The sequence below is a fragment of the Pseudophaeobacter sp. 1A09344 genome (assembly GCF_041008745.1).
Lineage (GTDB): Bacteria > Pseudomonadota > Alphaproteobacteria > Rhodobacterales > Rhodobacteraceae > Phycobacter > Phycobacter gallaeciensis_A.
Map to the genome: position 1 here is coordinate 54505 of NZ_JAXGFS010000012.1, position 55395 is coordinate 109899.

The 55395-nt window shown below is 61.3% G+C and carries 55 protein-coding genes, 1 pseudogene and 1 riboswitch (1 of these 57 only partly in view); of the genes and pseudogenes, 21 read left to right on the plus strand and 35 right to left on the minus strand.

Annotated elements, in window-relative coordinates:
• Positions 1 to 290 carry the 3' portion of a cyclophilin-like fold protein gene (locus tag SM765_RS18530; protein WP_274838362.1) on the plus strand. It extends 169 nt beyond the left edge of the window, so 290 of the gene's 459 nt are visible here — the last part of the coding sequence; its start codon lies off the left edge, out of view; its stop codon occupies positions 288 to 290.
• Positions 291 to 416: 126 nt separating this feature from the next.
• On the opposite strand, the gene SM765_RS18535 is transcribed toward SM765_RS18530, so the two are convergent.
• The 11 genes from SM765_RS18535 to SM765_RS18585 form a co-directional block, all read right to left on the minus strand.
• Positions 417 to 1268 (minus strand): energy transducer TonB family protein, encoded by an 852-nt coding sequence (locus SM765_RS18535; RefSeq protein WP_274838363.1) that lies wholly within the window; start codon positions 1266 to 1268, stop codon positions 417 to 419.
• A complete protein-coding gene (locus SM765_RS18540; protein WP_274835777.1) occupies positions 1265 to 1648 on the minus strand; it encodes a biopolymer transporter ExbD in 384 nt (127 codons plus the stop codon). The genes SM765_RS18535 and SM765_RS18540 overlap by 4 nt, the downstream gene beginning before the upstream one ends.
• A 5-nt stretch (positions 1649 to 1653) precedes the next feature.
• Positions 1654 to 2034 (minus strand): ExbD/TolR family protein, encoded by a 381-nt coding sequence (locus tag SM765_RS18545; protein ID WP_274835776.1) that lies wholly within the window; start codon positions 2032 to 2034, stop codon positions 1654 to 1656.
• Positions 2031 to 2672 (minus strand): MotA/TolQ/ExbB proton channel family protein, encoded by a 642-nt coding sequence (locus SM765_RS18550; RefSeq protein WP_274835775.1) that lies wholly within the window; start codon positions 2670 to 2672, stop codon positions 2031 to 2033. The genes SM765_RS18545 and SM765_RS18550 overlap by 4 nt, the downstream gene beginning before the upstream one ends.
• Before the next feature lie 11 nt (positions 2673 to 2683).
• On the minus strand, positions 2684 to 2836 hold the full coding sequence (locus tag SM765_RS18555) for a hypothetical protein (RefSeq protein WP_274835774.1): 153 nt from the start codon (positions 2834 to 2836) through the stop codon (positions 2684 to 2686).
• A complete protein-coding gene (locus tag SM765_RS18560; RefSeq protein WP_274835773.1) occupies positions 2829 to 3494 on the minus strand; it encodes an adenosylcobinamide amidohydrolase in 666 nt (221 codons plus the stop codon). Before SM765_RS18560 ends, SM765_RS18555 begins: the two co-directional genes overlap by 8 nt.
• Positions 3494 to 4249 carry an ABC transporter ATP-binding protein gene (locus SM765_RS18565; protein WP_274835772.1) on the minus strand — a complete coding sequence of 252 codons (756 nt, stop codon included), beginning with the start codon at positions 4247 to 4249 and terminating at the stop codon, positions 3494 to 3496. Before SM765_RS18565 ends, SM765_RS18560 begins: the two co-directional genes overlap by 1 nt.
• Positions 4246 to 5229, minus strand: coding sequence for a FecCD family ABC transporter permease (locus tag SM765_RS18570; protein WP_274835771.1), 984 nt, complete (start codon positions 5227 to 5229; stop codon positions 4246 to 4248). Before SM765_RS18570 ends, SM765_RS18565 begins: the two co-directional genes overlap by 4 nt.
• On the minus strand, positions 5226 to 6065 hold the full coding sequence (locus tag SM765_RS18575) for an ABC transporter substrate-binding protein (RefSeq protein ID WP_274835770.1): 840 nt from the start codon (positions 6063 to 6065) through the stop codon (positions 5226 to 5228). Before SM765_RS18575 ends, SM765_RS18570 begins: the two co-directional genes overlap by 4 nt.
• A 3-nt stretch (positions 6066 to 6068) precedes the next feature.
• Positions 6069 to 7955: a TonB-dependent receptor plug domain-containing protein gene (locus SM765_RS18580; protein WP_274838364.1), complete on the minus strand. Its 1887-nt coding sequence runs from the start codon at positions 7953 to 7955 to the stop codon at positions 6069 to 6071.
• A 160-nt stretch (positions 7956 to 8115) separates the two neighbouring features.
• Positions 8116 to 8328: riboswitch (cobalamin riboswitch) on the minus strand.
• A gap of 473 nt (positions 8329 to 8801) precedes the next feature.
• The gene (locus tag SM765_RS18585; protein WP_237028425.1) at positions 8802 to 9422 is read right to left on the minus strand and encodes an Lrp/AsnC family transcriptional regulator; all 621 of its coding nucleotides are present in this window, start codon (positions 9420 to 9422) and stop codon (positions 8802 to 8804) included.
• On the opposite strand from SM765_RS18585, the gene SM765_RS18590 reads away from it, so the two are divergent.
• Both SM765_RS18590 and SM765_RS18595 read left to right on the plus strand, forming a co-directional pair.
• A complete protein-coding gene (locus SM765_RS18590; RefSeq protein ID WP_274838365.1) occupies positions 9421 to 10458 on the plus strand; it encodes a zinc-dependent alcohol dehydrogenase family protein in 1038 nt (345 codons plus the stop codon). The two genes, SM765_RS18585 and SM765_RS18590, sit on opposite strands and share 2 nt — an antisense overlap.
• Positions 10459 to 10682: 224 nt before the next feature.
• Entirely contained in the window at positions 10683 to 11864 is a 1182-nt protein-coding gene (locus SM765_RS18595) for an aromatic amino acid transaminase (protein WP_274838367.1), read from the plus strand.
• Positions 11865 to 12036: 172 nt separating this feature from the next.
• Here SM765_RS18595 and SM765_RS18600 read toward each other — a convergent pair whose 3' ends face one another.
• Both SM765_RS18600 and SM765_RS18605 read right to left on the minus strand, forming a co-directional pair.
• On the minus strand, positions 12037 to 13449 hold the full coding sequence (locus SM765_RS18600; protein ID WP_368981690.1) for a calcium-binding protein: 1413 nt from the start codon (positions 13447 to 13449) through the stop codon (positions 12037 to 12039).
• Between the two features lie 873 nt (positions 13450 to 14322).
• Positions 14323 to 15213, minus strand: coding sequence for a LysR family transcriptional regulator (locus tag SM765_RS18605; protein ID WP_274836424.1), 891 nt, complete (start codon positions 15211 to 15213; stop codon positions 14323 to 14325).
• 112 nt (positions 15214 to 15325) lie between these two features.
• On the opposite strand from SM765_RS18605, the gene SM765_RS18610 reads away from it, so the two are divergent.
• From SM765_RS18610 to SM765_RS18645, 8 genes are all read left to right on the plus strand, one after another.
• Positions 15326 to 16876: a proton-conducting transporter transmembrane domain-containing protein gene (locus SM765_RS18610; protein ID WP_274836423.1), complete on the plus strand. Its 1551-nt coding sequence runs from the start codon at positions 15326 to 15328 to the stop codon at positions 16874 to 16876.
• Positions 16877 to 16890: 14 nt separating this feature from the next.
• The gene (locus SM765_RS18615) at positions 16891 to 19296 is read left to right on the plus strand and encodes a YbcC family protein (protein ID WP_274838722.1); all 2406 of its coding nucleotides are present in this window, start codon (positions 16891 to 16893) and stop codon (positions 19294 to 19296) included.
• A gap of 415 nt (positions 19297 to 19711) precedes the next feature.
• A complete protein-coding gene (locus SM765_RS18620) occupies positions 19712 to 20071 on the plus strand; it encodes a polyketide synthase (protein WP_274832332.1) in 360 nt (119 codons plus the stop codon).
• Between the two features lie 181 nt (positions 20072 to 20252).
• Complete coding sequence (locus SM765_RS18625) at positions 20253 to 20660, plus strand: DUF2946 family protein (RefSeq protein ID WP_274838723.1); 408 nt, start codon at positions 20253 to 20255, stop codon at positions 20658 to 20660.
• 146 nt (positions 20661 to 20806) lie between these two features.
• Positions 20807 to 21433 carry a Crp/Fnr family transcriptional regulator gene (locus SM765_RS18630; protein WP_274839042.1) on the plus strand — a complete coding sequence of 209 codons (627 nt, stop codon included), beginning with the start codon at positions 20807 to 20809 and terminating at the stop codon, positions 21431 to 21433.
• Positions 21434 to 21458: 25 nt separating this feature from the next.
• Positions 21459 to 22541, plus strand: a complete 1083-nt coding sequence (locus SM765_RS18635) for an ABC transporter substrate-binding protein (RefSeq protein WP_368981691.1) — start codon at positions 21459 to 21461, stop codon at positions 22539 to 22541.
• Positions 22538 to 23581 carry a FecCD family ABC transporter permease gene (locus SM765_RS18640; protein ID WP_274838726.1) on the plus strand — a complete coding sequence of 348 codons (1044 nt, stop codon included), beginning with the start codon at positions 22538 to 22540 and terminating at the stop codon, positions 23579 to 23581. The genes SM765_RS18635 and SM765_RS18640 overlap by 4 nt, the downstream gene beginning before the upstream one ends.
• 44 nt (positions 23582 to 23625) lie before the next feature.
• Entirely contained in the window at positions 23626 to 24330 is a 705-nt protein-coding gene (locus SM765_RS18645) for an ABC transporter ATP-binding protein (protein ID WP_274839041.1), read from the plus strand.
• A gap of 238 nt (positions 24331 to 24568) precedes the next feature.
• On the opposite strand, the gene cueR is transcribed toward SM765_RS18645, so the two are convergent.
• Positions 24569 to 24991: a Cu(I)-responsive transcriptional regulator gene (gene cueR, locus SM765_RS18650; RefSeq protein ID WP_274836415.1), complete on the minus strand. Its 423-nt coding sequence runs from the start codon at positions 24989 to 24991 to the stop codon at positions 24569 to 24571.
• Between the two features lie 12 nt (positions 24992 to 25003).
• On the minus strand, positions 25004 to 27511 hold the full coding sequence (locus SM765_RS18655) for a heavy metal translocating P-type ATPase (RefSeq protein WP_368981692.1): 2508 nt from the start codon (positions 27509 to 27511) through the stop codon (positions 25004 to 25006).
• Positions 27512 to 27674: 163 nt separating this feature from the next.
• Between SM765_RS18655 and SM765_RS18660 the strand changes: the two genes are divergently transcribed.
• Complete coding sequence (locus SM765_RS18660; RefSeq protein WP_065271053.1) at positions 27675 to 27875, plus strand: heavy-metal-associated domain-containing protein; 201 nt, start codon at positions 27675 to 27677, stop codon at positions 27873 to 27875.
• A gap of 39 nt (positions 27876 to 27914) precedes the next feature.
• Here SM765_RS18660 and SM765_RS18665 read toward each other — a convergent pair whose 3' ends face one another.
• The 9 genes from SM765_RS18665 to SM765_RS18705 form a co-directional block, all read right to left on the minus strand.
• A complete protein-coding gene (locus SM765_RS18665) occupies positions 27915 to 28646 on the minus strand; it encodes a DsbA family protein (protein WP_274832323.1) in 732 nt (243 codons plus the stop codon).
• Between the two features lies 1 nt (position 28647).
• On the minus strand, positions 28648 to 29115 hold the full coding sequence (locus SM765_RS18670) for a c-type cytochrome (protein ID WP_425537321.1): 468 nt from the start codon (positions 29113 to 29115) through the stop codon (positions 28648 to 28650).
• A complete protein-coding gene (locus SM765_RS18675; protein WP_425537320.1) occupies positions 29112 to 29237 on the minus strand; it encodes a multicopper oxidase domain-containing protein in 126 nt (41 codons plus the stop codon). The genes SM765_RS18670 and SM765_RS18675 overlap by 4 nt, the downstream gene beginning before the upstream one ends.
• Complete coding sequence (locus SM765_RS18680) at positions 29234 to 30136, minus strand: c-type cytochrome (protein ID WP_274836413.1); 903 nt, start codon at positions 30134 to 30136, stop codon at positions 29234 to 29236. The genes SM765_RS18675 and SM765_RS18680 overlap by 4 nt, the downstream gene beginning before the upstream one ends.
• Before the next feature lie 2 nt (positions 30137 to 30138).
• Complete coding sequence (locus SM765_RS18685; protein ID WP_274836412.1) at positions 30139 to 30744, minus strand: c-type cytochrome; 606 nt, start codon at positions 30742 to 30744, stop codon at positions 30139 to 30141.
• 61 nt (positions 30745 to 30805) lie between these two features.
• Positions 30806 to 31264: a c-type cytochrome gene (locus tag SM765_RS18690; RefSeq protein WP_274832320.1), complete on the minus strand. Its 459-nt coding sequence runs from the start codon at positions 31262 to 31264 to the stop codon at positions 30806 to 30808.
• Positions 31265 to 31639: 375 nt separating this feature from the next.
• Positions 31640 to 31951, minus strand: coding sequence for an SHOCT domain-containing protein (locus SM765_RS18695; protein WP_237028427.1), 312 nt, complete (start codon positions 31949 to 31951; stop codon positions 31640 to 31642).
• Positions 31948 to 33357 carry an ATP-binding protein gene (locus SM765_RS18700; protein ID WP_342455907.1) on the minus strand — a complete coding sequence of 470 codons (1410 nt, stop codon included), beginning with the start codon at positions 33355 to 33357 and terminating at the stop codon, positions 31948 to 31950. Before SM765_RS18700 ends, SM765_RS18695 begins: the two co-directional genes overlap by 4 nt.
• Positions 33354 to 34076 (minus strand): response regulator, encoded by a 723-nt coding sequence (locus tag SM765_RS18705; RefSeq protein ID WP_274838728.1) that lies wholly within the window; start codon positions 34074 to 34076, stop codon positions 33354 to 33356. Before SM765_RS18705 ends, SM765_RS18700 begins: the two co-directional genes overlap by 4 nt.
• A gap of 170 nt (positions 34077 to 34246) precedes the next feature.
• On the opposite strand from SM765_RS18705, the gene SM765_RS18710 reads away from it, so the two are divergent.
• The 3 genes from SM765_RS18710 to SM765_RS18720 all read left to right on the plus strand — a co-directional run bounded on the left by SM765_RS18710 (position 34247) and on the right by SM765_RS18720 (position 36954).
• Positions 34247 to 34798: an EF-hand domain-containing protein gene (locus SM765_RS18710; protein ID WP_274838729.1), complete on the plus strand. Its 552-nt coding sequence runs from the start codon at positions 34247 to 34249 to the stop codon at positions 34796 to 34798.
• Between the two features lie 129 nt (positions 34799 to 34927).
• Positions 34928 to 35656, plus strand: coding sequence for a TVP38/TMEM64 family protein (locus SM765_RS18715; protein WP_274838730.1), 729 nt, complete (start codon positions 34928 to 34930; stop codon positions 35654 to 35656).
• Positions 35653 to 36954, plus strand: a complete 1302-nt coding sequence (locus SM765_RS18720; RefSeq protein ID WP_274838731.1) for an APC family permease — start codon at positions 35653 to 35655, stop codon at positions 36952 to 36954. Before SM765_RS18715 ends, SM765_RS18720 begins: the two co-directional genes overlap by 4 nt.
• A gap of 597 nt (positions 36955 to 37551) precedes the next feature.
• On the opposite strand, the gene SM765_RS18725 is transcribed toward SM765_RS18720, so the two are convergent.
• Complete coding sequence (locus tag SM765_RS18725; protein WP_274836407.1) at positions 37552 to 39129, minus strand: oleate hydratase; 1578 nt, start codon at positions 39127 to 39129, stop codon at positions 37552 to 37554.
• 314 nt (positions 39130 to 39443) lie between these two features.
• Between SM765_RS18725 and SM765_RS18730 the strand changes: the two genes are divergently transcribed.
• Positions 39444 to 40421, plus strand: a complete 978-nt coding sequence (locus tag SM765_RS18730) for an NAD(P)-dependent oxidoreductase (protein WP_274836406.1) — start codon at positions 39444 to 39446, stop codon at positions 40419 to 40421.
• 72 nt (positions 40422 to 40493) lie between these two features.
• Here the strand turns inward: SM765_RS18730 and SM765_RS18735 are convergent, their stop codons facing one another.
• Genes SM765_RS18735 through SM765_RS18745 form a run of 3 tightly spaced genes read right to left on the minus strand, consistent with a single transcriptional unit; the run spans position 40494 to position 44794 of the window.
• On the minus strand, positions 40494 to 41936 hold the full coding sequence (locus SM765_RS18735; protein WP_274838732.1) for an aldehyde dehydrogenase family protein: 1443 nt from the start codon (positions 41934 to 41936) through the stop codon (positions 40494 to 40496).
• Positions 41937 to 41950: 14 nt separating this feature from the next.
• Complete coding sequence (locus SM765_RS18740; RefSeq protein WP_274838733.1) at positions 41951 to 43159, minus strand: mandelate racemase/muconate lactonizing enzyme family protein; 1209 nt, start codon at positions 43157 to 43159, stop codon at positions 41951 to 41953.
• Positions 43160 to 43186: 27 nt separating this feature from the next.
• Complete coding sequence (locus SM765_RS18745; protein ID WP_274838734.1) at positions 43187 to 44794, minus strand: GMC family oxidoreductase; 1608 nt, start codon at positions 44792 to 44794, stop codon at positions 43187 to 43189.
• 164 nt (positions 44795 to 44958) lie between these two features.
• On the opposite strand from SM765_RS18745, the gene SM765_RS18750 reads away from it, so the two are divergent.
• On the plus strand, positions 44959 to 45840 hold the full coding sequence (locus SM765_RS18750; protein WP_274838735.1) for a LysR substrate-binding domain-containing protein: 882 nt from the start codon (positions 44959 to 44961) through the stop codon (positions 45838 to 45840).
• On the opposite strand, the gene SM765_RS18755 is transcribed toward SM765_RS18750, so the two are convergent.
• Entirely contained in the window at positions 45837 to 46727 is an 891-nt protein-coding gene (locus SM765_RS18755; protein WP_274838736.1) for a LysR family transcriptional regulator, read from the minus strand. The two genes, SM765_RS18750 and SM765_RS18755, sit on opposite strands and share 4 nt — an antisense overlap.
• Positions 46728 to 46840: 113 nt before the next feature.
• Here SM765_RS18755 and SM765_RS18760 point away from each other — a divergent pair, with 113 nt between their 5' ends.
• Both SM765_RS18760 and SM765_RS18765 read left to right on the plus strand, forming a co-directional pair.
• Positions 46841 to 47989 carry a TauD/TfdA family dioxygenase gene (locus SM765_RS18760; RefSeq protein WP_274838737.1) on the plus strand — a complete coding sequence of 383 codons (1149 nt, stop codon included), beginning with the start codon at positions 46841 to 46843 and terminating at the stop codon, positions 47987 to 47989.
• Positions 47986 to 48714: a class II aldolase/adducin family protein gene (locus SM765_RS18765; RefSeq protein WP_274836399.1), complete on the plus strand. Its 729-nt coding sequence runs from the start codon at positions 47986 to 47988 to the stop codon at positions 48712 to 48714. Before SM765_RS18760 ends, SM765_RS18765 begins: the two co-directional genes overlap by 4 nt.
• Positions 48715 to 49184: 470 nt before the next feature.
• Here the strand turns inward: SM765_RS18765 and SM765_RS18770 are convergent, their stop codons facing one another.
• Positions 49185 to 49499: a hypothetical protein gene (locus SM765_RS18770; RefSeq protein WP_274835824.1), complete on the minus strand. Its 315-nt coding sequence runs from the start codon at positions 49497 to 49499 to the stop codon at positions 49185 to 49187.
• A gap of 346 nt (positions 49500 to 49845) precedes the next feature.
• On the opposite strand from SM765_RS18770, the gene SM765_RS18775 reads away from it, so the two are divergent.
• Positions 49846 to 50475 carry a hypothetical protein gene (locus SM765_RS18775; RefSeq protein WP_274835825.1) on the plus strand — a complete coding sequence of 210 codons (630 nt, stop codon included), beginning with the start codon at positions 49846 to 49848 and terminating at the stop codon, positions 50473 to 50475.
• A gap of 574 nt (positions 50476 to 51049) precedes the next feature.
• Here the strand turns inward: SM765_RS18775 and tnpB are convergent.
• The 3 genes from tnpB to SM765_RS18790 all read right to left on the minus strand — a co-directional run bounded on the left by tnpB (position 51050) and on the right by SM765_RS18790 (position 52517).
• Positions 51050 to 51400: an IS66 family insertion sequence element accessory protein TnpB gene (gene tnpB / locus SM765_RS18780; RefSeq protein WP_368981693.1), complete on the minus strand. Its 351-nt coding sequence runs from the start codon at positions 51398 to 51400 to the stop codon at positions 51050 to 51052.
• Positions 51397 to 51774 carry a transposase gene (locus SM765_RS18785; RefSeq protein ID WP_368981694.1) on the minus strand — a complete coding sequence of 126 codons (378 nt, stop codon included), beginning with the start codon at positions 51772 to 51774 and terminating at the stop codon, positions 51397 to 51399. The genes tnpB and SM765_RS18785 overlap by 4 nt, the downstream gene beginning before the upstream one ends.
• Positions 51775 to 52316: 542 nt before the next feature.
• Positions 52317 to 52517 (minus strand): hypothetical protein, encoded by a 201-nt coding sequence (locus SM765_RS18790; protein WP_274835828.1) that lies wholly within the window; start codon positions 52515 to 52517, stop codon positions 52317 to 52319.
• 120 nt (positions 52518 to 52637) lie between these two features.
• Between SM765_RS18790 and SM765_RS18795 the strand changes: the two genes are divergently transcribed.
• The gene (locus tag SM765_RS18795) at positions 52638 to 53312 is read left to right on the plus strand and encodes an SOS response-associated peptidase (RefSeq protein ID WP_342455906.1); all 675 of its coding nucleotides are present in this window, start codon (positions 52638 to 52640) and stop codon (positions 53310 to 53312) included.
• A 158-nt stretch (positions 53313 to 53470) separates the two neighbouring features.
• Here SM765_RS18795 and SM765_RS18800 read toward each other — a convergent pair.
• Positions 53471 to 54513: pseudogene (locus SM765_RS18800) on the minus strand (IS3 family transposase); the annotation flags it as partial.
• Positions 54514 to 54609: 96 nt separating this feature from the next.
• Positions 54610 to 55350, minus strand: coding sequence for an NYN domain-containing protein (locus tag SM765_RS18805; protein ID WP_274832300.1), 741 nt, complete (start codon positions 55348 to 55350; stop codon positions 54610 to 54612).
• Between the last annotated feature and the right edge of the window lie 45 nt (positions 55351 to 55395).

Consider the following 55395-nt stretch of genomic DNA (forward strand, 5'->3'; position numbering starts at 1 on the left):
CCGGACGGGATTTTGCGGCGATGCTGCCGCTTGAGCTGACCCTTGCGGATTACCACGGAATTGAAAAAATTTCCGACCTGCCCCGCAAACTTGACACAACAGGCGCACCGGCAAGCTATAAGCCCGAAACCGGCGACATCACGTTATATGCGCCTTGGGGCAATCTGGCGATCTTCTACAAACCGTTCCAGAACTCCCGCGGCTTGGTGCGTCTCGGGGCGTTCGATGGCGATATCGCACCTTTGGTGCGTTCCGCCCCCTACACAGTCCGCATAGAAATCGCCGACTGACACGGTTGCCGGTCAACAGGTGTCCAGCGGTCATCCAGTGGCACAGAAATGCCTCCCGACCAGCATGTCCTGCGCGGCATTTACTGTACCCCTTGTTCCTGTCCCGAGGACGCTGAACTGCAAGCGTCACCTAGTGAAACGGGGTGAGAAATCGAAGGTATAGGTACCCGGCGCCAGCGCCTTGGGCGCACGTGGGTACCGTGTTTTTTGCGCCGCCTGCAGTGCGGCATGGTCCAGCGTCGAACTGCCGGAACTGCGCACGACAGAGGCCCCGATCAGCCGTCCTTGGGTCGAAACTTTCAAGCGCACGCGGGCTTTGCCCTGATCGCCGCCACGCGGGCGCCGCATCTGGCGTTCAATCCTAGACAGGATGGCCGCGCCCCAGCGGCGTTTCAGCTTGGCATCCCGGGCAGCGTTTCCGGTGCTGGCTTCGTCGCCCCCATTGTCACCACGGGCGCTGCGCTGGCCGCTGCCTGCTGCCTGCTGGTTCACGGCCACCGAAGCCGCTGCCGGTTTTGCCTCTGCCGGAGCCTCAGCTGCTGGCGCCGGTTTGGGCGGCGGGGCTGGCGCAGGCGGTGCCGGAGCAACCGGCGGAGGCGCAGGCGGTGGGGGAGCAGGCGGCGGCGGTGGGGGTGCGGGTTTTTCGGGTACGGCCTCCGCCTGGGCCGCCGGGGCCAGCACGGCCAGAGCGGAGGTTGGAAGGTCCGGCACAGAGGACGGGCTGGCGGACGGGACGGGCTGCGGATTGGCGATCGGAGCGGGCTGCACTACGGCAGGCACCTGAGTGGTGATCTCCTGCGGGCGCTGCCATTTGGACACCTGCTGGGTCAGCTCAGCCGAGGCCGCCACCAGCGTGATCTGACCGGTGCCGCCGCTGCCCTCTGCCTCAGTGCCGCCATCCGGAAGCGCCACAAAGGGCAGCGCGTGCAAAAGCGCCGCCGAGGCAAGACATGCCGGAAAGAGCGCAAGACGGCTCATGACCCGGTTCCGGTCAATGTCACCGATGCGATGCCCGCCGCCCTGAGCCGGGCAATCAGCGCCGCAACTTCATGCGCCGGAACCTCGGCATCGGCCCGCAGGGTCAGCACCCCGATCTGCCCGGCCTGCGCCGTCACTGCAGCAATGGCGCCCTCATCCTGCGCGCCCGTGAAATGCAGTCGGCCGTCGGCGGCCATGAACAGCACGGCCTCGGGCGCCGAGGGATCTCCGCTTTCGAGTTTCGGCGGCACCACCGCAAAGGGCGCGCGCGGGGCGATTTGCGAGGACAGCAGGAAAAAGATCAGCAGCAGGAAGACCACGTTGATCATCGGCAGGATCGGTTCACCTGTCTCGCGCTTTTTCGGTGTGGAGAAATCCATGCCGCTCACTCCATGACCACAAGGCCGGTAAAGCCCGCTTCAGTCAGAAGCACCGCAGCATCCATCATCTGCTGGAGCGACGCTGATTTGTCCGGTTGCAGTATGATGGCGTCCGACATCTCCTGCGTCAGCGGGATCAGCCGCGCCGCCAAGGCATCAGCTGCGACCGGAACTCCGTTCAGATGCAGCCCGTCCGCTGTGACCAGCACCAGCCGGGGCGGCCCCTGATAGGCGGCTCCTGCCCCGCCCATAGTGAGCGGAACCACCCGGTCGCGGCCGAATTGCGAGGCCAGCATGAAGAACACCAACAGCAGGAACACCACGTCGATCATCGGCGCGAGGCTGATGCGCTTTTTCCGGCGCGGTGCTCCGAAGGCCAGTGTCATTGCGCGGCCTGACGTTGTGCCGGTCGGGCAGCGGCTGCGGTGAAGACGCGGGTGGCGGCATCCTCCATCCGGGCCTGTTCACGCTCGGCCAGTCCTTCGATCCAGGAGGCCAGCGCCGAGGCCGGGATCGCCACGGCCATGCCTGCCGCCGTGGTCAGCAGCGCCTCCCAGATGCCGCCAGCGAGCACGGAAGGATCCGCGCCGCTGCCACTTTCCTGCAGCGCCTGAAAAGCGCCGATCATGCCGAGCACGGTCCCCAAGAGGCCGACCAGCGGCGCAATCGCCGCGATCAGCTCCAGCGGGCGCAGACCATGACGCAAAGCGGCCAGCTCGGCCTTGGCGATGCGGGTGGTTTCCTTTTCTGCGGTCTCGGGGCTGAACTCGGGCGTCAGCAGGGCCACCATCGCAGACCGGGTGACCCGGTCCAGCGGCGTGCGCCCGGGTGCAATAGGCACCGCCCCTCCGGCCCGCCATTGATCCAGCCATGTTTCGGATTGCGGCCTGCGCCAGACCCCGACCTGTGCCAGCCCGATCAGGCGCCACAGAAACAGGGCGAGGGTCAGCACCGACAGCGCGCCGATGACCCAAAGGGCGGGACCGCCGCGGGCCATGAAATCGAAAAGAGGGGCAAAGGACATAGCAGCCTCCGTCAGTGGCCCGGAAGTCCCGGGTTGGTTTGCTCAGCGCCGCGGTCAAAACGCGCCGAATGGAAGTCTGCCGGACGGTCGTGACCCGGCCAGATGGTGCAGGCGCGGCCCGCCTGCGTCAACGCCGCTGCCTGCATGTGCACGCGCTCAGGCATCGACCGCCCTCCGGGCGTTGGATGCCTTCCACTCCAGCGCACCGGTGTGGACGGCCTTGTAGACGGCTTTTCCGATGGCTTCGCCGGTGGCCGTGTGCAGCCCGGCATAGGAGTTTGCCCCGGCAGGTGCAGCAACCGCAACGCAGTCGGTGCCGGTGCCGGTTGCTGTTCCGCCGCCGCCCGGCAGCTCAAACCCCGCATCCATCACGGCTGCGGTGCGGGCCTGAACTACGATGCTCAGCGCCTCAATCAGCCCGGCCTGCGTCAGCCCTTCGGAAAGGCGCAGCGCGACATTGATGGTGCCCCAGTCGCGGCGGGAGTAATCCACCCGGTTGCCGATCCGTTCACCGTTCGACAAGCCGACGGTAGCCACCGCTTGGGCCGAGATCCCCTCGACCGTGGCCAAGGCTTCGCAATAGTGCCGCACATCCCGTGAGGTGAGGAAAGCGACCGCGTCGCTGCCGCCGCGCTGCGCCAGCTCGCCTGCGAACCATTCGGTGACATCCAGATCGCGCGGCAGGTCGCTGTTCCTGACCTCGCGCCACAGGATGCGGCGAGCGGTGACAAATCCTGGCCGGTTCACCGCCCAGCTCAGCACCTGCATCTCGGCGCCGAGATCAAACTCGATCCATGGGCGCTGCAGGGTGACCGCGCCCATCACAGCACCTCCAGCGGCTGGAATATCGGGCCCTGCGCTGTGGTCTCGTGCCAGACCGAGATGCCAAAGGCGCGGGCCATCAGATCGGGCGTCAGCACCTCGGCGGGCGGGCCATCGGCCATGATACCGCCTTCGGCCAGCAGGATCAGCCGCGTGCAATGACGGGCGGCCAGTCCCAGATCGTGCAGGGACACCAGCGCCGCGCGCCCTTCGGCGGCGAGGCTGGCAAAGACCTCCATGGTGGAGATCTGATGCGAGGGATCCAGCCCGGCAGAGGGCTCATCCGCCATCAGGAGTGGCGTATCCTGGGCCAGCGCCCGGGCGATCAATGCACGGGCCTGCTCGCCGCCCGACAGGCGCGAGGCGGCCCGCTTGCGGAACGAGTCCAGTCCCATGCGAGAGATTGCCTGATCCACCAGGGCCTGATCGGCGGCTGGCAGTCGCCGCCCCTGCGGCAGATGCGGCAGACGGCCCAGCGCCACCAGTCGCTCCACCGGGATCGGCCAGGCGATCTCGCGTGATTGCGGCATCCAGGCCACCGTGTGGGCTCTTTCAGAGGCGTTCATTGTGGCCAGCGAGCTGTTGCCCGTGGCCGGGATCAGCCCCAGCGCGGCCCGCATCAGGCTGGTTTTCCCGGCGCCATTCGGACCCAGCAGGCCGACGAACTCCCCCTTGCCAATCTCAAAGGACACATCGCGCAGCACCGGACGGTCGCGCAGGGTTACAGAAAGGTTCCGGACCGAAAGCACGCTCATGCCAGCCCCTTCCGCGTCTTGTAGATCAAGTGCAGGAACAGGGGCGCGCCAACCAGCGCGGTGACCACGCCCAGCTTGAGATCGCGGGTGGGCAGGATCAGCCGCACGGCAATATCCGCCAGTTGCAGCATGATCGCGCCGCCAAGGGTCGAGGCCCAAAGCAGCCGCGAGGGCTGCCCATCGACGAACGGACGCAGAATATGCGGCACCACAAGCCCGACAAAGCCGATGGCGCCCGCAACTGCCGTGGTGCCACCGGCAATGCTGGCAGTCCCCACAACCAAAAACCAGCGCAGCTGCCTCAGGTTCACGCCCATGGTCTGGGCTGCATCCTCGCCCAGAGTCAGCGCATCCAGCCCGCGCCCCAGCGGCAGCAGGATCACCATCCCGGCCAGGACAAAGGGCAGCGCCAGCCAGACATGCTGCATCGAGCGGTCCGATAGCGACCCCATCATCCAGAAGACGATCTCATTAGCAGCAAAGGGATTGGGCGAGAGGTTCAGAACCAGCGAGGTCAGCGCCCCTGCCATTGCCGAAATGGCGATACCCGCGAGGATCAGCGTCAGTGATCCCCCATGCTGCCCGGCCAGCGCCATCACTAGAAACACACCGCCCAGAGCCCCAGCCAGCGCCGACAGCGGCAGGCCCAGCGTGGCGGTGGCAGCGAGGCCGGTGTTGATTGCCAATACCGCCCCCAGCGCCGCTGAGGAGGACACACCGATCAGCCCCGGCTCGGCCAGCGGGTTGCGCAGGTAGCCTTGCATCGCCGCGCCCGCCAGCCCCAGCCCGGCGCCGATCACGGCGGCAAGGATTGCCCGCGGCAGCCGGATTTCACGCATCACCAGACTGAGAGGTCCATAGCCATCGTCAAACAGGGCCGCCAGGCTCTCGCCCACACCGACATCTGCAGGCCCCACCGTTAGGGAGATCAGGAACAGTGCCAGCACCGCCGCCGAGAGGCACAGCATGAGCCGGGTCATTGGCGGGCCTCACGTTCCATGAAGGCGCGGCGCTCTGCCGCCAGTGTCTCTACCGCGCGCAACACATGCGGTGTCGGGCAGATCCAGTCGGCATTGCGGATTTCCCCGGCGCCGCTGCGTCCGGCCAGCATGCGCACCAGCGGATGTTTCAGAATTTCCTCACTGCGGGAATTGCGCGGATAGGCGGTTGTGCCGACCAGCAGATCCGGCTCTGACAGCACCAGCAGCTCCAGCGGCAGCTGGCCGGAATGGGAATAGCCCAGTTCATCGGCGATATTACGAAAACCTGCCGCCTCCAGGATTTGCCCGGCCAGCGTCTGGCGGCCTGCAGTATATCCGTTGGCCGCATAAAGCGCGGCGCGCGGGCGATTGTCCGGGGCATCCGCCCGCAGAAACTCCAGCTGCTGGTCAAAATCCGCCAGCAACCGGCGCGCGGCTTCCTGACGGCCCAGCGCCTCGCCCACCTCGACGATGCGGGTTCGGACATCCTCCAGCGAAAAGGCTGGCCCGAATTCCGCCACCGGCACGCCAAGGCGGCGCAGCATATCCATCGTTGCAGGCGCCGAAGATGCGCCAGCGATCACCAGATCCGGCTTCAGCAGGTAGATTTCTTCCGCCAGCCCGTGATTGACCGGATAGGCCTGCGCCTCTTCGGCCATGGCCGAGGCCCGGGGGTCCCGGGCGACGAAGGAAATCGAGATCAGTTGATCCGGCGCGGCCAGCATCATCGCCATCTGATCCACGCAGAGATTCATCGTAACAACGCGCGACGGCCCGGCAAAGGCTCCGGTGGCGGCCCAGAAAAGGGCCAGGGCTATGCCGGGCAGCCAGCGCATCGATCAGAAGGAGGCCCGGACGCCGATATAGGCGGCGCGGCCGCGTTTCGCGTAGCCCCAGACGTCCGAGTATTCCTCGTCAAACAGATTGGTGACACGTCCGGTCAGGACCACATTCGGGTTCAGCTCATACTGGGCCGAGACATCGACGGTGGTGTAATCCGGCAGCTCGGCCGTGGCATAGGTGCCAAAGAACTGGCTGTCCCAGTTGCCTGCCACATGGCGGACATCCGCAGTGATGGAGCCGCGACCATTGAAAGTGTCGAGCGTGGCGCTCAGCAGCAGTTCGTGTTCGGGGCGGCGCACCTCGACCGTACCATTGGGGTTGGTGGCATCCAGATAGGTGTAGGACAGACGGAGATCGAGGTTTTCCGTGGCCTCAAGGCTGGCCGCCAGTTCGACACCTTTGCGCTCGCTGTCTCCGGCCTGATTGCGGAAGGAGAAGGTGGTCGCATTTACCATATAGGCTTCGATCTCACCCGTCAGCGTCTCGTCGAAATAGGTTACATCAACCAGCCCGCGCCCCTGCAGGAACGGCACCTCGACGCCCAGATCAAAGCTGCGGTTTTCTTCGGGCTGCAGGTTCTGATTACCCAGATAGGTGGTGGCACCAAAGGTGCTGTTGGCAAAGAGCTCAAAATAGGTCGGGTTCACGATACCGGTGCCGGCCGAGCCATGCAGCCGTACACCGCTGCCCGCAAAGGTATAGGACGCACTGGCGTTCCAGCTGGTGGCATCTTCGAAGGCATTGTTGTTGTCGCGGCGCACGCCCAGCTGCAGATCCAGACCATTGGCAAAGCTGCCACGGTATTCCAGCGCGATCGAATTGGTCTTGCGCGCAAAGGCCGGATTGGAACGGCTGGAATCCTCTTCCCATTCCAGAATGGCGTTCAGCAGGTGATCTGTCAGCTCTACCGACTGGCCATCAAGGCCAAAGCTCAGCAGGTATTTCGCCGCTTCCGTCTTTGTCTCGGTCAGGGCGCCGCCGTTGTAGGATTGGTCAAAATCCGTACGCTCGTAAGACAGACGATGTTTCAGGCGTCCGCCCAGCGTGTCGAGCTCCGCAAAGATCTGCGCCAGCTGTTCATCGCGGTCGCTGAACTGCGTGGGATCATCCACCACATAGCTGGCCGCATCGGTCGCGGTAAAAGACGTGCTGTCGCTGTCGAAACGCTCTTCCGAGGCACGCAGGTTGAAACCCAGCTTCAGCCGCTCGGTGACAAGGTAGTCGCCTTTCACCTGCGCGGTATTGCGGCGGATGCCATCCTCTTCGCCGCCGCTGCCGGAGAAGTCGTAGCCATCGTCATTATCGTGGGCGAGGTTGAGCGAGATGCCGCCGCGCTCGGTGCGGGAGGAGACCCGCGCCGAGGCCCGGTAGCCGTCCGAGCCAACTTCGAGGCTGCCACCGTATTCGGTGCCGATGCCGCCACTCTTGGTGATGATGTTGATCACACCCGCCGAGGCGTTGGAGCCGTAGAACACCGATTGCGGACCGCGCAGCACCTCGATCCGCTCGATATTGGCGGTATCAAGGCCAGACAGGATATAGTCGCTGTCGCCGCCCGAGGCCTCGATGCCGTCGATCAGGATCAGCGTGTGGTTGGCTTCGGCGCCACGAATGCGGACCTGTGTAAAGCTGTCACCTGCACCGGTGACCATCAGACCAGGAACCGAGCGCAGCGCATCCTGAACCGTGGTGATGCCGCGCTGTTCGATCTCTTCGCTGGTCACGACCGAAACCGAGCGACCGTATTTCTGAGCCTCGACAGGGGTAAAACCACCGGAGACGATGAGTTCGCCCAGATCGATGATCTCCGCCTCCTGGGCGGTTGCCAGTGCCGGGGGGATGGCCATCAGGGTGGCGGCCAGGGACAAGCTTACCTTGTGCATCGTTTCAGTTCTCCCAGCCTGCACATTCGGTGCAGGAAAAGTGGCTGCCCATAAGCGGGCAACATGTACAAATCATCGGTCCTTGGAAGGCAGTGCTTCCACAGACAGTTCAATTGCCACCACTACGGAAGTCCGTTGTCCCCGGCGCGCCCCGCACCCGGACTGGGTGATCCTTCTGGCAGGTCTCCTGACTCGCGGGTCGCAGCTTTGCCGCGCCTTCCCACCTCCTCTTGAGGCAGTGGCATATCGCAGCATTGCTCTCCGCTCACAGTTGCGGGGGCAGTCATGGTTTTGACGTCTTGTACCGACGCCTTACCATGTTCCCTTTTACCCGGATGGTATTCCCAGCCGGACCAGAATGGCCGGACTTAGGCAAACTCGATTTGCTCTGTCAAGAAGGAGTAGACGCCGCCAAGGATGGAGTTTTCAAACAATGCACCGCGCACACCAGCAACAATCGCCTGAAATCAACTGCTAAGTGATGGTTTCAATGCTGCAAACGCAATGCTGTGCCGCATCGACCGCAACCTTTGCGCAGGCGATATTCCACGCTACGGCATGGTTCCCCGTTCCGATCTCCACCGAATCCAATGGCTGGGGTCGTGGCTGTCCCCCCTGCCCCGCATCACGGACAGATTTCCCCTGGCAATGCCCCTGCGGTGGCAACGCGCCTCTTCCGCATCCCGGCGGAGCTATGGCGTTTCCATCTTCGCCCAAGCGTTCCAGTACGAGACCGCGCATGAACGCCCAGATCTTCGCAAAGGTCTGTCGCGGGCACAGGTTCAGTCCGGTGGCCGGTTACAGGCTCCGGTTCAAACACGACGGAAAACCAGCTTGCGCGGCAGTCTATTTCATTGATGCTGCACTGACCGGCAGCTTGCTCGACGCCTTCATTTCTTTCAATGAGAGGTTGGACCGAATGCTAGTGACACCGGGTAGCCGCCTCAGAGTGCTGTCGACGAAACCACTGTAATCATCGAGATCACGGGCAACCACGATCAGCAGGAAATCATCCGCGCCGGTCGTGTTGTGGCAAGCCAGGATGTTCGGTGTCGTCTCAACGATGCGCTGAAATTCTGCCGTCGCGGCTTGATCATGCTCGGAACAGCGCAGCTGGACGAAGGCCATAACGCCGAGGCCGAGCTTTCGACGGCTCAGATTGGCTTGATAACCTTCGATGATGCCGCTTTCTTCAAGACGTTTGAGCCGCCTCCAACAGGGGGTCTCGCTCATCCCCAGATGCTCGGACAACTTGGCATTGGTCATGCGGCCATCCTCCTGCAACAGGGTCAAGATCTCGGCATTGACGGCGTCGATGTCAGGCATGGGTAGATATCTTTCAATAATGACGATTCCATAGGGAATTCCACTCCAGATTTGCGCAATATGGGGAGGATTGGCAAAGGTATTTCCCTCATCCAGACTATGATCTCGTCCAAAATACTCTTCAGCGAAAGATCCTGCCATGAAAGCCGTCCTTTTCGAAAAATTCCAAAGAGCGCCAAAGCTGGTTACCGTGGACGACCCGACGCCAGAGCCGCATGGCGTTGTCCTCAGGGTTGCGGCCACCGGCGTCTGCCGCAGCGACTGGCATGGCTGGATGGGACACGACAGCGACATCGACTTGCCGCATGTGCCTGGCCACGAGTTAGCTGGCGTCGTCGAAGCCGTTGGGAATGACGTCACAAAATGGAAGGTCGGCGACAAGGTCACCGTGCCATTCATCTGCGGGTGCGGCAGCTGTTCCGAATGCCATTCCGGCAACCAGCAGGTCTGCCTGCAGCAGGAACAGCCGGGTTTTACCCACTGGGGATCCTTTGCGGAATACGTAGGCATTCATCAGGCCGATCTGAACCTTGTCGCCCTGCCCGAGACCATGAATTTTGCCACTGCCGCGAGCCTTGGTTGCCGCTTTGCAACCTCATTTCGGGCGGTGGTAGATCAAGGGAAGGTCAGCGCAGGACAATGGGTGGCTGTGCATGGTTGCGGCGGCGTAGGCCTGTCCGCCGTGATGATCGCCTCGGCTTGTGGGGCCAACGTGATCGGCGTGGACCTTGATCCAGCTAAGTTGACGCTGGCGAAGGAGCTTGGCGCCGTGACGGTGCTAAACGGTAGGGAGGCCGACGTGCCGGAGGCCATTCGGGAGATCACCCGCGGAGGAGCCCACGTCTCTCTCGACGCACTTGGTCACCCGTCAACTATGACCAATTCAATCCTCTGCCTGCGGCCGCGGGGCAAGCATGTGCAGGTGGGTCTGATGCTGGGTGAGCACGCGGCACCGGCCGTTCCAATGCCAAAGATCGTCGGGCAGGAAATCGAATTGCTTGGTTCACACGGGATGCAGGCACATCGCTACGGCGCGATGCTTGACCTCGTCGCCAGCGGCAAGCTGGATCCGGCACGACTGGTCGGAAAGCAGATCAGCCTTGCCGATGCCCCTCAGGCCTTGATGGAGATGGATAAATTTCGCTCCGTGGGTGCAACTGTCATAACCCGCTTTTGAGCCATGGAGAAAATCGCATTCATCGGAAATGACACCTTAGCCTGCGTTATCGCCGACGATCAAAGGCGATATGCCAACGGAAAAACCGCCCGGCGCGGGACGCAGCCCAACATGACGCTTCATGCGGCTGAAAAAGTAATGACTGACGACCAAGGCGGCACGATGATGCCCCGTGCGATCACAGCATGCCATAGTCGGACCGTCGAACTGGGAAAGGGCGAATAATGTTTGAGCAGGTGGAAGAATACCCTGTAGATCCAATCATGATCGGGGCAGAGTATTTCGCTCAGGACCCGCGGCAGGACAAGCTGAACTTGACGGTTGGCATCTATCAGGACGCGCAGGGACAGACCCCGGTCTTGAAGGCCGTCAAACAGGCAGAACAGCGGCTGGTCGAAAGCCAGACCAGCAAGTCCTACCTCGCGCTCACGGGCGATGCGGAGTATTGCGCGGTGCTCGGCCACGAGATCATGGGCGACGCCTACAGCAGCGACTGGATCGCGGCGCAAACCTCCGGCGGTGCGGTTGCCCTGCGGGTGATCGCAGATCTTCTGGCTCAAATGCCCAAAAAACCCACGGTCTGGCTGCAATCTCCGACCTACGGCAACTATGTCCCGATTCTCTCCGCGGCGCAGGCGAACTTCCGATCCCTGCACTATTACGATTCGATCCGCAGCGAGCTCACTTTTGACGAAATGCTCGACGGGCTCAGGGCCGCCAGCCCCGGCGATGTCTTCCTGATGCAAGGCGCCTGTCACAACCCGACCGGAGCGGATATGACATCAGAGCAAATCGCAGCTCTGCTCGACATCCTGGAAGAGCGCGGCATTGTGCCGTGGATCGACCTCGCCTACCTCGGGTTCGCCCGCAGTTTCGATGCAGACTGCGACCTCGCTCGACAAATTGCGAAACGGTTTCCCGAGTGCATTGTCTGCATCACTCTGTCCAAGTCCTTTGGCCTTTATCGTGATCGCGCCGGGGCACTTTTTGCCAAAACACGCACCCCAGATCGCAATCGCGTTAAACGGGCGGTCACCGCAATCGTCCGCTCGGGGGCATCACACGCGCCCGACCATGGCTGCTCTGTTGTTCGCACCATCCTGCAAGACCCCAAGCTCAAGGCGCTCTGGCAGGATGAACTCGAACAGATGCGGGATCGTGTGGCACAGATGCGTGAGACGATCGTCAAAGCGGAACAAGATACCTATGGCACAGGAACCCTCGCGTTTCTCGGTCGGCAGAAGGGGATGTTCTCTTTGTTGCCGCTGACCAAATCCCAGGAAGTCGCGCTAACCCGCGACCATGGCATCCACGTCGTACAAGGCGGGCGCATCAATGTGGCACGGCTACGTGAACAGGACGTCCTGTGGCTGGTCCGTGCGGTCCAAGATGTCATGGCTGACTGAAACTCACCAGGAATCGTGTCGATTGCACCACGCCATCTTGGTCTGACGGTCACGCTGTATCTTCCTAGTGTTTCTGCTCGGACGCTTGCCGCGTCAATGACAGGGACTATCGAAAGCGTGAACAGGACGGGCGCCAAACGGCGCCCGTCCAAAAGCAAGTTATGTTGTTCGGTTATCCCCAGAGGGTGAAGGTATCCCCGCTCAGGTCCCACTCTCCGGGCGACACCAGCACATCTTCCAGCAGGACGCTGCTTTCGTGGCTGGTACCCGCTTCTGCGGTAAGCAGTGTATCTGCTCCGCTCTGCGTGACGCTGACAGACAGGTCGCCAAGGCCCCATCCCTTGATTTCAAGCGTATCGCCGACCTCAAAATCGGTGACGACATCCGAACCGAAGTCGAATGTATCAACCCCGTTGCTGTAGAGATCGAACTGGAAATGATCGGCGCCGGATCCGCCGGTGATCACGTCGTTGCCATCGTCACCGAAAAGCAGATCCGAGCCGCCTCCGCCAATCAGGCTGTCATCGCCCAATCCGCCGAACAGGAGATCTCCAGATTCGCCCGCAACCAGCGTGTCATTGCCAGCATTGCCATAGAGCTGATCAACACCACCGTCGCTGCCGACAAGATAGTCATCGGTTGCAACACTATAGCTGTCCCCGACGATGGAGAAGCTACCGTCGAACGTCCCGTCCTGCGGAAGAAACGAGCTGTGCAGGTGATAGTTCTGCAGCGTTACCGTGCTCTCATAGGAGGTGCCCGCCCCAAGGGTCAGGATCGTGTCGTTGCCCACATGCTCAAGCGAGATCGTCACGGCAGCATCCGGACCAAAGCTGTTCAGCTGCAGCACATCGCCGTCATTGAACCCCTCGATCACATCCTGGCCGGAGCTGGTGCCTTCGCCGTTTGCGTCCGCAGGCACCACGTCAATGTAGTAGGTATCGGCCCCCTCGCCGCCACGCAGCGTGTCATTGCCCCATTCACCGAAGAGCAGATCCGCGCCGCTTCCGCCAATCAGGCTGTCATCGCCCAATCCGCCGAACAGGAGATCCCCAGATTCGCCCGCAACCAGCGTGTCATTGCCAGCATGGCCATAGAGCTGATCAACACCACCATCGCTGCCGACAATATAGTCATCGGTTGCAACACTATAGCTGTCCCCGACGATGGAGAAGCTCCCGTCGAACGTCCCGTCCTGCGGCAGAAACGAGCTGTGCAGGTGATAGTTCTGCAGCGTCACCGTGCTCTCATAGGAGGTGCCCGCCCCAAGGGTCAGGATCGTGTCGTTGCCCACATGCTCAAGCGAGATCGTCACGGCAGCACCCGGACCAAAGCTGTTCAACTCCAGCACATCGCCGTCAGAGAAATCCGTAATGACTTCGGCGCCAAACCCGTCGTAGTCCATACCGTTCCAGAGAAGATCCGCCTGGAAGGTGTCATTCCCGGCTCCGCCCGTCAGCGTGTCGTTTCCTCCGGCGCCGTTAAGGGTATCGTCAAACAATGACCCTTGGACTAGGTTGTCACCTTCGTCTCCAAACGCTGTGCCGCCAGCAGAAGGTGCGTTTACGGTGTTGGGTGATGTCATTAGTATCTCCAGAATTTAGCATTTTGCAATCCAGGGTTGAACAACCCAAATATTAACAAATAGTTAAATCCCAAGCGCGTGCGTTAATATTTTCCGTTAGCGCTGCGCTCGATGCGACTAATTAAATGTAAAGTAAGGTTATCTTTGCATTAGGAATGCTCTGGTCAAGACGCGCATTGCGACAGTGTGCAACGCGTTCATTCATGTTGATCGCACAGTCGTTTTGTCTTTCCGCACTTGGTCAATGCAGCGGGATAAGTCAAAGCACTGCGCTTCGGGCTGTCATGATCCCACATTGCAATGAGTACTGCCTCCCGCCGTTCTTCCGGTACCGTCAGGTTCGGCTTCCCTCTCGCAGCAATGGCGGGTCGGTAGCCTCCTTTCCTAGCAGGTCTTTCAAAACGACGTTGTCGAGCACTGGGTCTGCCTCATCTAACTGATCCAAATTGACTTTCACGGGCGTCCATCGCATCGCCAGATCCATCGACTTTTCACTTGGTGCGTCCTCCGCAAAGCTGACCTTCAAGCCAAACGCACGTGTCCTAACTCGGTGTCGCTGATCCGAAGGTCCGCTTCCAGAAAACCCAGCATGATCTATTGCGCCTGCAGCAGAACCTTCGCTGAACTTCGCATGCATGTCGTGGATGGGCGGGCTGACGCCATCCGGCGAAAAAGTCTGCCCGGTTTTATCTGCGATCGGGCAGCCGCGCCGCCGCACGTCCGATCTGCCCCTGCAGCGGACATGCTACGATCTCTCATTAAGAAAAAGCAGCAGTCTTGTCGACAAAGCCAATGAAATAGAGCTTCCTGGGCGCATTACGGAAACAACCCTAGGAAGTTCTAAAGTCCGCAGATTGCACGCATGTTTGCACTTCAGGACAAGGCTGCGGAACCGGCATTCCTTTCGAGAAGATCCTGAACCAGAGAATTCGGAAACCGCCGTCGCTGGGTGATGGCGAAAAAGGTTTCCTTGATCCGGGGATGTTCTTTGGCCTCGACAAGCCGACCCGAGGTCAATTCGTCTTTCACGACGATCGGTGCGACCAGCGCCAACCCGATGTTTTCCCGGGCCAGAAGACGCATCATCGCCATATCGTCGACCTCGGCGGCGATCTGCGGACGTACGGACAACCGGCTGGCCATCGCGTCAAATGCGGTGCGCACGCTGCTGTCGGTGGTTGGCAGAATGAACGGTTGCTTGGCGAGCAAATCGCGGATCGGGCGCTCCGGATCAAGCCGCTCGGGCGCGCCGACGATGCTGACCTCCTGCTCTCCGATCTGATGGGTTTCGTAAGGTGTCAGACTGTCGTCCGGGGGCGGGCGGTTCATCAGCACCAGGTCAAGATTGAGCGTTCCCAATCCTTCCAGCAATTCGGTCGGGCTGCCTGAACGCAGAATGACCTCGACGTCCAGACGTGACAGGATCGGCCTAAGAAAGCCGATCTGAAAGTTGCGCGACAGGGTTGCAAGCGCGCCGACGCGCAGCGCCTTGCGATCCCGCACCGTGCCTTCAAGGGTCGCGACAAGTTCCTGTCCCGTCGAGAAAATTGCATCCGCGTGATCCAGCGCGATCCGCCCGGCTTCGGTCAGGTGCAATTGCCGCCCGCGCCGGTCGAACAGAGCGTGACCAAGCCGTTCTTCCAATTGCTTGATCTGAACTGACAAGGCGGATTGCGAGAGGTTCAGCCGCTGCGCCGTACGCGTCAGGTTCCCGTCGTGCGCGACGGCCCAAAAGTAACGGAGATGGTGATAGTTCAACGGCATTCGTTAGACTTTATAGAACGTAAAATGAAAAACAATGAATTTTTACTATCAAACAGACTCCCCTAAGCCATTGCGAAAGGTCGCTGACCGCGAATTTCAAAGGAGTCCGATGATGGCTTATCTGTTTTTACCCCTTCTGAGCCCGCTCGTCCTGCTGGTGGCCGCGTTCTATGCGGCGCGCCATCCCGGGAAACGCCCCAGACGGGTGCCTGCCCTGACCGAGGCCGCTTCATTCGCCGCATTCGCGATGGCGGCCGTGGCTGCAACGCTCCTTGTGGTCAAAAGCTCCGGCACCTCGGCCCTGATTGGTTTTTTCGGTGTTGGACTGTCGGTGCGGCTCGATGCGGTGAGCGCGGTGATGCTGGTTCTGGTCAGCTTCATCGGCTGGATCGTGCTGCGCTATTCCAGGACCTACATGGACGGTGAGGATCGGCAAGGCGCTTTCACGGGCTGGATGTCTGCGACATTGGCCGCTGTCCTGCTGCTGGTCATGTCAGGCAATCTCTTTCAGTTGTTCGCGGCCTGGACGCTGACCAGCCTGTCGCTGAGCAGGTTGCTGCTGTTTTATCCTGAACGCGCAACAGCGCAGCGTGCCGCCCGCAAGAAAGCCATCGTCGCAAGGCTGAGCGAGGGTGCATTGGCCGGTGCCGTGATCCTGCTGATCGCGGCAACCGGGACAACTGATATCGAAACGCTTCTTGCCAGCGCTGAGGCCGATTGGCTGACTATGGGAGCAGCTCTCCTGCTTGCCCTGTCGGCCGTACTAGCCTCGGCGCAATTCCCGATTCACGGATGGCTGACCGAGGTGATGGAGGCGCCCACGCCGGTCTCTGCCCTGCTGCATGCGGGCGTCATCAATGCGGGCGGCTTCCTGTTGATCCGCTTTGCCGACGTGATGCTGCTGGCTCCGGGTGTTATGGCGCTTCTCGTCATGCTCGGAGGGTTCACCGCACTTTTTGGTGGTCTGGTGATGCTGACCCAACCGGCGGTCAAGACCTCGCTGGCATGGTCGACCATCGCGCAGATGGCTTTCATGATCATGCAATGCGGCCTGGCGCTGTTCCCGCTGGCTCTCCTGCATATCGTGGCGCATTCGCTCTACAAGGCGCATGCCTTCCTCAGTTCCGGTGAGGCAGTGCGCAATGTCGCGGCAATTGCCCGCCCCGGACCAATTGCGGTTCCGAGCGCCCGCAACGTCCTGCAAGCCTTTATCATTGCCATCGCGATCTATGGTCTAGTCGGCACGGTTATTGGGTTTGACGGCAAGTCGGTTCAGGCCATCGCCCTGGGCGTCATCCTGATCTTTGGTGTCGCCTACTTGCTGGCGCAGGGCTTTGCCGATGCGGCGCCGCGCGCGCTGACGCAGCGCATCGTGGTCTACGCGCTGGTGACGTCGGTGAGCTATTTCGCCCTTCAGGTTATCGCCCAATCTCTGACCGCTGGCAGCCTGCCTCCGACCCCAAATCCCGGCCCGCTGGAATGGGCGCTGATCCTGCTCGCTCTGATCAGTTTCGGAGTGGTCGCTGTGGCACAGGCGACCTTCCCCCTGTGGGCATCGCACCCGGCCGCAACAGGTCTGCGCGTGCACCTGACCAACGGCCTTTATGCCAATGCAATCTTCGACAAGCTTCTGGACGGATGGTCCAAGCGGTCTGCAGCCTGAAAGGAACCGACCTCATGTTTGCCAAACTCGAGACCTACCCCGCCGCCCTGCTGGAGCTCGTCGCAGAGGCCAACACGGCTGTCAAGGCGATCCCGCCGTTGTTTCCTCTATCTGCCAATGTCGCAGTGAACCCGTTTCTGGGGCAGAGCGATGAGCCGCTTGCAGTCACCGCCGCGCGTCTCGAGCGGGTCGGGGGCGCCCGGGCGATCCCACCACGTACGCATTGGGCAGGCAAAATCAACGCGGGCGAAATTTGCGACACAGATCTGAAGGGGGCATTGGCTTCGATCGAAGGCCAGTTCAACGTGCCAAGCCTGCAGGAACTGAAAGCTTCTCTCGACGATGAGAGCCCCGCGCCCAAAGCCCTTCCTACCGTGGCAGAACTGGCAGCGGATGTCTCCGGCATCGACTGGCCCGGGCTTATTGATGACCGCATCGGCGTTTGGGCCGCCAGTCACTTCGATCAGGGGCAGGCACTCTGGAAACAGGCAGGCAGCGGCGGCCCCTTCAGGGCTTGGCGCGACTTCGCCTCGCGCGATCTGACGCCCGAGATTCAGGGCCTTACGGGCTTTTGCACTTTTGTTGCTGACACCAACCGTTCGCATTGGCGCGCTATTGGCCGCGCTTCGGAAAGGCTTGGCGTCACCACTGCTGCTGCGCCCACCGCGTTCCACCGCTGGCTGATGACGCTGGGCGGATGGGCGCAATACGGGCGCTATCTGTTGTGGCAGGCGGAACTGGAAGGCAAAGCGAACAGCAGCGTGACCGAACTTCTGGCCATCCGGATGGTCTTCGACGAAGCTCTGTTCGAGCTCTACGAAGACCAGATTGCAGCACGTTGGGCAGATGTGGTCGCGGCCCATCAGAGCCCAGTTACTCCGCCCCGGGATCTTGTCATCGATGCGGTGCTGCAGGACGCCGCAGAACGGGCCGAGCAGCGCGTGCTGGCCGACAGGCTGTCCTGCGGTACAATGCGCAAGGGCGAGGCGCGCCCGGCCGTGCAGGCGGCCTTCTGTATCGATGTGCGTTCGGAAGTCTTCCGCCGCGCATTGGAAGCGCAGGATGGAAGCATCGAGACGATCGGCTTTGCCGGTTTCTTTGGCTTGGCCAGCGCCCATAGGGCCGCCGGATCGGATGTGACCGAATTCCGCGGTCCGGTTCTCTTGCAACCGGGGCTGAATTCACAGGCAGCCGAGCCCGAAACGGCAAACCTGAGCCGCCGCTACGGCGCCCGGGCCAAACGCGCCTGGGGCCGGTTCAAGCTGGCCGCAGTGTCCTCCTTCGCCTTTGTCGAGGCATCGGGGCCGCTCTACGCGGGCAAGCTTGTTCGGGATGCTCTCGGTTTCGGCAATAAAACCGCGGAAGACCCTGCGCCGAAGATGGATCCCGCGCTCAATCTCGAATCCCGTGTTGGAATGGCAAAATCGGTGCTGACCGCCATGTCTCTCACGGATGAATTTGCGCCGATCGTATTGCTGGTCGGCCACGGCGCCGATGTCACCAACAATCCTCATCAAAGCGCCCTGCAGTGTGGCGCTTGTGGCGGTCACGCCGGGGACGTGAATGCCCGCCTGCTGGCGAGCCTGTTGAATAATCAGGACGTCCGGACTGGGTTGCGTGACAACGGGATCAATATCCCTTCGGATACGGCATTCCTGCCCGCGCTGCACCATACGACCACCGACCAAGTGACCCTGTTCGAACAGGATCTGCCGCCGGAAACGCCCATTGACGTTAGCCAGTTGAAGGCCTGGCTTGCCGCCGCCGGAGCGCTCGCTCGGGCGGAGCGTTCCCAGCGCCTGCCGCGTGCCGCGGGCGCAGCGCATGTCGCGCAGCGGGCCCGGGACTGGGCCGAAACCCGCCCCGAATGGGGCCTGGCCGGATGCCGTGCCTTTGTCGCCGCGCCGCGTCACCGCACCGATGGGGCAGACCTGTCCGGGCAGGCTTTCCTGCATAATTACGACTGGCGGCGGGATGATGGCTTTGGCGTGCTTGAATTGATCCTGACGGCGCCCGTCGTGGTCGCCAGTTGGATCAGCCTTCAGTATTACGGTTCAACCGTGGCGCCGGGCTTGTTCGGTGGCGGCAACAAGCTGCTCCACAACGTAGTGGGCGGTATCGGCGTTCTGGAAGGCAACACGGGCGCCCCGCGTCCGGGTCTGCCGTGGCAGTCAGTGCATGACGGTTACGGCTTTCAGCACGATCCGCTACGCCTGTCGGTAATCGTTGAGGCTCCGCGCGAAGCCATGTCCGAGATCCTGCGGCGCCATCCCGGCGTCCGCGCCTTGTTTGACAATGGCTGGCTGCACCTCATCGCAATGGATGACGAAGGCAAGCTGGCTTGGCGCTATTGCGGCGACTTGGAATGGTCACGCTTCAAGGATCAATCCGCCGACGCGCGCGCACTAGCAGCGGAATAGTCTGTTTCCGCTCGCCTGGATATAGCTTTGGCGCACCTTCGTTCTGCTTCATGCAGAATGAAGGTGCCTCGCATTGTTTCCTATCGGTAATTTCAGGAGTCTAAGACGCTATAGGTACAGAGATGCAGCGGGCCAATAACCTCCCTGCACGCAATCTCATCCACTTTGCCCCGCTGAACGGCCCATCTGACATGTTCCAAGGCCGCATGTGCGACGAAGGGCGCTTTTTTGATGCCGCCACGCGGCGAATAGGCCCGGCTTCAACCGGCTGAAAGGCTGACTTTGCAAATGACGCTGTATGCGCCAAAGTTACCCCGGCGCACGGATCCGGGTCGCCCCTCGTGCCGGTGTCCGCACTGTCGCAGCTGAAGTTGCGCGCTTGCGATTTACACCGGTTCTGCTATCGATCTTTGATATGAAGGTGATGCACTCCATCTGGTGGCTTCGCACGCTGGCCGTGCTGCTGACGATTGCCTTGGCAACGTCGGGTTTTGCGCATCGCTTTGCAACACCGGAACAGCAGGCTGCACTGGATTATGCCCAAACCTATGGGCTGGACATCTCGTCGATCTGTGGAGATTTCGAGGATGCCGACAGCACGCAAACTTGTGAGGCCTGTCGTCTGCATACGGCTACCTCTCTGCCAGAGCCAGCTGTTGCCCTCATCCTTGCCGAATTGTCTTGTGATCCGGCCGATTGGGTGCCGCAGCCACCTGTTCTGAACGCCCTCACCGCCGAAGCAGCACGCCCGGCACGAGCGCCTCCGACCGTCTGAATTTTCCCGACCTATTGGTGAAAAATCCGGCCCGTGCGCCGGAGCAGACTTTGGAGACATCCATGAATATCGCTCTTAGTGCGGCTCTTGCCGCCACCTGTGACGTCACTGCGCGCTCTACGGGAATAAGGTAGAACCGGCGTTCATGGGCGATCCTGCCGACAGGCTGGGTCGCTCCTGAATGGACCATTTCGGCCCCTGCTCCTTGTTCTTTCTCAGTCTCATAACACGCGCGCTGCTGCTCTTGGCGTTGCTCGGCTCGTCCACCGTGCCGGACGGGCTTATGCGCGCTCAAGGCCCCGAAGGCATGCGGTTGGTGCTTTGCACGCCCGACGGCACGCAGGAGGTCTGGCTGACCGATGCGGGCGAGATCATCCCTGCCGAGGATGATCAGCCCGCCCGGGACGATCACGGCGGGCCGCATTGCGTCCAAGTCAGCGTCGCCGGGACCGTGCCCTCTGCGAACGTCGGTCTTTTGATCCAAATGCCGCTTCGGCCTTTGGCGCTGCCAACAGGTTCGGCGCAACGTCCAGTTTCGCTAGATCTTCCAAATCAACACCGCAGCCGCGCGCCGCCTCTTCCCGTCTGATCCTTCAGCCGGGGCCCCGCGCCCCTTGTCCGACAGTCAAAGACAAGGAAACCAGCATGACTGCGATGATACACCCGTGGCCTGACCACAGGGCCTTCAGAATTGCCCCAAGACTCGCCCTGTTCCGGGGAATGAGGTCTGCCGAGATGCGCAGTATCCAGCGCAAATTCACAACCGAAAATTACCGTGATGGCGAAACACTGGCCTGCAAGGGCGTGGATGCGCCCTTCATGGGGATCGTCCGGTCCGGCATGCTGCGCGAGGACAGGCCGACGCCGCAGGGGCGCACGCATCTGCTGGCCCTGACTTTTGCCAACGAAGCGCTGGCGCCGCAGGGCTGCGTCCGTGCCAAATGCACGCTGACCGCCGTTGGTGAGACCGAGGTCATGACCTGCGACCAACGCACATTCGAGGAACTGGCCAGCGCCATTCCCCGGCTGCAGCTGAACCTCTTGCATCTGATACAGGACCAGTTGGCGCAGGCGCAGGACTGGCAGCTGCTGCTGGGGCGCAAGACCGCCAGCGAACGCGTGGCCTCGATGCTGGTCTCCTTCCATCAGCGCCACGGGCGGCCGGACGAGATGCACCTGCCGATGAGCCGCGCTGATCTGGGACAGTTGACCGGCCTGACGCTGGAAACCGTCTCGCGGCAGATGCGGGCGCTGGAAAAGGCGGGGCTGATTGCCATGCCGCTACCGACCCGTGTCCGCGTTCTGGATGCCGTAGCCCTTCACGAGCTGACCGGCGATGCGCCTGCACGCGTCGCCGCCTGACCTTTTCATGACACAGGGAGAAACCATGAAACTTGCACTGACAACCTGCCTCGCCACGCTGCTGACCACCGCCGCATGGGCCGAGATCACCATCACCGACCTGCGCGACCGCACCCTCACGCTCAACGCTCCGGCGGAACGCGTGCTGCTGGGGTTTTACTACGAGGATTACCTCGCTGTCGTCGGCGACGGCGCGGTGGACAAGCTGGTCGGCCTGTCGCGCGGGCCTTGGGCCGACTGGCGCCCGAAACAATGGGACGCCTACACGCAGGTCTTTCCGCAGCTGGCTGAGCTGCCCGATGTGGGCGACACAGAAAACAGCACCATGTCCATCGAGGCCGCCATCGCCGCAGACCCGGACCTGGTGATCCTTGCGGGCTGGCAGTACGACGCGCTTGGCGAAAACGCGGCGCAGTTCGATACGGCGGATATTCCCGTACTCGTACTCGATTACAACGCCCAGACGCTTGAGGCGCACCTGGCCTCGACCCGCGCGCTGGGGATGGCGATGGGCACTGAGGAGCGCGCCGAGACGCTCGCGACGTTCTATGCCGAGATGACAGCCGACACTGCTGCGCGGGTAGAACAGTCAACTGAAGCACCAAAAGTTTATGTCGAGCTGGCGCAGAAAGGGCCGGACGAGGTCGGAAACTCCTATGCAGGCGGCATGTGGGGCGGAGTTATCGACCGGCTCAAGGGGCAGAACATCGCCAATGGCCAGATCGAGAACTGGGGGCCTCTTTCCCCGGAATACGTGCTGTCCCAAGCGCCCGAGGTGATCCTTCTCTCCGGCTCTGAATGGCTGAACCGTCCTGCCTCGGTCCCGTTGGGCTTTGGCGCGGACAAGGCGCTCGCGAACGAACGCATCGGTGCCTATCTCGGTCGCCCCGGCTGGTCAGACCTGCCCGCAGTCGAAAACGGCAAGGTCTATGGCATCTATCACGGCGGCTCGCGCACGCTGTCTGATTTTGCCTATTTCCGTTTCCTTGGAAAGGCGATGCACCCGGCGACCTTTGCCGATGTCGACCCGCAGGCCGAACTGGCGAAGTTCTACGCCGACTGGCTGCCGATCACGCCCGAGGGCACCTTCATGATGCAGGCGGAATGAGTATCGCGGTAAGTGAAGGGAGCGGTTTCGACCGCACCCGCATCACCCGGATGGGGGCGGTCTGTGCCGCCCTCACCATCCTGGCGGCCCTGATGGTGGTGGACCTAGTGACCGGTCCCGCCGGTCTGCCTTTGTCCGACGTCCTGAAGGGCCTGCGCGATGGCCCGGATGCAGAGAACCGCCGCCTCGCGACGATCCTGTGGCATCTGCGCATGCCGCAGACCCTGATGGCTGCACTGGTGGGTGCTTCCCTGGGGATCGCCGGACTGATGATGCAGACCATCCTCAATAACCCTCTGGCCAGCCCCTATACGCTGGGCTTTTCCGCCGCTGCCGGTTTCGGCGCAGCACTGGTGATCCTGTTCGGTACGGCACTGCCGGTGGCGATGTGGATCGGCGTACCGCTCGCGGCCTTTGCCGCCACGCTGGTCGCGGCTGGACTTGTCTACCTCGTCGCGCACCTGCGCGGCGCCTCGCCCGAGATGCTGGTGCTGGCGGGCATAGCGGTGCTTTTCCTGTTCCAGTCACTGCAATCGCTGCTGCAATTCATGGCGGCCCCCGAAGTGCTGCAACAGATCGTCTTCTGGCTGTTCGGCAGCCTGCTCAAGGCGACCTGGACGTCGGTGCAGGTCTTGTCCGCGATCCTTGCCGTGACCCTGCCATTGATTGCCCGTGAGGTGTGGAACCTGACCTCACTGCGCCTTGGCGAAGGCAATGCTGCAAGCCTTGGCCTGAACGTCGAAAGGTTGCGCCTGCGGGCACTGGTGACAATCGCGCTTCTGACTGCCGGGGCCGTCAGCTTTACCGGCACCATCGGTTTTGTCGGCCTGATCGCCCCGCATGTCGGGCGCGCTCTGGTGGGCGAAGATCACCGTTTCGGCCTGCCGATGGCAGCGATCATGGGCGCTGTGGTGCTGGTCGCCGCCTCCGTACTGGGCAAGGTCATCTCGCCCGGTGCGGTCATTCCGGTGGGCATCATCACCGCCATCGCGGGTATTCCGATGCTGCTTGCAATCATCCTGCTGAAAGGGCGCACATGAGTTTGGTTCTGGAAAATTTCACCGTTGATGCCGGGCGCCGCCGCTTGCTGCGGATTGACAGGCTAGAGCTGCCCTCGAGCGGGCTCGTTGCGGTAATTGGCCCAAACGGTGCAGGCAAATCCACCCTGCTGAAGGCGCTTGCCGGGGTTCAGCGCCACGGCGGCAGCAAGGCGCTGGACCAGAGCTGGCCTGCGCCCGAGCGCATCGGATTCCTACCACAGGATTTCACCGTGAAGGCCGCCATGAGCGTTGCGGAATGTGTGCTGCTTGGGCGGCGTGAAAGGCTCGGTTGGCGCATCACAGCGCAGGTGCGCGCCGAAGTCGCCCAGATATTAGAGATACTGAACCTTGCACATCTCGCTGAGCATCGGATGGATCGTCTGTCAGGGGGCCAGCAACAGCGCGTTCTTCTGGCGCAACGCCTAATCCGCAATCCCCGCCTGCTGATCCTAGACGAACCCACCAGTGCGCTGGACCTGCACCACCAGCTCGAGGTACTCGAACAGTTGCAAAAGCTTGCGCAGAGCAGACTCGTGCTCGCGGCCTTGCACGACCTGACCTTGGCAGCCCGTTATGCGGATCAGACGGTATTTCTTGAAACCGGCAGGCTCGCTGCGGCCGGACCGACCTCACAGGTTCTGCAGTCGCCCTGCCTTGACCGGGCCTATCAGATCAACAGTGAGATTCTCCGTGATCGCGATGGCGGGCCAGTCTTCGTCGCGCACCAGGCTCGGTCGCCGAAATATTGACGTATTGTAGATCAGCGCTCCCAAGTGTGAGCCCAAGACGCCGAAGGTTTGATCTAGCAGGTTGTCAATCTCGACGCGGCAGATCACTCAGATACCGCATGCGCCGCCGCGCTAGCCTTTGCCCTGCCTCATCCTTTGGTCGCGCTTTGAAAATACCTTAGAGGTCTCGCGAAAACAGCACTTTCTCCGCGTCCGAAAGCCCACCCCATACAGCACCCGCGAATTCACGCTTGCCTCATCAGCGCACCACAGGCTCCCCAATGTTTTCCTCAGTCGTGTTTCGTGCCAGATCCTTCAGGATGGGGCAATCCGGGCGGTGATCTCCCGCGCAGGCGTGCACCAATTGATCCAGCGTGTCACGCATAGACTGGAGCTGAGTGATCTTCTCGTCGATCTGGGCCAGATGCTCTTCGGCAATGCGCTTGACCTGCGCGCTTTCCCTGCCCTCGTCCTCGTATAGCGCCATCAGCGCCCGGCAGGTTTCAATGGTAAAGCCAAGCGCGCGGGCGCGGCCGAGGAAGGCCAGCTTGTGCAGGTCCTGTTCACGAAAGCTGCGATACCCGTTCTCGCTGCGCTGCGGGTGGATCAGGCCAATATCCTCGTAGTAGCGGATCGTTTTTGCGGGCAGTCCTGATCGCCGTGATACGTCACCGATATTCACTCCAGCCCCCTGTCATTCCGCCGGAACATGCGCGTTGCTTGCGCGGGCGCCGCTGGCCCCGGCTTTTTCATCCATGGCCGGTGCTACGCGGCGCAGGCGCAGCGCGTTGGTCAGGACAAAGACCGACGACAGTGCCATCGCACCTGCCGCCAGCATCGGCGACAACAGCACACCGAAGGCAGGATACAGTACGCCCGCAGCAACCGGTACCAGCGCGGTGTTGTAGCCGAAGGCCCAGAACAGGTTTTGGCGGATGTTGCGCATAGTGCGGCGAGAGACCTCGAAGGCGTTGACCACACCGCGCAGATCGCCCGACATCAGCACCACATCAGCGCTTTCGATGGCCACATCCGTGCCGGTACCGATGGCGATGCCGACATCGGCATGGGCCAGCGCAGGCGCGTCATTGATGCCATCCCCGACAAAGGCGATCTGGCGCCCCTGCCGCAACTCATCGAGCGCCGAGACCTTGCCGTCGGGCAGAACGCCTGCGATCACGTGGTCGATGCCGGTTTCGTCGGCGATGGCTTCTGCTGTCTCGCGCTTGTCGCCTGTGATCATGGCGACTTTCAGCCCCTTTTCATGCAGCGCAGCGATGGCCGCGCGGCTGGCCGGTTTCACCGGGTCGGCCACGCCGATCACCGCCGCAAGCCGCCCATCAACTGCCGCGTAGAGCGCCGTACGCCCGCGTTTGGTAAGCTCGGTCTCCTGCGCCGCCAGCGCCGCCGTGTCGATGCCTTCGCGTGTCATGAACCGGTCGGCGCCGACCAGCACCTGCGCCCCGTCCACCAAGGCGCGCACGCCGTGGCCGGTGACCGAGGTGAAATCGCCCGCCTCAGCGCGTGGTGCGCCCTCGGCGCGGGCGGCGCGAACGATGGCTTCGGCGATCGGGTGCTCCGAACGTTCCTCCACCGCGGCGATTTTGGACAGCACCTCCGCCCGTTCAAAACCTGTGGCGAGAACAAGGTCGGTCAGTTCCGGGCGGCCCTCGGTCACGGTGCCAGTCTTGTCCAGCGCCACGACCTCGACCGTGTCCAGTTGTTGCAGCGCGTCGCCCTTACGGAACAACACGCCCATCTCGGCGGCGCGGCCGGTGCCCACCATGATCGAGGTCGGCGTGGCCAGACCCATGGCACAGGGGCAGGCAATGATCAGCACCGATACACCTGCGACCAACGCCAGCGTCAGCGCGGGCGACGGGCCGAAGATCAGCCAGACGAGGATGGTCAGGGTCGCGGCGGCCATCACCGCGGGCACGAACCACAGGGTGATCCGGTCAACCGACCCCTGGATCGGCAGCTTGGCGCCCTGCGCCTCTTCGACCATGCGGATGATTTGGCTGAGGGTGGTGTCACCACCAACCCGCGTGGCGCGGAACTGCAGGCTGCCTGCGCCGTTCACGGTACCGCCGGTGACGGCATCACCAGCGGTCTTTTCCGCTGGAACCGGCTCGCCTGTCAGCATGCTTTCGTCGACGTGGCTGTTGCCCTCGATCACCTCGCCATCCACGGCAATGCGCTCGCCCGGGCGGACGACGATGATGTCGCCCTGCACCAGCTCATCGACAGAGACCTCGGTGCTCTCGCCGCCCCGCATCACGCGGGCGGTGCGCACCTGCAGCCCCAGCAGTTTCTGGATCGCGGCGCCGGTGCGCCCCTTGGCGCGCGCCTCAAGAAAGCGCCCCAGCAGGATCAGCACGACGATGACTGCTGCCGCCTCGAAATAGACCGCACGCACCGCGTCCGGCAAAAGCGCAGGCAGGAAGGTTGCGACAACGGAGTAAAGATAGGCCGCCCCGGTACCCACCGCGACAAGGCTGTTCATGTCCGGCGCACCCTTCAGCAGCGCGGGGAACCCTTTGAGATAGAAAATCCGACCCGGCCCGATCAGCACCAGCGTCGTCAGTGCGAACTGCAACAGCCAACTGGTCTGCTGACCGATGGTGGCGTTGATCCAGTGGTGAAAGGCCGGAAACACATGGCCGCCCATCTCAACCACAAAGACCGGCAGCGCGAGGGCAGCGGCATAGGCCATGCGCCGGGCAAGGCTGCGGGCCTCTTCGGCCTTGCGGGCGGTGCGATCCTCTCCGCCCGCCGCCTCTGCCACGGTTGCGGGATAGCCGGCGTCCTTGCTGGCCGCGATCAGTTCGGCGGGGGTGACCGCGCCTTCGGCATAGCGCACAGTCGCGGTTTCAGATGCGAGATTTACATTGACGTCAAGCACGCCCGGCACCGCCTCCAGCGCCTTGTCGACGCGCCCCACGCAAGAGGCGCAGGACATCGATTCCACGTTCAGCGTCACCGACGCCACCCGCGCCGGGTAACCAAGCTTGTCGAGCGCCGCAATGGCGTCTGCGATGCGCTCCGGGTTGTCGGCGACCAGTCTTGCGGTTTCAGATGCAAGGTTGACCGAGACGTCATGGATGCCCTCAACCGCCGTCAGGCCGCGGTCCACGCGCCCAACGCAAGAGGCACAGGACATGCCTTCGACGGACAATGTAACAGGGGTTTGTTCGGGCATGACAGCCTCCTCGATTCTGTGTGGCTGTGACTTACATGGTGGTTCTAGTCACTGGAAGGTCAAGGGCGCGTCAAAATTTTATCACAGGTCAGATCACGTCTTGACCTTCCCCTAACTGGAAGCCCCATCTCTCGCCCTGCAACCAAACCAGAGAGGGTTCGAAATGGAATTCAAGGTTCCGGACATGAGCTGCGGCCACTGCACTGCCGCCATCGAAAAATCCGTCAAGGCCGCCGATCCGGCCGCCACGATTGCCTGCGACCTCGGCGAACGCCTGGTGAAGATCGACAGCGCACTGTCGGCTGATCAGCTTGCCGCCGTGATCAAGGACGCGGGCTACGACTCGCAGCCCGCTGCCGCCTGATCCTGTCCCGCGTCGGCCCCCTCCGGCGCGGGATCCCCATTATTCGGCGCGGTCCCGGGCTGTGCTCACCAGTTCGGAAAGCTGGTCCTTTTCAACAAACCCCGGCACCAGCGCATCCCCGACAACGAAGGACGGCGTTCCGTTGAAGCCAAGCGCCTGGGTCAGACGCATCGATGTGGCGATGTGTTCAGCCACTTCCGGCGCCTCCATGTCTTTTTTCAGCTGCTCAAGATCCAGCCCGACCTCTTCGGCGACGCGCAGGACCGTGGCCTCCTGGGCACGGCCCTTGATCGCCATCATCGCCCAGTGAAATTCTTCATATTTTCCTTGCGCCCGCGCCGCGAGCGCGGCCTTGGCGGCAAAGACCGAGCCGTCGCCAAGAATGGGCCATTCTCGGTAGACAAGCCGGATATTGGGATCTTCCTCGATCAGCGCCCGGACCTCGGGTTTTACCCGGCGGCAATAGGGACAGTTGTAGTCGAAGAACTCCACCACGGTTACATCCCCCTCCGGATTGCCGAGGACCGGCGCATTCGGATCGCGTTCAATCAAGTCACGCTGGCTGCGCAGCACCTCTGCCTGAGTTTCTGCCTGTGCATCCGCCTGTTGTTTTTCCAGCAGAGCAACGGCCTCCATGACGATCTCGGGGTTCTCCCGTATCGTCTCCAGGACCAGCTCCCGGACGCGGGCCTCGTCGAGTTCCTGCGAGAGTGCGGGTATCGGCAGCAACGTGGCCATCGCCAGTGCAAGGATCGGTGCCTTAAGGGTCATGTCAGTTCTCTCCATTTTCCGCATTGGTTCGCGCTTTCTGAGCTTCCTTTACATGCTCCGGCCAGGTGGACCGGATATAGCCCAGCACGTTGCGGATCTGCTGATCCGTAAGGCTGTCGCCAAACCCCGGCATGCCACTGTCGAACTCCATGCCCTGCTGGGCCATAAGGGCCTTGCCGCCCAGCTTGGTATAGTTGAACAGCAGGCTGTCCGAATGATGCCAGGTGTGCCCCGTTTCATCATGCGGGGGGGCGGGCAGACGCCCGTCGGGGCCGCGTGTGCGCCAGTCCGGCTGGCCTTCCAGCTGAGCCCCGTGACAGGCAGCGCAGGCTTCGGCGTAAAGGGCCTCGCCCTCGGCAATGTCCAGCCCCTCGGCGCCGGAGGCCACCGCCGGATCCTGTCCTTGCAGCATCCAAACGCCGCCAGCCACTGCCGATGCCAGCACGGCGATGATGACTTGCACCCTCATGTGACCCGCGCCCATGTCTTCATGCCCGAGGCCGCATGGGTGAGCATATGGCAGTGCAACAACCGGTCGCCGGGATTGTCGGCGGCAAAGGTAATGGTGCGCGTTGCGCCCACATCGTTCATTCGGCTGCGCCCCCATCAGCGTCGAGCAGATAGGTGGCGATGGCTTCACGGTCCTTTGGAGTCAGGAACCGGGTGCCTTCGCGGACCACCTCGGCCATGCTGCCGCCAAAGGCATCGCCTGATGGCGTCAGGCCCGTCTGCAACGCGTAGGACAGCGACGAGACTGTCCAGCCGTTCTTGGCTAGATAAGCGGCCCGGATCGAGGGCGCCTTGCTGCCACCCGGAAGCGCGTCATTGCCGGCAAAGGCTGCGTCAGGATCACGGCCCCCCGCCAGATTGCGCGGCGTATGGCAGGCCCCGCAATGGGCCGCGCCGCGAACCAGTTCCCTGCCCCGGTTCCAGGCCGCACTGCGCCCCGGCAGCGGTTCCGTCCCCGGATCGTGGAAAAACGCGGCCCGCCAAAGCTTCAGTCCCCAGCGCTGATTGAAGGGAAAACCGACCGCATGATCCGGCGCGGCCTCAGGCACCGGTGCCACGGTCTGAAACGCGGCCCACAGATCGGCGATATCCTGATCGGAAAACTCTGCGTAGAAGGGGTAAGGAAAGGCCGGGAAATAGGGTTCCCCATCTGGTCCGATGCCCTGACGGATGGCTTTTGCAAAACTCTCGGCAGTCCAGCCGCCGATGCCATGTTCGGGATCCGTGGTCAGATTCGGCGGATAGAAGGTGCCGAAATCCGTCTTCAGCGGCGCCCCTCCGGCCAGCGGGGCACCGCCCGCTTCGAAATTCGAATGACAGGCGATACAGCCGCTGGCACGTGCCAGGTAAGCACCCCGGTTAACGTCGCCCTCCGTCGTGATCGGCTTCGGAGCGCTGCCGACCGGCCACGCGATCACCGCGGTCAGGACAACGGCAACACATGCCGCCGCCCCGCCAGACAAAAATGCGACCCGGCGCATGCTCAGTGGTCTTCCGCCCGGAACCGGGAATGACAGGCCGAGCAGACCTGTGTCGTCATCGCAAAGGCCGCATCCGCAGGCATCGCGGCGATATCTTCTGCGCGCATCATCCCGGCGCCGCCGCCCATCATACTGGTGCCTGACCCCATCATGGATCCGTTGCCCATCATCGAACCCGATCCCATTCCGGAGCTATTCCCCATCATCGACCCTGCGCCCATGCCTCCGCCACCAGCGAGGCCATTCCCGGCAGCGGCCTCCAGGCCCTCGGCGTAGATTTCCAACTGCCGTGCCAGCGCCGCGAACCGATCCCAGTCTGCCCAGACCGCATCCTTGGCCTCGGAAGGGGCACCGCCAGACCCTTTCGGGAAAAGATCAGTCAGGGCCTCGCCTGCGTGTTTCTGGAAAATCCGGGCTGTGTTGCGCATGGCAGCGGCATCATAGGTCCTCTCGCCGCGCATCATCGGGGTGACCGCCTTCACGGCATCCCCCATCGCTTCCATCGATTCCATCCGATCCCTGACGATACCCTTGGCATTGCCGTGCGCAAAGGCTGCGACTGCTGTGCCGGTGATGACGATTGCTGCCAGAATGGGTGTTGTCTTCATCGTATCAATACTCCGTTGATGCTGAATTTTGCTGCCCTTGGCGATCCAGACCCCAGGAGCATCACTCGATCCCGTTCGCACGTTGCAGTTCACGCACGTAGGCAATGACCATCTTAACATCACCCGGCGTGACCCCCTCGACCGGAGGCATATTGCCAAAGGGCCAATGATGGGCGCGCACCCCGTTCTGCGCAGCCAGGATAAAGGCCATGTCGGAATGGTGGCTGGGTTCATAGACCTTATGCACCAGCGGCGGCGCAACCCCGTTCTGCCCTGCTGCGTTTTCCCCGTGACAGTCGGCACATTTGGCTTCGAAGATGGATTTTCCAAGCTGGGCATTGCCAGAGAGTTCTGTCGGCAGCGCGACCGTTGCAATCGGAGCGCCAGGGGCAAGCGCGCCCGTGTCAGGCGACGCCATCGAATGACCGGCCGGTGCGGCCTCGGGTTGCAGGTACTGCCAGCCACCGACTCCGATGCCCCCAGCCAGAATGACGGCTACCACAACAGTCAACTTGTTCATTTCGTGTCTTTCTTTCGCTTTTCCTAGTGCAGATGAGGCCCGACCTGCGTTCCGGCGGACGCTCTTTCGACTGCTTGGGGCGTGCCTGCCCTCTGCCTGCTTTGAATAAGTGAATATCGAAGGCACCCCATGCGGCAAGCTGGGACGGCCGCAAGAAATGTATCGGTTTGTATCCTTGACCAGATCCGGCGGCGGGACGGCCTGAGGAGCACAGCTTTTCGGGAGCATGCTCACATCCATGCTGGCAAAAAACCATTCTAGCGACCCCGGCCGCAACCGGGTTCTATGACACGCGTGAGGGTCGGCCTCAGCGGTCCTGCCTCCCAGATCTGCGCCCAGCCTGTGCTGTTCGAGCGTTTGACCTGATGGGTCAGGTCATTCCTCAAGCGTGGCCTTGCGACGGCGGAATTCATCCTCATCGATTTCGCCCTTGGCGAGCCGTTCCCGCAGGATATCCAGCGCATCGGAGGACCGGGCGCCACCCGGGCGGCTGTCCCTCAGCCAATGCACAGCCAGCACGATCAGGGCGATGACAACGCCCCAGAAGACCAGCATCATCAGCCCGCCGAATACGCCATAGCCGCCGCCCCACATCATATGCCCGTCCCAGTGGCCTTCGGGATCCGCCATTGCTGTTGAGGCGAAAAGGCCCGCAGCAGCAGTCATACTCCAGAGTTTCAGAGTCATCTTTCTCTCCTTTCATCGGGTGTTTCTCCGGCAAGCGGGATCGTCACGATGGCGCGTAGCCCGCCTGTTTCACGGTTCCTGAGGGTGATGTCGCCGCCATGCGCCTGGATGATCGTCCGCGCAATCGACAGGCCCAGCCCATGCCCCCCGGTTTCCAGCGATCGCGACGCCTCAAGCCGGTAGAACGGGTCAAAGACTTTCTCGGCCTCGTCCTCCGGAATGCCGGGGCCGTTGTCGTCAACCGTCAGGACAACAGTATCGCCCACGCACTGCCAGCCCACCGAGGCGCCGCCGCCATAGCGATTGGCGTTCTCGATCAGGTTGCGCAGCGCCCGCCGGATGGCATTGGGCCGCAAGCGCGCCTTTGTGTCAGGCCCGGCGCCAAGATCGAAACCGCCTGGTATGTCGGCGCGCAAGGCCGAAAGAAAATCATGCAGTTCTATGGTTTCAGGGCGTTCGGATCCGGTCAGCCCTCGGGCAAAGGTCAGCGTTGCATCGACCATGCCCTGCATTTCCTGTACCGAGACCACAAGGCTGTCGCGGGTTTCCTCATCATCGACCATCTCCGCGCGCACCCGCAGGGCGGTCAGCGGTGAGCGCAGGTCGTGCCCGAGGGCCGCGAGCATCCGCGTGCGGTCCCCTACAAAGCGAGTCAGGCGGTCCTGCATCCGGTTGAAAGCACGGGTAAGATCGCGCACCTCGCTTGGGCCTGCGACGGGCAGTTCGGCCACATCTTCGCCGCGTCCAAGACTGTCGGCCGCTCGGGCCAGCCGCCTGAGGGGGCCAGTCAGGCGCGCCATCACGAACCAGATCACCACGACCAGCAATACCGCCGCCGACAGGGCGAAGGTCAGCATCGAATAGAGCGGCCACTGGATCGGAGGCCGTTCAAAACGGGTGCCCACGTTCAGCCATTGACCGCCACGGATCGCGATAGAGAGGTTCATCTCGACCGCCGTCAGCTCACCCCGCATCATCGCCATATGCATGTCGGTCATTTCCGGCGACAGGTTGGGCAGCGGCATCAGCTGCCCTTCGATCTGGTGCAGCTCGACACGGATATCCCGGCTGAAACTGTCGTCCAACAGTGTGCGGATACGGGCTTCGACCAGGCCGCCGTCAGAGTGGTCCATGTGCTGGACCGACGCTATATCCGCCAGTTCGAAACGCACCAGCGGCGAGTTCGCGGCCCGCAGGATCGAAGCATGCAGGTCGGGTGGAGCTTCCTCGATCAGCCGCGCCACATTTGCCGCGCGCCCGGCGGCTTCAAAGCCAAGCGCGGCGCGGATCGCAAGGCTGCGCTCATCCGCGAACAAAAACAGGCTGACCAGTTGCGCCGCGACCAGCGCCGCAACGACCAGCAGGGTCAGCTGCACCCGCAGCGACATCCGGCGGCGCGATATCACGCTTCCTCCTCCACATCCGTGGCCAGGCAGTACCCGCCGTTGCGCACCGTCTTGATGATCCGGGGGCGCAGGACATCGGGCTCGATCTTGCGTCGCAGGCGGCTGATCTGGTTGTCGATGGTGCGGTCCAGAGGGCCGGCAGTTCGCCCGGCGGTAAGATCGAGCAGCTGATCGCGGCTCAACACCATGCGCGCCCGTTCCAGCAGGACAACCAGCAACCGGAATTCCGAACTGGTCAGCGGGATTTCATCTGCGTTGTCATCAATGAGGATCTGCCGGTCGGTGTCGAGCACTAGATGTTCGAACCGCACCCTGTGCCCCGCCAGCCGCCCGGCCAGAGGGTCCTGCCGCCTGCTCCGCCGAAGGACCGACTTGATCCGGGCCAGCAGCTCGCGCGGATTGAATGGCTTTGCAAGGTAATCATCTGCACCGATCTCAAGACCGGAGATACGGTCGCTCTCTTCGCCCAGCGCGGTCAGCATGATGACTGGTACCGTGCCCTCATCGGCCAGCCTCCGGCAGGCCAACAGGCCGTCTTCACCGGGCATCATCACGTCCAGCACAACAAGATCGAAATGCCCCGCCGCAAGCTGCGCGTCCATATCGGCGGCGTCCTTGGCCGCTGTCGCCCGCATCCCGTTCTTTTCAAGGTAGCGCGTCACGCTTTCACGGATCTGCGCGTGATCGTCGACGACAAGGATATGCGGCTGGGGTCCCATGCTTTTGTCCTACCGGAAAGACCGTTTGAATTTCACCATCGCAATTGTAGCGGATTGTATCAGACAGTCGGCTTGCGACAGACCGTTACAATTCTGATGGTGCGACGGCCTTCCATTCTGCGCAATCATCCCAAGGTGATGGGTATCGACCCGAACCAAAGGAGGATTTCATGCCGACATTTGTAAAAACCGCAAGCATTCTCGCCGCTTCCCTGCTCACCGCCGGCGGCGCTCTGGCCGACAGCCGCCATCACGGAGGCAATACCGGCGGGGCACATATGGGGGATGAAAAGCCTCAGATGGAGGGCAACCGCCACGAGATGATGATGAAACACATGATGCATAAGATGATGCAGATGCACGGCGGCGGCGCCGGACGGAACGTCATGTCCCGGATGGACCGCGACATGATGCGGACAATGATGGGGGCGGACATGATGGATGGCATGCCTGGCAAAAAGATGCAGGCGGGCCTGAAAGACTATGACGCCGACGGTGATGGCACCCTGTCCCTTGACGAATTTTCGGTCTGGCACGCCGAAATGCTGCGCGAGACGATGGTAGACCGTTTCCAGCATCTGGATGCGGACGGGGATGGCGCCATCACCTCTGATGAAATGAGCGCCATCGCCAATCGGATGAAACGGATGCACGGGAAAGGCATGCACGGGACAGGCATGGGCGGGCATCAGATGATGCAGGGCATGTCGGAACAAGAGTAATCCTGCATCGGCCCCTTTACCTTGGGTCCGGTCACATCGGCCGGGCCACTCCCCTGTCGTTCGGGAACCGTTCGATGCGCCCTCTGCACAACCGCCGTCTGAGTGACAAGCCCGACGAAAAGACAAGACATGACCAAGCATCGCGAACAGCGAAGGCAGCGCAGCCTCGGAACCGTTGCCGCGACCTTGGGTCTATTGGCCCTGTTAGTGACTTTGTTCGTGACCTGGAGTGCGGGATGGTGGTCAGCAGAGCTCAATCAGGACAGGGTCGCGCATTTGGTTGCCTCTGCCGGAGCCTGGGGACCGCTTGCTGTGATCGGCCTGATGACGGCAGCCGTAGTGGCCAGCCCGCTGCCGAGTGCGCCGATTGCTCTCGCTGCCGGGGCCGCCTACGGGCACTACCTTGGGGCGGTCTACGTCGCGTTCGGCTCTGAAATGGGCGCAATCTTGGCGTTCCTTGTGGCGCGCGGCGGCGGGCGCGATAGGGTTGAGCGTCTGCTCGGTGGTAAGACTGGTCGTGGCCTGTTACGCTCCCAGAACGCACTGACTCTGACTGTCTTTGTGAGCCGCTTGCTGCCCTTCGTGTCCTTTGACGTGATGAGTTATGCCGCTGGGCTGAGCCGCCTGCACTTTTGGCGCTTTGCACTGGCCACCCTGGCCGGGATCCTGCCAACAAGCTTCATACTGGCGCATTTCGGAAGCGCTGCGATGGCGGGAGATTTTGGCACGGCGGAGTGGCTTTTCCTTGCCCTTGGCCTACTGACGGCTGCGCCTTTGGTGCTGCTGGCCCTGCGTGGCGGCAAGTCCACAAAACGACAGCCAAACAGACGACCACAAAAGGAGGGAAACACCGGATGAGGTCCGAATATCGGGAAAACACCATCTCGCTGCTGGACGCTGTCGCCATGGGCACCGGTGTCATGATCGGGGCCGGAATTCTCGCACTGACGGGCCAAATCGCGGAACTTGCTGGCCCGCTCTTTCCCTTCGCCTTTGTCGCCGGGGCCGTCATTACCGGCTTCAGTGCCTATACCTACGTCAAGATGTCTAACGCCTACCCCTCGGCGGGGGGTATCGGCATGATCCTTCAAAAGGCCTATGGGCCAACCACGGTCGCTGCTGGAGCCGCCCTGCTCATGGCGCTGTCGATGGTCATCAACGAAAGCCTCGTGGCGCGGACCTTTGCCAACTACCTCCTGCGCGGTCTCGACATACCTCGTGACAATTGGCTGGTCCCCGCGATCGGCGTTACGGTGATCCTCTTCGCCTGGCTCGTCAATGTGTCGGGAAATCGCTCGGTCGGCTGGCTCTCGATCCTGATGGCTGCGCTCAAGGTCGGGGGGATCCTTTTGTTCGGCATCACCGCACTCTGGGTTGGCGGTGTCACCTTTGAGGCTACAGGCAGTGGAGCCGAGACCGCTGGCACCACCAGCGCCACCGGGTTAATCGCTGCGATGGCGCTGGCCATTCTTGCCTTCAAGGGCTTCACCACCATAACCAACAGCGGCGCCGAAATCACCGACCCGCACCGTAACGTCGGACGCGCCATCGTGATTTCTATTGCGGCCTGCACGATCTTGTATCTGCTGGTGGCCTTGGCCGTCGGCAGCAGCCTGCCACTTGAGCGGATCGTGGCCGCAAAGGACTATGCTCTGGCGGAAGCCGCTGAGCCCGCGCTGGGACGCACAGGCTTTTATCTCACCGTGGCGCTGGCGCTGATTGCCACCGCCTCGGGCCTGATTGCCAGTGTCTTTGCAGTGTCGCGGATGCTGGCAATGCTGACCGAAATGGAACTGATTCCGCACAGCCATTTTGGCATGCCAGGTGTCGTGCGCGATCACACGCTGGTCTACACGGTGGTAGTGGCGTCACTGCTCACTGTCTTTTTCGACCTGAGCCGCATCGCATCGCTCGGCGTGTTCTTCTATTTGGTGATGGATATACTCACCCACTGGGGGGTGTTCCGAAACCTTCGTGACGAGGTCGGCGCCCAAGGCTGGATCCTACTGACGGCAATCGGGCTGGACGCTGTCGTGCTCGCGGCCTTAGCAGCGATGAAGTGGCAGTCTGATCCGTCGATCGTGCTGATTGCCGCCGCCGGTATGGTAATTGTTTTTCTGTTCGAGGGTCTGTTTCTGCGGCTGCGCCCGCCATAGCAACGGCCCCATCAACATGGCAGGTGACCTGCCGATCGCCAGAGGTATATTGGGTTAGAACGAGACAAAGATGGCCATGCCCAAAGGCCCTGAGGTCAAGCCTTCCATACTCGGTCTGCTTGGGCGCTTCGGTTACCTCAACCGCATGCCTAGCTCCAGCCCAATTACGACCTTCCAGCAGGGCGCAGCGCAGGCTCTGCTGCAGGCGCGAGAGGTTTCCCAAGAGCGGACCTTCGGGTCCGCTCAGCAGACCAGGGCGATGCTACGATCTGTGCAGAGGTCAGCGAAGCGTAGATAGTGAGCTTTGTAAAGCCGAGGCTCCTCGAGGAGGAAACAGGCATGACTGGCCCTAGAGCGGGCATTTGACAGGATGGCCAAACTTAATGCGCACCTCCCCAAAGCAGCCTTTCATGGCACCGCGCCACATGGTCCTAGGCGGAGGCGACTTCCTCAGTGCGCGCACTGTCGTTTGCAGTCAAATTTCGGCTGTCGTTCCTCCTCGAACGGATCAGTTCAACGAAAGTCAGTGCGGCCTTAAAAGCGCGAGGCAGAGATCCTTTTGCCTCGGAGGCAAGATACGGCGCAATCCGTATTGCGTCATATTCCAAGAAGAACACGGGATGCGCGGATAAGCACTCTTGGGTCGAGATCGGTACGCGCCACGGGAGGAGGCGGGGTTACACGACCTGTCAAACTCGCGACCGCAGTTCGTGCAGAGCGAACTGAGTATTCCACCGTGAACACACAGTCCCGAGGGAGTTCGCAATACTGTCCTATTACGGCGAAGTTGCGAGCCCCATGCGGGCGCACATCCGGGCGGTCCCCCGCTTGACGCGGCATGAACTGGCTTGTGATGTAGGGCATCCGGCAGGGAACGATTTTCGCACTCTCGAACCATTTCCGCTGATCACCCGCCAAGCGCAGATGCCCGCAAAGCTCTTCGATGATTTCCAGCCCGGTCGCTTCCCACATCGGCTTCTTCACGAAATCTCCTTTGCGGTCACCTCGTAATCCATAACCCCAGAAGGTATAGGTGCCGTGTTTTTGCCCCCTGAAATGTGGCTGATGGAACAGCACAATAGACAGCGTCCAACCGGAATCGGCGAAGGTAATCAAGCCACCGGTTCCGGTGCGGTTGTTAGTAAAGTCCTCCATGAATTCAAAAAAACCAGGGTCATCGAGGGTGATCGTGAACGAATTCCAGCTAGTTTTGCCAATGTCACTACAGAAAACCTCGGGCCTGCCCAAACCGTCGTATCGGGACGCCAATGTCTTCCACAGGCTCCAGCCGCCCTCGGCCGTCTTGCCCAGTGCGGGCGGGCTTTCCCTGCTCCCAAGAGACGCCCCATCGGTCATCGAGCCGAGCGTAAGGTACACGTGATCCTGCGGACCGATCTTCACCTGTTCTCCCCTACCAAGGAGGAGCGCGGTCACGCAGCGATCCTGCCGCGTTCCTTCGATCAGCACATCGGTGACCTGTTTGCTGGTTTCGAACCGGACGCCGCGAGCCTGCAGCCACGCCAGGATCGGAACAATGATAGAATCATACTGGTTATATCGGGTACGCAATACGCCGGAAACGCGTGTGAACCCGGGGAACAGATGAATGAAACGGCGCAGGTATCGCTGCATTTCGATCAGCGAGTGCCAGGGTTGAAATGAAAACATCGTGGCCCACATCAGCCAGAAATTACTGCCGAAGAATGCAGGCTGGAACCAGTCGTCGATCCGCTTCGCCCCCAGCCCACCCTCCGCGTGTAGCAGCAGGCGGTTAAGATCGACGATATCCTGCGCGCCAAGCGTGAGATCATAGCGGTCCCCCGCCGGTTTTCCGTTGCGGACAAGACGGCAATTGGACGATCCCGGCACCATGCGATTGAAGGCAAAGATATCTTCCCGTGCCGAGATCGACGGATCGTTCGGCAATGGAATGCTGTTGAGCAGATCAAAGGTGCATGCAAAGTGTTCCTCGAACATGCGACCGCCTCGTACCAGATAGCCGGTCTCGGCGTCTCCGGAACCGTCCAGCGACCCACCACAGACATTCAGTTGCTCATAGATCTGAATTTCCTCGCCCCGGACACCCGCATCCCGGCACAGAAACACAGCTGCCGACAGTCCGGCGATACCGCCTCCGACGATATGGTGGCGAACATTCACAGTATCTTCCAGCATGATCTCGTTCCCCTATGACCGCATTGACCTCAGTCTCTCAGGGGTGTCGCCGAAAGGCGTTGATCCTGGTCAAGACCGGGCGGCAGAGAAATACGAGGGCACTGGAGAGAGCAAGAGATGAGCCTTGAATCACCAAACCTACCCACCAGCCCAGCGCGTTGTCCCGCCTATAACCAGGGGGTCGCCGCCCAGCGATCCGCGAAACTATGTGCTGCAATCCGAACCACCCCTTTGGGCCAAGAGTGGTTGCTTTACCGCTGTGCAATCGCCGGTCAGGATTGTCACGATAGCACTCGGATAAAGGAACACCCGCTATGAAGATCGGCTTTGTTGGCCTCGGCAATGTAGGAGGCAAGCTCGCGGGCAGCCTGCTGCGCAACGGTTTCGATGTCACGGTACATGACCTCAACCCCGACCTTGTGGCCGAATTCGTCGCGCGCGGTGCCAAGCCCACCAGTGGCCCTCTGGCGCTGATGCAGGACTGTGACGCTGTCATCACCTGCCTGCCCTCCCCGGCCGCCTCTGCGGCAGTCGTCGAGGAAATGCTGCCAGCCGTCGACAGTTCCAAGATCTGGATGGAAATGTCGACCACCGATGCAGGCGAGGTGAAACGACTGGCGGCTCTGGTCGCCGAGCGCGGCGGCGCCACCATGGAATGCCCGGTCTCCGGCGGTTGTCACCGGGCTGACACCGGCAATATCTCGATCTTCGCCGGCTGCGACCGGGACACCTTTGAACGGATGTTGCCAACGCTGACCACCGTGGGCCGACGGGTCCTGCACACCGGCGATATCGGCAGTGCCTCGATCCTCAAGGTGATGACCAACTACCTTGCGACGGCCAATCTGCTGACCTGCTGCGAGGCGCTGGTAACGATGAAAGCCGCCGGTATGGACATGAACACCACCTACGAGGCGATGAAGATCTCCTCCGGCACCTCCTTCGTGCATGAGACCGAAAGCCAGGTCATTCTGAACGGATCGCGCGACATTTCCTTCACAATGGATCTGGTGAAGAAGGACATCGGTCTGTTCCAGAGCATCGCGGAGGCCCATGACGTTCCACTGGAGATCAGCCCCCTGATGGTTGGAATTCTGAACGACGGGATCGCGCGGTTCGGTGAACGGGAACTCTCACCCAACATCATCCGCAGGCTGGAAGAGGCCACCGGCTTGTCGATCACCGCGCCCGGCTTCCCCGCCGAGATGACCGATGACGAGCCGGAAGAACCGGGGTACGAGGTCATTCCCACCGGCCTTTCGGCGCCGCTGGCGAAGCTATTGGACCAGTAAGGCCGGACCTTAAGAAAAACGGGGCGCGATATCCTTTCGCGTCCCGTGTCTTTGGTGTCATTGACGCGCTGCTCAGGCAGAAAAGGGCGGCCTGACCTTCACTTCCAGAAAGTCCTCAAGTCCAAACCGCCCGCCCTCGCGGCCATTGCCCGATTGTTTGAACCCGCCAAACGGCGAACCGTAATCCGTGGCCCGCCCGTTGATGTGAATACCGCCTGCACGAAGGGCCCGCGCCATCCGCAGGGCCCGCGCCTCGTCCCCGGTGGAAATATAGGCGTCCAGCCCATAATCGGTATCATTGGCCAGCGCGATGGCCTCTGCTTCGGTGTCAAAGGGCGTCATCACCAGAACCGGGCCAAAGATCTCCTCGCGCCAGAGTGTCATCTCCGGGGTGACATCGAAAAAGATCGTTGGCCGGGCGAACCAGCCCTGTGCCAGTTCCGCAGGCAGATCTTCGGGGCGTCCTAGCCCGCCAATCAGCAAGGGTGTGCCTTCGTCCATGCCGATCTGGATCATCCGTTGCACGCGGTCATATTGCAGTTGATCAAACAGCGGGCCGATGTGATCGCCTTCTTGATGCGGATCGCCGACCGCCTGGGCCGCGGCGGCGCTGCGGGCGATGTCGAGGGCGCGATCATAGACGCTGCGTTCAACCAGCATCCGGGTGGGAGCATTGCAGGACTGACCGGTGTTGTCGAAACACTCCCGCACACCTTCGGTCACGCGCGCCTCCAGATCGGCATCGGCGAAGATCACATTGGGAGATTTGCCGCCCAGTTCCAGTGCCACCCGCTTGATCGTCTCCGCCGCATCACGCGAAACCGCACTGCCTGCGCGGGTGGAGCCGGTAAAGGACATCATCGCCACGTCCTTGTGCCGGGACAGGGCAGCGCCAACCGACGGGCCGTCACCGAACACGAGGTTGAATACCCCAGGCGGGAAGCCTGCCTCGTGGATCATCTCAGCAAAGAGTTGCGCCGATAGAGGCGTATGCTCCGAGGGTTTCAGAACGCAGGTACAGCCCGCCGCCAGCGCCGGGATGACCTTTAGCGCGATCTGGTTGATCGGCCAGTTCCACGGCGTGATCAATCCACAAACGCCAATCGGTTCGTGGCTGACGATATCACCGTTGGTCAGGGCTTCTTCTTCCTGATGCGCCTCAAGCGTGGCGAGGAACGCCTCAAGATGGCCAAACCCCGAAGCGGCCTGCACCTCGCGCGACATGGTGATCGGCGCACCCATTTCAGTAGTGATCGCCTGTGCAAGGTCTTCCATGCGGGCCTGCATCACCTCTGCCAGTCGGTGCAAAAGGGCCAACCGCGTATCCTTCGTCGTCATGGAATAACTGACAAAGGCGGCCTGCGCCGCCGCTACCGCGCGATCCACGTCCTGCGCATTGCCAAGAGTCACCTGCCCCACCTGCGCGCCCGTCGACGGGGTCAGGATGGGCATGGTCTGGCTGCTGTCAGGCGCCTGCCAGTCGCCGCCGATATAGAATTCGTTCAGAACAATCATGGTCTCTCTGCCTTTCAGGGTGTCACATGTGCGGTGTCGAGTGTCAGGTGAAGTTCGCGCCCCTCGTAGGGCAACGCAGCGATTGCGGCATCGTCAAGCTCCAGCCCCAGTCCGGGCGCCCGCGAAGGGAGGACATAGCCATCCTCCCATTCGATACCGCCCTTTACGCAGGACATGTAGGGGCCATCGAAACGGCCAATGCTTTCCAGGATCAGGAAATTGGGCGAAGCCGCCGCGATCTGAATATTGGCCGCCGCCACGATCGGTCCGCAATAAAGATGGGGTGCGATCTGCGCCTGTTTGACCTCAGCCATTGCGGCGATTTTCTTGGCTTCAAGCAGCCCCCCGACACGACCAAGGTTCATCTGCAGGATCGAGGCCGCACCTGTCTCAAGTACCCGGGCGAACTCATACTTGGTGCAAAGACGCTCCCCCGCGGCGACGGGGATGGAGGTAAACCGGGCGACCTCGGCCATGGCCTCCGGACTTTCGGGGGGCACCGGTTCCTCGAACCACAAGGGATCAAAGGGTTCCAGCGCCTGCGCCATCCGCCGCGCGCCGGAAACGGTGAATTGCCCATGCGTCCCAAAGAGAAGATCGACACGGTCCCCCACCGCCGCGCGGATTTCGCGGCAAAAGGCGACCGAGCGGCTGATGTCCTCAAGCCGAGGCTGGTGGCCGTCAAAGATGGTGTAAGGTCCAGCCGGATCGAATTTCAACGCCGTGAAGCCCTGATCTGCCATCTGCACCGCGATCTCGGCCGCGATGCCCGGGTCATTGTAGGCATTGGGCTGATCCGGGTCAGGATAGACGTCGCCGCCGGTGGGGTAGATGTAGGAATAGCTGCGCAGGCGGTCATGCACGCGCCCGCCCAGAAGGTCCGCAACCGGCTTATCCGCGGCCTTGCCGAGAATATCCCAGCAGGCCATTTCCAACCCCGAGAACACGCCCATGACGCTCACGTCCGGGCGCTGGGTGAAGCCCGCGCCATAGGCCCTGCGGAACAACAGCTCGATCTGCTGTGGATCAGCGCCTTCGAACTGGCGCTCGAACATGTCACGCGCCATGGCGCAGCATACATCCGGCCCGAAGGTGGCGTTGTAGATTTCACCGACACCGGTGATGCCGCAGGCCGTCGTCAGGCGGATGAAAACGAAATAGCGCCCGCCGTGGCGGGGCGGCGGGTTGCCGAAGACAAAGGTTTCAAGCGTCTCAAGGCGCATATGCTGCTCCGTATTGATTGGGGGCGATCAACTGCTGTCTTGCAGGATCAGATCTGCTGCGCGCGCGGCGAGCATCATTGTGGGCGCGTTGGTGTTGCCCGAGGTGATATTGGGAAAAGCCGAGGCATCGACCACACGCAGCCCGGCCAGGCCATGCACGCGCAGCCGCCCGTCGACGACTGAGTCCTGTGGCCCCTCACCCATGCGGCAGGTGCAGGTCGGGTGGTAGACCGTTGAGGCCCGCGCCCGAAAGGCCTCCAGCAGAGCCTCATCCTCCATATCGGCAAAGCCCTTGGTCTTGCAGCCGGATGTCACCGCCCTGAGCGCAGGCGTTTCTGCCAACCGCTGCAACACCCGGCTGGCACGTACAGCCATCCCGCGATCCTCGGGCGTGGCCAGTGAATTCGCCTCGATCAGCGGCCTTTCGCGCGGATCGGCAGAGCGGATCCGGATGCGGCCGCGACTGGTCGGGCGACAGGGTTGCGCCGAGAGCAAGTAGCCTTGCTGCCGGTCCATCACCACCTTGCCTTTCGGGGTGATTTCGTAGGACGCCGGATTGCAGAACAGTTGCAGGTTCGGGGCCTGGGCATCCGCACCAGAGCGCACAAAGCCTCCGATCTGGTTCACCGGTACAGACAACGGGCCACGCCCCGTCAGGGCATATGCCGCCCCTGCCCGTAGTCGCCCGGACAGGGTGCCGAGAACCGCGTTGAGTGTCTGCTCCCGCGCATGAAACTGCCACGAAATAGCAAGATGATCCTGAAGCCCTTCACCGACCTCCGGCAGGTTGTGGCGCACCTCAATCCCATGCTCCCGCAGCAAGTTGGCGGGGCCGATACCCGACAGCTGCAACAGCTGGGGGGAATTAATGGCGCCTGCACTGAGGATCACTTCACCAGCGCGAGCAGTGCATAGCTGGCCACCGCGGGTATATTGCAGACCGACGACGCGGGCGCCTTCCAGGTCAAGCCCTTGCACCTCGGCGCGGGTCAGCAGCGTCAGGTTCGGGCGGCGCAGGGCTGGCCGTAGAAAGGCATCGGCGGAGGACCAGCGCATCCCGCCGCGAACGGTGCTGCGATAATGGCTAAGCCCTTCTGCGCCCTCTGCGTTCATGTCTTTTGCGGTGCCAAGACCAGCTTCCTGCGCAGCCTGCAGAAAATGATCCGAGAAAGGGTGCATCTGATCGGACAGATCCTGCACCCAGACGGGACCATCGCCCGTGCCATCCGAGTGGGTCTCCAGCGCTTGATAGGTGTCGCGGACCTTCGTCCAGTTCCAGCCCTCGGCCCCCGCGCGCGCCCAGTCGTCAAAGTCATGCGGCAGCCCCCGGACATAGGCCATCGCATTAATCGAACTCGACCCGCCGAGCACCCGTCCCCGCGGCCAGTAGATGGACCGCCCGTTCAATGCCACATCCGGCGCCGCGTGATCGCCCCAGTTCAATGCCGCCATTGCAAATGTAACGGCATAGCCCACCGGCAGCTTGATCCAGAACTTCCGGTCGCTGCCGCCGGCCTCCAGCAGCAACACGCGATGGCGACCGGACCGGGTCAGACGTTCGGCCAGAACGCATCCGGCCGAGCCTGCACCAACGATGATAAAGTCGTAATCCTGCTCTAATGGGGCTTCGGTCATTGGCGTAGGTCCGGCTGCTGGAAACGTGTCTCCAGATGCGCGCGGGCGCCCCCGAACTGCAAACAATGTCTATGACCGCTTTGACCCAAATCAGGTTGTGGCAGGAGGGCTTGCCACCCATTTGGCGGCACCCCATGATGGGCCGGTTAAAGAACGGAGCTCCCATGCGCAGGCTGCCTCATGTCAATTGGCTGCGATCCTTCGAGGCAGCGGCACGTCACAGTTCCTTCAGCGCGGCCGCGGAGGAGCTGCACCTGACGCCTGCCGCCGTCAGCCAACAGATCCGCCAGCTGGAGCATCATCTTGGCATTCAGCTGTTCAAGCGCCTGCCAAAAGGCGTGCAACTGACGGATATCGGGCTGGCCTATGCGATCCCGGTCCGCAAATCCTTTGTCGAAATGCAGGCGGCCACCGATGGGCTGTTTCGGGTGCAAAGCAAATCGGTCGTCCGCGTGCGCTGCTCTATCAGTTTTGCAGCCCTTATCCTGGCACCGCTGCTGCGCGATTTTGCGCTGGAGTTTCCGGAGATCGACGTCGAACTCTCCACCGCAGTCTGGTCAGACCGGATTGATGGCGCCGGGGTCGATCTGGACATCCGCTATGGCGAAGGGGAATGGCCAGAGCAGACGGTCCACCCGCTCCCCGTGGAGGGAGCCACGCTGGTGTGTCACCCGGATTATGCCGCCCATTTTGGCACGGAGCCCGATCAGGAAACCCTAGCCGACGCGGATATTGTTCAGGTCGTGGGATCGGAAACGGATTGGGACCGCCTGTTTCATCACTGCGGCATTGATGCCCCGCGCCCGCCTCACTGGATGAAGGCCGATTCCTCCTTGATCGCCATGCAGATCCTGTCGGCGGGGCACGGCTGCGCGCTCATCTCGCGCAGTTTCGCCCGCCGCGCGCTGGACGAGGGACGCTTGGTAGCGCCTTTTGATCTGGACCTGCCCATGCAGACAAATTTCGTTCTGGTGGAGCGAGACGATCTGCGCAGGCACCGAGACGTGCGCAAGCTGATCGACTGGCTGCTGGTGCAAAGGATTTAAAACGCAGCGGCTTCCCTGCGCACCCATTCGAGGAAAAAACCCGTGTCCTGCGATGGTGCGCTGGCCGTCGTAACGAAATATCCTGTGCCCAGATCCAATGCCCCCTCAGGCCAGGCCTTCAGTGCTCCGTCCCGCTCTGCCTGCCCCGTGATCGACCGCCACCCTAGCATAAGCCCACGCCCGTCGTAGACCGCCTGCGCCGCCTGCACATAGTTGTTGAACACCTGACCTCCACCGCGCGGACGCAGGATGCCGCGAGCCTGAAAATAGTCCTCCCAGCCCGCCCAGTTGCCATTGCTTGGATTGCGCACATGGATCAGCGGCGCCTGGGCAAGCGCGCATCCCTCGGCCAACAGCCGATCTACCAAAGCAGGCGCACCGACTGGGCAAATCGCTTCAGAAAACAGCTTTTCCGTGCGCCCTTCGCGCCAGCCACCACTGCCATAGCGCAAAGCCACATCAATACCGGGCGTCATCACCGGAAGGTCGCTCGCCGGAGCCTGCACGTTTACGGTAATATCCGGATAATCCGCGTAAAACATTGGCAATCTTGGCATCAACCAGTAGGTCGCCATTCCCACGGTGCAGGAGACAGTCACCTGCCGTTCCCCGATGGCATGCAACGCCCGGATATCCTCCAGCGTGGCCGCAATCCGTCCTAACCCTTCACGCACTGCCCGCGACAGCATCTCTCCGGCATCCGTCAGTCGCGCGGGCCGCACCCGCCGGTCAAACAGCGCTACGCCCACATGTTCCTCCAGCGCCTTGACCGCCTGACTGACTGCGGGTTGGGTCACGTTCAGGCGCGCCGCCGCATCCCGCATCGAACCATGCCGCGACAAGGCTTCGAAGGTCACAAGAAGGCGCAGTGGGGGGAGATGACCCATGGAATAACTTAATCCTCAGCTTAAGTTATCTTCACCCGAAACAGGCTGTCGTCAAGGCCTCATCCCGTGAAATGTTGCGTGGCAGAAACCAAATCAACAAACGCGGCTCCTCCATGAACGATCTCAGCTCCTCCCTCGCTATCCCTGCCGTAACCGGTCTTGGCGAAAAAGGCCTCGACATCACGCTGCCCGACGGCAAGACGCACTACTTCAACTACTACTGGCTGCGCGACAATTGCCCCAGTTCCTTCAGCCCGGTCACGCGCGAACGCAGCTTTGACATCTTCCACCTGGACGTAGCCCCGCGCGCCAAAACTGCCGAGGTCGAGGGCGACATGCTTGTGATCGAGTGGCTGGGCGAGGACCACGTCACACGCCTGCCCCTGTCCTGGCTGGAAACCTATGCGGGCGGCAAGACCCGCCACGACCCCGCCGACCTGTCGCGCGTCGCCTGGTTCGGTAACCATTACCCCTCGGTCCCGCGGTTTTCCCAGCCAGAGCTGGTGGCCGATAACGCCACCCGCGCCAAGTGGATCGAGGCGATGCTGGTACACGGTTTCACCATCCTGACCGACATGCCGGACACCGATGCAGGTCTGACCGAAACAGCCGAGCTGATGGGCTGCGTACGCCCGACCTTCTTTGGCACCTATTTTGATGTGAAGACCCACATCAACCCGACCAACACCGCCTATACCGCTGGCGCGCTGGAGCTGCACACCGACACCCCGGCAGAGGAGTTCGCCCCCGGCATCCAGTTCCTGCATTGCCGCGTCAACACGGTTGAAGGCGGTGACAGCCTTTATGCCGATGGCGTTGCGGTGGCCAATGACTTCCGCCAGCGCGACCCGGAGGGTTTCAAGCTGCTGACCGAGGTACCGATCCCGTTTTACTGCGAACATGACACCTATGATGCGCGCTCGCGCCAGTATGTGATCGAGCTGGATCAGCACGGCGAGGTCGAGGGCCTCACCATCAGCCAGCATATGGCCGATATCTTCGACCTCGACCAAAAACTGCTGGACGATTACTACCCAGCCTTCTGCCGCTTTGGTCGGATGCTGCAGGAAGAGAAATACATGATGCGTTTCCTGATGAAGGGCGGCGAATGCATGGTCTTTGACAACCACCGCATCGTGCATGGCCGCGCCGCCTATACGGCAACCAGCGGCGACCGTTATCTGCGCGGCTGCTACGTGGACCGCTCCGAAATGCGCTCCACCTATCGTGCGCTGGTCAGCGAAGGGCGGTTCAAGGCATGACCTACGCAGCAACACTCCCCGATACCGAGACGGTCCTGCGGGAGGATCTGGCAAATGCCTTCCGTATCTGCCACATGCTGGGGTGGTCGGAAAGCGTCGGCAATCACTTCAGCGCAGCGGTCTCAGCCGATGGGCAGCAGTTTCTGCTAAACGCCAAATGGCAGCATTTCGACACCATCGCGCCAGAGGACTTGCTGTTGCTGGACAGCCAGTCCAGGGAAACACCCGCAACGGCGGATGCCTCGGCTTGGTGTGTACACGGCACCCTGCACCGCCGCCTGCCCGAGGCACGGGTCGTGCTACACGCCCATTCGCCCTATGCGACTGCGCTGGCCTGCCTCAAGGACCCAACGATGGTGCCGATCGACAATAACACGGCCCGGTTCTATGGGCGCACGGCCTATGACCTTTCCTTTGGTGGCATTGCTGATGCCACCGAGGAAGGCGAGCGGCTGGCCGATGCCATTGGCGACAAATCGGTACTGGTCATGGGCAACCACGGTGTCACCATTGTCGGCGATACGGTGGCGGAGGCCTTTGAGGATCTCTATTTCTTCGAAAAGGCCGCTCAGACCCTGATCCTGGCCCGCTCGGATGGCAGCCCCCTTGCCGTTTTGTCAGATGCAGTTGCGCAGAACACGGCAGACGGGTGGCGCGCCTATCGCGGCATGGCCCAGAAGCATTTTTCATACCTATGTAGCGTACTCTCGCAGAGGCAACTTTGAGTACTCCCCCGAACCCTGAGGTCACAGAAACAACAGGTTACCGGGAAATAAGGGTTTCCACGGCGATTAGACGGCACAGTTTAAGCGTTGCCTGCATCAAGGGGGCGCTCTGGCACCTTCAATGGCGTCCGCTAGACGCAGATAGCGCCCTTTTGCAAAATCGGCGTTTCAGTAGATTTAATCGGGCCGTTCCGCCGCATTGCCGCATCCCACAGCCGACCTTCGCCGTACAACTGCCTGAACGGGTGGAAACGGATGGCAAAGTGCAGTTGGTCAATAACAAAGGAAAGCCAAACTCTGGCGTTTCAAACCGCGCGTTCGAATGCCTATCTTGTGCGTCCTCCGGACAACGGCCTTTTGATTTGAATGACGTCCTGTTGCCGTGACGGAGGTGCTGTTTGCTAAGCCCGCCAGTACTCAAAGCACCGAATGCGAAACGCGGATCGCCAATAACCAGGACTAAGCACAGCCTAGCTGTTGGCCAGATCCTTAATCATCGAGCCGGTCTCGCGCAGCTCATCCGCGTAGCCCACGCTGGCAATGGTCATCGCAGCGACCTTGTCCCCCAATTTGACAGCGGCATCCGCGGTTTCCACCGCGTTGGTGGCGTCCACCAGACCACCACCGGCGATCGCGCCCAACTGGACCAGCACCTTGGCCGTGTAATTCACGCCATCTTGCAGTTTGCTGTTCTTGCCAAGGGCTGCCAACGCCTTGCTGAGATGAGGCAGTTTGCGGTCCACCGTGTTAAAGTTCTTGGCCAGGTCCGCTGTTTTGTCGAGCAAATCAGTGAGCGATTTCTCGTTTCGCTTAAGGTTCTTCTTGAGGATCTTCTTGTAAGGATGGGTGTCAGATAGGCGTAAGCGGTGTATCCACCCCGGAAATTGACTGGTCGGTAAAATTTTTTGCAGGCAGACAAGTATTGGACCAACGATTTGCTCAATGGCTGACTAGGCGATTCCCCATGCCGCAGACGTCCCACCAAGCGGCTTTATTTGCCCCGGAATGACCGAGTCCTCTCTACGCGAACACGTCCTTTCCCGGCGCCCCTTTAGGCGCATGGCCGCCTAGCATCGCCGGATCTATCGGCCGCCGCTTGAAGATCCGGCAGCCTTCCACATAAGCCGCGCCATGCCTGCAAAGATGTTTTCGATGGAGGCGCGGGACGGCGGCGGTGCCCGCCTCGCGCTCAACTTCAAGCACGTCGGCCGCAGCGGCATCCAGCGCATTTCCTGTGATCTGCCGCCGACCAGTCTTCTGCAGCTTGTGCTGTTTGAGGGAGCGCTCAGCCTGCGCAATCGCTTCGGGTTCCGAATTGCATCGAACGTGTCGCTCGATGGGCTTGAGATGTCCTATGACGCGGCGCAGCGGGAGATCCATGTCGTGCGGCAGGCTGGTCACTCCAGACAAACAGCATGCATGCCGGTTGAAGTTTTTCATTCCGAGATGGCAGTCATGACTGACATCTGCATCTCCCGGGCCGAGGCATCAAAGAATAGGCCCGCTCTGAAACGTTTGCTGGCCGAGTATGCGGCACCGGCTGAGCTTGCATTGCACCAGGGGCAGGATGAGGCCGATCTGGCCATGTACCAGATGCGGGAAGTCGCTTTTCTGCTGTTGGAGCAGGAAGCCTCAGGCCGCGGGTCTGCGCTGGCCCGCATGCTGCGCGGGAAGAAATCTCAGGACCAAGCCCAGGAGGTGGTCAACAGGTTTGTTCTGGAGCTTGCGGCTGAACTCGTCCCGGGTCCTGCCAAAGACTGACCAGTTGGGCGCAGGGTACTACGAATTTCGCCATGAAGACCGTCACGTTTCATTGGAAGACCGTCTGGACACGACTTTGGGCCGGAACCCCGCGCGGGGTTCCAGCTGTGTGAGAATACGTCCCCGTGCAGCTCGGCCGCCAGTTCATCAGCCTGGTGTTCAGTAGCGATTGCAGCGAGCCTGACGCCATCACGCAGCACAGCGAGCCGCTCCCTGTGCTCTCGGGTGAGATGCCCTATGCCGGAAGCTGCCTTCCGGCGTTCGAGAAGAAGATCAACACGGCATCTGATCCGCGCTCTTTCCCGGTCGCTGGGGCTGGTGGAGTGGCGGCGCCTTGCGGTGTTTTCACAAATGTCTGCGCTATCTGCACCAGCGCTGGTATCTGGCAGCTCCCGGCTGCGCAGATCGCGCAGGTGCTGCACAAACCGTTTTTCCAGAGTGTAAGTGGTTTCATCCGGGTTGAAAAACCGGGCTTCGATGAAGGGGATGCGGGACATCAGATTAAGACCTATGGCAAAGTTGGGCTATTGGCCGGGAGCGCTCCGGCCACTCAACAAGGAACTGGCTGTTGGGTTTACAGAAAAACGGGCTTGCGGCTGCTTGATGCGGCCACCTGGGTCCAATCGATCCCTTCGAAAAGGGCGTCGAACTGGACTTTGGTCAAAGTGACAGGCCCGGCTTGCGGTTTCGGCCAGGTGAAACGCTTGCCGGTCAACCGTTTCATGATCAGCACAAGGCCTGAACCATCCCAAACCAGAATCTTCAACCGGTCGGCGCGCCGTGAGCGGAATACGTAAATCGCCCCTGAATAGGGGTCGAGATCGAAAGTGTTAGACACACAGGCTGCAAGCCCGTCCATACCCTTGCGGAAATCAACCGGCTCTGAGGCAAGGTAAATCCGGAAGTTGTTCGCGGGAGAAATCATTGTGCTGACCTCACAGCCCGCAGAACTTCCACCAGATGATCGGCAGGATAGCCAAGGGGTATCTCAGTTGCTGCCGCTCCGATACTGATCCGGCAGGAGGGGCCGGTTGTAGTCTCGCGGTCATTCTCGCGAGGTGGCTCGGCCAGCCGCTGGACCGCCGGAGCAACGACCTCGACAAAAGCCGGGCTCTTCCCGGAAGTGTCGGCCTTCTTAACCCAGAGAACGACCAGAGATTTGTTGGCGCCGATTTCCTCAGCCGTCTCGCGGATTCCGGCTCCAGCTAGAATCTTTTGGACAGCCTTGGCACGGAGCGCGTCAGGCCATTTCCGCCTCCCGGTTGGGGAAACGGGGACCGTGATCCCCCACACCTTCACCTATTCCGGCATCATTCGATCCAGCATTGCCACCTCCTTTCTTCAGGTGGCCCCAGTATCTCAAACCCCTTATTTTGTTGAGAATGGGGTCTTTGCACTGCTTACGATAACGGCATTTGGCTCACTAAATTCCTTCCATCCAAATACTTAACTTGCTGAGCTCTGATCACTCTCATACGGTGCCAAAATTCAATGCGGTCGCGCGCCACTGGTGGTTCTGGTTAAGGCGTGAATTCTCTTCTGCGACCGAGAAAATCACGCTCTCTACGTCTTCCACGGACAAACTACTGAGTCTGCGGACCTTCTCTTCGAGCATTCGTGGATTGCGCTGCGCGAGTATCCTTCCTAGGAGAACAGTATTCCTTGGAAAGGTACCTCGGAGTACCGGTTCAGCACAAACCGGAAGCATGTACACTGCCGTAACCGCTTGACGGGAAGGCTTGCCCCGACCGTGACGAAAAGGCGGAGGTCAGGAAAGGGCCGCAAGCCCCGGCACATCCCGGGGCTTGCGGCCTACTAGGCTACTACACTCTTTTCAAAGATCAGTTGGCTATCGGACCTAAGTCCCGTAAGGCGCGCGCCGTATTGAGGTAACCGGCATATCCATACTGTTCGTACATGCTCTGATACCAAGCCGCCCAAGGCTCCCGGCGCTCTTCAGGAAAGATATCATTCCAGAACCCTTTACGAACGCCAACTTGCCCATCAGGCAATCTTGAAACCTCAATCTGTGCATCGTTCATACACGCCTCCTGATCAGTAGTGGACATAGCGCTTGCGCTCCTGCCGTAGTATTCCATACGGCACAATCATCAAAGCCGCCCCCGAGAGTGAAACCACACAGAACATCTTAGGTTGGAGCCTTGACCAACCAAAGCCAATGGCGGCAGCGTGGCGATATGTGCAACCTCTACAGCAACACCAGATCTCAAGACGCCATGAGACACCTCTTCCCCGGCCTCGTGGATCACGCCGGGAACTTGGGAAGTGGCTCCTATTACCCCGACCAGCTGGCGCCGATCATTCGGCATTCAGCCAACGGACTGGAACTGGTCAAAGCGCGTTGGGGAATGCCATCCCCTGCTTTTGTGCTGAAGACGAAGCGAGATCCCGGCGTCACCAACGTGCGAAACCTGGCCTCGCGCCATTGGCAACGCTGGTTAGGACCTGCACATCGCTGTTTGGTGCCGATCACCTCCTTTGCCGAGCCGATCAAAGGGGGCAATCAGTGGTTCAGTTGCGCCGATCCAGATCGCCCAATGTTCTTCGCGGGGATCGAGACGCGCAGTTGGCACTCGGTGCGCAAGGTCAAGGATGGGGAGACAGAGGACGATCTTTTTGCCTTTCTGACGTGCCAGCCAAATGCCGAGGTCGCTGCGGTTCCTCCGAAGGCTATGCCGGTGATTTTGACGGAGCCGGGTGAGTGGGACCTCTGGCTAAATTCGCCCATTGATGCTGCCCAACAATTGCAGCGACCATTGCCTGATGGGGCACTCCTGCCTGTCGACACAGCGGATGAGAGTGGGCGGCTCATATGAAGGTGAAGTGAGCTACTCCCCATTTGTTGGACAGGATCTGGCGTAAATTAAGCTACTCTTTGCATCTGCTGATCGGTTTGGGTTGTTTCATTTCGCTGCCAATAGATCACAGCGGGTGGTTGGCCGCCAAGGGCGGAATGTGGGCGCTTGCGGTTTTAGAACTCGATCCACTTTCCGACACCTGCTTTCGCTTCCGACCCGGTCTCCCAGGAATGCAGGTAGACACACTCGTATTTCAGAGATCGCCAGAGCCGTTCAACGAAGATGTTGTCGAGGAACCGCCCCTTGCCATCCATTGAGATACGCACGCCGGATCGGCGCAACCGGTCCGTCCAGGCGAATGACGTGAACTGACTGCCCTGGTCGGTGTTCATAATCTCTGGCGGGCCGAACTTGTGGATGGCTTCGTTCAGCGCATCGACGCAAAACCCTGCTTCCAGCGTGTTTGATATCCGCCATGCCAGCACCTTACGTGTGTGCCAGTCCATGATCGCGACCAGATACAAGAAGCCGCGCCGCATGGGCAGGTAGGTGATATCCGAGCACCAGACCTGATTGGGTCGATCCACACGCAGACCGCGCAGAAGATAGGGGTAGATCTTGTGCCCCTTCGCGGCTTTGCTTGTGTTGGGCTTTTGATAGATCGGCATGAGGCCCATCAGCCGCATTAGGCGTCTGATCCGCTTCTCGTTCACGAGATGGTCGTCATTCCGCAGGTGCCATGTCATCTGGCGCACCCCGTAAAACGGGGTCTCAAGGAACTGCTTGTCGATCACGCGCATCAGATCGAGGTTCATCTCACTTTCGCCCTTGGGCTCGTAGTAAAACGATGATCGCGAGATCGACAGCAGCTTGCATTGCTTGCTGATGGACAGGTTGGCGTTGGCAGGCTCAATCATCTTGCGCCTCACTTGTCGGTCCAGGGTTTGAGCTTTCTGGCCAAAAAATCGTTGGCGACGGCCAACTCCCCAATCTTGGCATGCAGGTCTTTCACTTGTTCTTCATCGACTTCCGCTGCCTTCCGGCCACCGCGCTCAAATACGCCTGACGCGCCTTCAAGTAGAGCACGCTTCCATTGATGGATCATTGTTGGATGCACCCCAAACCGACTGGCCAGCTCGCTGACTGTTTCTTCGCCCTTCAGCGCTTCCAACGCCACCTTGGCTTTGAACTCTGGGTGATGTTGCTTCCGTTTAGACATATCTGATCTCCTTCGTGTTGAAGATCAGCAGACTACAAATCGCAGCTTACGTCTGTGTCCGATTTTCAGGGGGTAGCTCAAAGGCGAGCTTAACCCCTAGTCGAGACGACGCACCATAATCTGATTGCCTTCGCCGCGTTTGGTCTCGAGCGTTTTCAATGTGGCGATCAGCTCGCTGAGCTTTCGCTTTCCATAGCTGCGCGTGTCAAAATCAGGAGCAGCAGTGGAGAGATATTGCCCGATCTGCCCAAGCGGAATCCACTCATCGTCCTGATTGATCGCATCCATTGCCCGCTTCACAAGCTTGCTTGGATCTTCCAGATGCGTCGGAGCACCGTCCTGGCTGTCCTCTTTTGGGGCCGTTGATTTAGGTGTTGTCTTTGTTGGCTCTGAGATGAGGTTTTCAACATAAATGAACCGTTTGCAGGCCTTCACGAACGCAGTTGGGGTCTTGCGCATCCCCATGCCGAAAACATCCAATCCCTGCTCGCGTATGCGGCTGGCCAGCCGCGTGAAATCGCTGTCCGAGGAGATCAGAACAAACCCGTCGAAGCGACCGGAATGAAGAATATCCATGGCATCGATGACCAGCGCGATATCAGAGGCATTCTTGCCTGTGGTATTGGAAAACTGCTGATGCGGCACGATTGCCAACGAGGCAAGCTTTTCCTTGGTCCAGCCTTGAGCGCCGGACCCCGAGAAATCGCCGTAAATACGGCGAATGCTCGCCTCTCCCAGGGATGCGATCTCCTCAAACATGATCTCGGCGTGTTTGGCAGATATGTTGTCTGCGTCAATAAGGACGGCCAGGAGCGGTGGCTTGGATGTGCTCAGCATGGGGTGAACTCTCTGTCGTGTTGACCTGTCCCACGAGGACAGACC

Excerpts from the sequence above, each read along its gene's own strand:
- SM765_RS18535 (WP_274838363.1), bottom strand. The coding sequence starts at position 1,268 with ATGAGCCGTCTTGCGCTCTTTCCGGCATGTCTTGCCTCGGCGGCGCTT.
- SM765_RS18540 (WP_274835777.1), bottom strand. The coding sequence starts at position 1,648 with ATGGATTTCTCCACACCGAAAAAGCGCGAGACAGGTGAACCGATCCTG.
- SM765_RS18545 (WP_274835776.1), bottom strand. The coding sequence starts at position 2,034 with ATGACACTGGCCTTCGGAGCACCGCGCCGGAAAAAGCGCATCAGCCTC.
- SM765_RS18550 (WP_274835775.1), bottom strand. The coding sequence starts at position 2,672 with ATGTCCTTTGCCCCTCTTTTCGATTTCATGGCCCGCGGCGGTCCCGCC.
- SM765_RS18555 (WP_274835774.1), bottom strand. The coding sequence starts at position 2,836 with ATGCCTGAGCGCGTGCACATGCAGGCAGCGGCGTTGACGCAGGCGGGC.
- SM765_RS18560 (WP_274835773.1), bottom strand. The coding sequence starts at position 3,494 with ATGGGCGCGGTCACCCTGCAGCGCCCATGGATCGAGTTTGATCTCGGC.
- SM765_RS18565 (WP_274835772.1), bottom strand. The coding sequence starts at position 4,249 with ATGAGCGTGCTTTCGGTCCGGAACCTTTCTGTAACCCTGCGCGACCGT.
- SM765_RS18570 (WP_274835771.1), bottom strand. The coding sequence starts at position 5,229 with ATGACCCGGCTCATGCTGTGCCTCTCGGCGGCGGTGCTGGCACTGTTC.
- SM765_RS18575 (WP_274835770.1), bottom strand. The coding sequence starts at position 6,065 with ATGCGCTGGCTGCCCGGCATAGCCCTGGCCCTTTTCTGGGCCGCCACC.
- SM765_RS18580 (WP_274838364.1), bottom strand. The coding sequence starts at position 7,955 with ATGCACAAGGTAAGCTTGTCCCTGGCCGCCACCCTGATGGCCATCCCC.
- SM765_RS18590 (WP_274838365.1), top strand. The coding sequence starts at position 9,421 with ATGAAAGCCGTCCTTTTCGAAAAATTCCAAAGAGCGCCAAAGCTGGTT.
- SM765_RS18585 (WP_237028425.1), bottom strand. The coding sequence starts at position 9,422 with ATGGCAGGATCTTTCGCTGAAGAGTATTTTGGACGAGATCATAGTCTG.
- SM765_RS18595 (WP_274838367.1), top strand. The coding sequence starts at position 10,683 with ATGTTTGAGCAGGTGGAAGAATACCCTGTAGATCCAATCATGATCGGG.
- SM765_RS18600 (WP_368981690.1), bottom strand. The coding sequence starts at position 13,449 with ATGACATCACCCAACACCGTAAACGCACCTTCTGCTGGCGGCACAGCG.
- SM765_RS18605 (WP_274836424.1), bottom strand. The coding sequence starts at position 15,213 with ATGCCGTTGAACTATCACCATCTCCGTTACTTTTGGGCCGTCGCGCAC.
- SM765_RS18610 (WP_274836423.1), top strand. The coding sequence starts at position 15,326 with ATGGCTTATCTGTTTTTACCCCTTCTGAGCCCGCTCGTCCTGCTGGTG.
- SM765_RS18615 (WP_274838722.1), top strand. The coding sequence starts at position 16,891 with ATGTTTGCCAAACTCGAGACCTACCCCGCCGCCCTGCTGGAGCTCGTC.
- SM765_RS18620 (WP_274832332.1), top strand. The coding sequence starts at position 19,712 with ATGAAGGTGATGCACTCCATCTGGTGGCTTCGCACGCTGGCCGTGCTG.
- SM765_RS18625 (WP_274838723.1), top strand. The coding sequence starts at position 20,253 with ATGGACCATTTCGGCCCCTGCTCCTTGTTCTTTCTCAGTCTCATAACA.
- SM765_RS18630 (WP_274839042.1), top strand. The coding sequence starts at position 20,807 with ATGCGCAGTATCCAGCGCAAATTCACAACCGAAAATTACCGTGATGGC.
- SM765_RS18635 (WP_368981691.1), top strand. The coding sequence starts at position 21,459 with ATGAAACTTGCACTGACAACCTGCCTCGCCACGCTGCTGACCACCGCC.
- SM765_RS18640 (WP_274838726.1), top strand. The coding sequence starts at position 22,538 with ATGAGTATCGCGGTAAGTGAAGGGAGCGGTTTCGACCGCACCCGCATC.
- SM765_RS18655 (WP_368981692.1), bottom strand. The coding sequence starts at position 27,511 with ATGCCCGAACAAACCCCTGTTACATTGTCCGTCGAAGGCATGTCCTGT.
- SM765_RS18660 (WP_065271053.1), top strand. The coding sequence starts at position 27,675 with ATGGAATTCAAGGTTCCGGACATGAGCTGCGGCCACTGCACTGCCGCC.
- SM765_RS18665 (WP_274832323.1), bottom strand. The coding sequence starts at position 28,646 with ATGACCCTTAAGGCACCGATCCTTGCACTGGCGATGGCCACGTTGCTG.
- SM765_RS18670 (WP_425537321.1), bottom strand. The coding sequence starts at position 29,115 with ATGAGGGTGCAAGTCATCATCGCCGTGCTGGCATCGGCAGTGGCTGGC.
- SM765_RS18675 (WP_425537320.1), bottom strand. The coding sequence starts at position 29,237 with ATGAACGATGTGGGCGCAACGCGCACCATTACCTTTGCCGCCGACAAT.
- SM765_RS18680 (WP_274836413.1), bottom strand. The coding sequence starts at position 30,136 with ATGCGCCGGGTCGCATTTTTGTCTGGCGGGGCGGCGGCATGTGTTGCC.
- SM765_RS18685 (WP_274836412.1), bottom strand. The coding sequence starts at position 30,744 with ATGAAGACAACACCCATTCTGGCAGCAATCGTCATCACCGGCACAGCA.
- SM765_RS18690 (WP_274832320.1), bottom strand. The coding sequence starts at position 31,264 with ATGAACAAGTTGACTGTTGTGGTAGCCGTCATTCTGGCTGGGGGCATC.
- SM765_RS18695 (WP_237028427.1), bottom strand. The coding sequence starts at position 31,951 with ATGACTCTGAAACTCTGGAGTATGACTGCTGCTGCGGGCCTTTTCGCC.
- SM765_RS18705 (WP_274838728.1), bottom strand. The coding sequence starts at position 34,076 with ATGGGACCCCAGCCGCATATCCTTGTCGTCGACGATCACGCGCAGATC.
- SM765_RS18710 (WP_274838729.1), top strand. The coding sequence starts at position 34,247 with ATGCCGACATTTGTAAAAACCGCAAGCATTCTCGCCGCTTCCCTGCTC.
- SM765_RS18715 (WP_274838730.1), top strand. The coding sequence starts at position 34,928 with ATGACCAAGCATCGCGAACAGCGAAGGCAGCGCAGCCTCGGAACCGTT.
- SM765_RS18720 (WP_274838731.1), top strand. The coding sequence starts at position 35,653 with ATGAGGTCCGAATATCGGGAAAACACCATCTCGCTGCTGGACGCTGTC.
- SM765_RS18725 (WP_274836407.1), bottom strand. The coding sequence starts at position 39,129 with ATGCTGGAAGATACTGTGAATGTTCGCCACCATATCGTCGGAGGCGGT.
- SM765_RS18730 (WP_274836406.1), top strand. The coding sequence starts at position 39,444 with ATGAAGATCGGCTTTGTTGGCCTCGGCAATGTAGGAGGCAAGCTCGCG.
- SM765_RS18735 (WP_274838732.1), bottom strand. The coding sequence starts at position 41,936 with ATGATTGTTCTGAACGAATTCTATATCGGCGGCGACTGGCAGGCGCCT.
- SM765_RS18740 (WP_274838733.1), bottom strand. The coding sequence starts at position 43,159 with ATGCGCCTTGAGACGCTTGAAACCTTTGTCTTCGGCAACCCGCCGCCC.
- SM765_RS18745 (WP_274838734.1), bottom strand. The coding sequence starts at position 44,794 with ATGACCGAAGCCCCATTAGAGCAGGATTACGACTTTATCATCGTTGGT.
- SM765_RS18750 (WP_274838735.1), top strand. The coding sequence starts at position 44,959 with ATGCGCAGGCTGCCTCATGTCAATTGGCTGCGATCCTTCGAGGCAGCG.
- SM765_RS18755 (WP_274838736.1), bottom strand. The coding sequence starts at position 46,727 with ATGGGTCATCTCCCCCCACTGCGCCTTCTTGTGACCTTCGAAGCCTTG.
- SM765_RS18760 (WP_274838737.1), top strand. The coding sequence starts at position 46,841 with ATGAACGATCTCAGCTCCTCCCTCGCTATCCCTGCCGTAACCGGTCTT.
- SM765_RS18765 (WP_274836399.1), top strand. The coding sequence starts at position 47,986 with ATGACCTACGCAGCAACACTCCCCGATACCGAGACGGTCCTGCGGGAG.
- SM765_RS18775 (WP_274835825.1), top strand. The coding sequence starts at position 49,846 with ATGCCTGCAAAGATGTTTTCGATGGAGGCGCGGGACGGCGGCGGTGCC.
- tnpB (WP_368981693.1), bottom strand. The coding sequence starts at position 51,400 with ATGATTTCTCCCGCGAACAACTTCCGGATTTACCTTGCCTCAGAGCCG.
- SM765_RS18790 (WP_274835828.1), bottom strand. The coding sequence starts at position 52,517 with ATGAACGATGCACAGATTGAGGTTTCAAGATTGCCTGATGGGCAAGTT.
- SM765_RS18805 (WP_274832300.1), bottom strand. The coding sequence starts at position 55,350 with ATGCTGAGCACATCCAAGCCACCGCTCCTGGCCGTCCTTATTGACGCA.